This is a genomic window from Sphingobacterium spiritivorum (assembly GCF_016724845.1).
Lineage (GTDB): Bacteria > Bacteroidota > Bacteroidia > Sphingobacteriales > Sphingobacteriaceae > Sphingobacterium > Sphingobacterium spiritivorum_A.
Genome location: NZ_CP068082.1, coordinates 1,903,159 through 1,959,623, shown reverse-complemented (window position 1 = coordinate 1,959,623; position 56,465 = coordinate 1,903,159). Strand labels below are relative to the sequence as shown.

The 56,465-nt window shown below is 39.4% G+C and carries 60 protein-coding genes and 1 tRNA gene (2 of these 61 only partly in view); 29 read left to right on the top strand and 32 right to left on the bottom strand.

The features are described from left to right. Positions 1 to 592, top strand: the end of a protein-coding gene (gene typA, locus I6J03_RS08220) for a translational GTPase TypA (RefSeq protein ID WP_003009230.1). It extends 1,214 nt beyond the left edge of the window; only the last 592 of its 1,806 coding nucleotides appear in the window; its start codon lies beyond the left edge, outside the window; it ends in the stop codon at positions 590 to 592. A gap of 58 nt (positions 593 to 650) precedes the next feature. Here the strand turns inward: typA and I6J03_RS08215 are convergent, their stop codons facing one another. The 5 genes from I6J03_RS08215 to I6J03_RS08195 all read right to left on the bottom strand — a co-directional run bounded on the left by I6J03_RS08215 (position 651) and on the right by I6J03_RS08195 (position 5,544). Beyond that, on the bottom strand, positions 651 to 2,072 hold the full coding sequence (locus I6J03_RS08215) for an aldehyde dehydrogenase family protein (protein WP_003009228.1): 1,422 nt from the start codon (positions 2,070 to 2,072) through the stop codon (positions 651 to 653). Positions 2,073 to 2,179: 107 nt separating this feature from the next. After that, a complete protein-coding gene (locus I6J03_RS08210) occupies positions 2,180 to 2,893 on the bottom strand; it encodes a pirin family protein (RefSeq protein WP_003009227.1) in 714 nt (237 codons plus the stop codon). Positions 2,894 to 3,056: 163 nt separating this feature from the next. Then, positions 3,057 to 3,392, bottom strand: a complete 336-nt coding sequence (locus I6J03_RS08205) for a TM2 domain-containing protein (protein WP_003009225.1) — start codon at positions 3,390 to 3,392, stop codon at positions 3,057 to 3,059. A gap of 108 nt (positions 3,393 to 3,500) precedes the next feature. After that, positions 3,501 to 4,244: an aspartate/glutamate racemase family protein gene (locus I6J03_RS08200; RefSeq protein WP_201694297.1), complete on the bottom strand. Its 744-nt coding sequence runs from the start codon at positions 4,242 to 4,244 to the stop codon at positions 3,501 to 3,503. A gap of 193 nt (positions 4,245 to 4,437) precedes the next feature. Next, on the bottom strand, positions 4,438 to 5,544 hold the full coding sequence (locus I6J03_RS08195; protein WP_003009221.1) for a DUF4407 domain-containing protein: 1,107 nt from the start codon (positions 5,542 to 5,544) through the stop codon (positions 4,438 to 4,440). A gap of 187 nt (positions 5,545 to 5,731) precedes the next feature. Here I6J03_RS08195 and I6J03_RS08190 point away from each other — a divergent pair, with 187 nt between their 5' ends. Then, positions 5,732 to 7,846: a M3 family metallopeptidase gene (locus tag I6J03_RS08190; RefSeq protein WP_003009219.1), complete on the top strand. Its 2,115-nt coding sequence runs from the start codon at positions 5,732 to 5,734 to the stop codon at positions 7,844 to 7,846. An 87-nt stretch (positions 7,847 to 7,933) separates the two neighbouring features. On the opposite strand, the gene I6J03_RS08185 is transcribed toward I6J03_RS08190, so the two are convergent. Both I6J03_RS08185 and truA read right to left on the bottom strand, forming a co-directional pair. Further along, the gene (locus tag I6J03_RS08185) at positions 7,934 to 9,697 is read right to left on the bottom strand and encodes an ABC transporter ATP-binding protein (protein WP_003009217.1); all 1,764 of its coding nucleotides are present in this window, start codon (positions 9,695 to 9,697) and stop codon (positions 7,934 to 7,936) included. A gap of 8 nt (positions 9,698 to 9,705) precedes the next feature. Further along, positions 9,706 to 10,479 (bottom strand): tRNA pseudouridine(38-40) synthase TruA, encoded by a 774-nt coding sequence (gene truA, locus I6J03_RS08180; RefSeq protein WP_003009215.1) that lies wholly within the window; start codon positions 10,477 to 10,479, stop codon positions 9,706 to 9,708. A 253-nt stretch (positions 10,480 to 10,732) separates the two neighbouring features. Here truA and I6J03_RS08175 point away from each other — a divergent pair, with 253 nt between their 5' ends. The 4 genes from I6J03_RS08175 (at position 10,733) to ligD (ending at position 14,822) form a co-directional block, all read left to right on the top strand. After that, on the top strand, positions 10,733 to 11,206 hold the full coding sequence (locus I6J03_RS08175) for a DUF4293 domain-containing protein (protein WP_002998206.1): 474 nt from the start codon (positions 10,733 to 10,735) through the stop codon (positions 11,204 to 11,206). Next, entirely contained in the window at positions 11,206 to 11,589 is a 384-nt protein-coding gene (locus I6J03_RS08170; protein WP_003009213.1) for a nuclear transport factor 2 family protein, read from the top strand. The genes I6J03_RS08175 and I6J03_RS08170 overlap by 1 nt, the downstream gene beginning before the upstream one ends. A gap of 117 nt (positions 11,590 to 11,706) precedes the next feature. After that, entirely contained in the window at positions 11,707 to 12,297 is a 591-nt protein-coding gene (locus tag I6J03_RS08165) for a DUF4142 domain-containing protein (RefSeq protein ID WP_003009211.1), read from the top strand. A 44-nt stretch (positions 12,298 to 12,341) separates the two neighbouring features. Continuing rightward, positions 12,342 to 14,822, top strand: a complete 2,481-nt coding sequence (gene ligD, locus I6J03_RS08160; RefSeq protein ID WP_003009209.1) for a DNA ligase D — start codon at positions 12,342 to 12,344, stop codon at positions 14,820 to 14,822. On the opposite strand, the gene ku is transcribed toward ligD, so the two are convergent. After that, entirely contained in the window at positions 14,819 to 15,574 is a 756-nt protein-coding gene (gene ku, locus I6J03_RS08155) for a non-homologous end joining protein Ku (RefSeq protein ID WP_003009207.1), read from the bottom strand. The two genes, ligD and ku, sit on opposite strands and share 4 nt — an antisense overlap. Positions 15,575 to 15,973: 399 nt before the next feature. On the opposite strand from ku, the gene I6J03_RS08150 reads away from it, so the two are divergent. Next, entirely contained in the window at positions 15,974 to 16,477 is a 504-nt protein-coding gene (locus I6J03_RS08150) for an RNA polymerase sigma factor (protein ID WP_232279767.1), read from the top strand. Between the two features lie 117 nt (positions 16,478 to 16,594). Here I6J03_RS08150 and I6J03_RS08145 read toward each other — a convergent pair whose 3' ends face one another. The 3 genes from I6J03_RS08145 to I6J03_RS08135 form a co-directional block, all read right to left on the bottom strand. Continuing rightward, a complete protein-coding gene (locus I6J03_RS08145; protein WP_003009200.1) occupies positions 16,595 to 17,644 on the bottom strand; it encodes a DNA topoisomerase IB in 1,050 nt (349 codons plus the stop codon). 85 nt (positions 17,645 to 17,729) lie between these two features. Next, complete coding sequence (locus I6J03_RS08140; RefSeq protein WP_003009198.1) at positions 17,730 to 17,978, bottom strand: DUF7218 family protein; 249 nt, start codon at positions 17,976 to 17,978, stop codon at positions 17,730 to 17,732. Between the two features lie 103 nt (positions 17,979 to 18,081). Further along, a complete protein-coding gene (locus I6J03_RS08135) occupies positions 18,082 to 18,627 on the bottom strand; it encodes a lipocalin family protein (RefSeq protein ID WP_003009196.1) in 546 nt (181 codons plus the stop codon). A gap of 163 nt (positions 18,628 to 18,790) precedes the next feature. Here I6J03_RS08135 and I6J03_RS08130 point away from each other — a divergent pair, with 163 nt between their 5' ends. Beyond that, positions 18,791 to 20,323 (top strand): SulP family inorganic anion transporter, encoded by a 1,533-nt coding sequence (locus I6J03_RS08130; protein ID WP_201694295.1) that lies wholly within the window; start codon positions 18,791 to 18,793, stop codon positions 20,321 to 20,323. 73 nt (positions 20,324 to 20,396) lie between these two features. Next, positions 20,397 to 20,888 carry a YdeI/OmpD-associated family protein gene (locus I6J03_RS08125; protein WP_003009193.1) on the top strand — a complete coding sequence of 164 codons (492 nt, stop codon included), beginning with the start codon at positions 20,397 to 20,399 and terminating at the stop codon, positions 20,886 to 20,888. Positions 20,889 to 20,971: 83 nt separating this feature from the next. On the opposite strand, the gene I6J03_RS08120 is transcribed toward I6J03_RS08125, so the two are convergent. Further along, positions 20,972 to 21,553, bottom strand: coding sequence for a YciE/YciF ferroxidase family protein (locus I6J03_RS08120; RefSeq protein WP_201694293.1), 582 nt, complete (start codon positions 21,551 to 21,553; stop codon positions 20,972 to 20,974). A gap of 218 nt (positions 21,554 to 21,771) precedes the next feature. On the opposite strand from I6J03_RS08120, the gene I6J03_RS08115 reads away from it, so the two are divergent. Then, positions 21,772 to 22,734 (top strand): YihY/virulence factor BrkB family protein, encoded by a 963-nt coding sequence (locus I6J03_RS08115; protein ID WP_003009188.1) that lies wholly within the window; start codon positions 21,772 to 21,774, stop codon positions 22,732 to 22,734. A 10-nt stretch (positions 22,735 to 22,744) separates the two neighbouring features. Here I6J03_RS08115 and I6J03_RS08110 read toward each other — a convergent pair whose 3' ends face one another. Then, positions 22,745 to 24,940, bottom strand: a complete 2,196-nt coding sequence (locus I6J03_RS08110) for an ATP-binding protein (protein ID WP_003009186.1) — start codon at positions 24,938 to 24,940, stop codon at positions 22,745 to 22,747. A 281-nt stretch (positions 24,941 to 25,221) separates the two neighbouring features. Between I6J03_RS08110 and I6J03_RS08105 the strand changes: the two genes are divergently transcribed. Continuing rightward, positions 25,222 to 26,682 carry a glycoside hydrolase family 130 protein gene (locus I6J03_RS08105; RefSeq protein ID WP_003009184.1) on the top strand — a complete coding sequence of 487 codons (1,461 nt, stop codon included), beginning with the start codon at positions 25,222 to 25,224 and terminating at the stop codon, positions 26,680 to 26,682. Between the two features lie 7 nt (positions 26,683 to 26,689). Here I6J03_RS08105 and I6J03_RS08100 read toward each other — a convergent pair whose 3' ends face one another. The 5 genes from I6J03_RS08100 to I6J03_RS08080 all read right to left on the bottom strand — a co-directional run bounded on the left by I6J03_RS08100 (position 26,690) and on the right by I6J03_RS08080 (position 31,814). After that, on the bottom strand, positions 26,690 to 27,808 hold the full coding sequence (locus tag I6J03_RS08100; RefSeq protein ID WP_003009182.1) for a hypothetical protein: 1,119 nt from the start codon (positions 27,806 to 27,808) through the stop codon (positions 26,690 to 26,692). 14 nt (positions 27,809 to 27,822) lie between these two features. Next, positions 27,823 to 29,031 carry a glycosyltransferase family 4 protein gene (locus I6J03_RS08095; RefSeq protein WP_039990220.1) on the bottom strand — a complete coding sequence of 403 codons (1,209 nt, stop codon included), beginning with the start codon at positions 29,029 to 29,031 and terminating at the stop codon, positions 27,823 to 27,825. A gap of 441 nt (positions 29,032 to 29,472) precedes the next feature. Further along, complete coding sequence (locus tag I6J03_RS08090) at positions 29,473 to 30,615, bottom strand: DUF4932 domain-containing protein (protein ID WP_003009178.1); 1,143 nt, start codon at positions 30,613 to 30,615, stop codon at positions 29,473 to 29,475. 178 nt (positions 30,616 to 30,793) lie between these two features. Next, entirely contained in the window at positions 30,794 to 31,285 is a 492-nt protein-coding gene (locus I6J03_RS08085) for a hypothetical protein (protein WP_003009176.1), read from the bottom strand. Positions 31,286 to 31,352: 67 nt separating this feature from the next. Then, the gene (locus I6J03_RS08080) at positions 31,353 to 31,814 is read right to left on the bottom strand and encodes a ferritin-like domain-containing protein (RefSeq protein WP_002998168.1); all 462 of its coding nucleotides are present in this window, start codon (positions 31,812 to 31,814) and stop codon (positions 31,353 to 31,355) included. Between the two features lie 305 nt (positions 31,815 to 32,119). Between I6J03_RS08080 and I6J03_RS08075 the strand changes: the two genes are divergently transcribed. Beyond that, positions 32,120 to 32,638, top strand: coding sequence for a pyridoxamine 5'-phosphate oxidase family protein (locus tag I6J03_RS08075; RefSeq protein WP_002998166.1), 519 nt, complete (start codon positions 32,120 to 32,122; stop codon positions 32,636 to 32,638). A gap of 74 nt (positions 32,639 to 32,712) precedes the next feature. Here the strand turns inward: I6J03_RS08075 and I6J03_RS08070 are convergent, their stop codons facing one another. Further along, complete coding sequence (locus tag I6J03_RS08070; RefSeq protein WP_201694291.1) at positions 32,713 to 33,285, bottom strand: type 1 glutamine amidotransferase domain-containing protein; 573 nt, start codon at positions 33,283 to 33,285, stop codon at positions 32,713 to 32,715. Positions 33,286 to 33,437: 152 nt separating this feature from the next. On the opposite strand from I6J03_RS08070, the gene I6J03_RS08065 reads away from it, so the two are divergent. Both I6J03_RS08065 and I6J03_RS08060 read left to right on the top strand, forming a co-directional pair. Next, complete coding sequence (locus I6J03_RS08065; protein ID WP_003009170.1) at positions 33,438 to 33,653, top strand: hypothetical protein; 216 nt, start codon at positions 33,438 to 33,440, stop codon at positions 33,651 to 33,653. Between the two features lie 5 nt (positions 33,654 to 33,658). Continuing rightward, positions 33,659 to 34,336: a DUF421 domain-containing protein gene (locus tag I6J03_RS08060; protein ID WP_003009167.1), complete on the top strand. Its 678-nt coding sequence runs from the start codon at positions 33,659 to 33,661 to the stop codon at positions 34,334 to 34,336. 78 nt (positions 34,337 to 34,414) lie between these two features. On the opposite strand, the gene I6J03_RS08055 is transcribed toward I6J03_RS08060, so the two are convergent. Next, positions 34,415 to 35,047 (bottom strand): hypothetical protein, encoded by a 633-nt coding sequence (locus I6J03_RS08055; RefSeq protein WP_003009165.1) that lies wholly within the window; start codon positions 35,045 to 35,047, stop codon positions 34,415 to 34,417. 435 nt (positions 35,048 to 35,482) lie between these two features. On the opposite strand from I6J03_RS08055, the gene I6J03_RS08050 reads away from it, so the two are divergent. The 4 genes from I6J03_RS08050 (at position 35,483) to I6J03_RS08035 (ending at position 38,340) form a co-directional block, all read left to right on the top strand. Further along, positions 35,483 to 36,583, top strand: a complete 1,101-nt coding sequence (locus I6J03_RS08050) for a sensor histidine kinase (RefSeq protein ID WP_003009163.1) — start codon at positions 35,483 to 35,485, stop codon at positions 36,581 to 36,583. Positions 36,584 to 36,585: 2 nt separating this feature from the next. Then, a complete protein-coding gene (locus I6J03_RS08045; protein WP_003009161.1) occupies positions 36,586 to 37,245 on the top strand; it encodes a response regulator transcription factor in 660 nt (219 codons plus the stop codon). Between the two features lie 141 nt (positions 37,246 to 37,386). Beyond that, the gene (locus I6J03_RS08040) at positions 37,387 to 37,599 is read left to right on the top strand and encodes a hypothetical protein (protein ID WP_003009159.1); all 213 of its coding nucleotides are present in this window, start codon (positions 37,387 to 37,389) and stop codon (positions 37,597 to 37,599) included. Between the two features lie 228 nt (positions 37,600 to 37,827). Further along, complete coding sequence (locus I6J03_RS08035) at positions 37,828 to 38,340, top strand: CinA family protein (protein ID WP_003009155.1); 513 nt, start codon at positions 37,828 to 37,830, stop codon at positions 38,338 to 38,340. Positions 38,341 to 38,418: 78 nt separating this feature from the next. On the opposite strand, the gene I6J03_RS08030 is transcribed toward I6J03_RS08035, so the two are convergent. Further along, a complete protein-coding gene (locus I6J03_RS08030) occupies positions 38,419 to 38,610 on the bottom strand; it encodes a cold-shock protein (RefSeq protein WP_003009153.1) in 192 nt (63 codons plus the stop codon). A 381-nt stretch (positions 38,611 to 38,991) separates the two neighbouring features. On the opposite strand from I6J03_RS08030, the gene I6J03_RS08025 reads away from it, so the two are divergent. After that, positions 38,992 to 40,062: a fatty acid desaturase family protein gene (locus I6J03_RS08025; RefSeq protein WP_003009150.1), complete on the top strand. Its 1,071-nt coding sequence runs from the start codon at positions 38,992 to 38,994 to the stop codon at positions 40,060 to 40,062. Positions 40,063 to 40,106: 44 nt separating this feature from the next. Here the strand turns inward: I6J03_RS08025 and I6J03_RS22790 are convergent, their stop codons facing one another. The 3 genes from I6J03_RS22790 to I6J03_RS08015 form a co-directional block, all read right to left on the bottom strand. Then, positions 40,107 to 40,238, bottom strand: coding sequence for a hypothetical protein (locus tag I6J03_RS22790; RefSeq protein ID WP_003009148.1), 132 nt, complete (start codon positions 40,236 to 40,238; stop codon positions 40,107 to 40,109). Positions 40,239 to 40,413: 175 nt separating this feature from the next. Beyond that, a complete protein-coding gene (locus I6J03_RS08020; protein WP_003009146.1) occupies positions 40,414 to 40,596 on the bottom strand; it encodes a hypothetical protein in 183 nt (60 codons plus the stop codon). 219 nt (positions 40,597 to 40,815) lie between these two features. Next, complete coding sequence (locus I6J03_RS08015) at positions 40,816 to 41,595, bottom strand: NYN domain-containing protein (protein WP_003009144.1); 780 nt, start codon at positions 41,593 to 41,595, stop codon at positions 40,816 to 40,818. 231 nt (positions 41,596 to 41,826) lie between these two features. On the opposite strand from I6J03_RS08015, the gene I6J03_RS08010 reads away from it, so the two are divergent. Beyond that, complete coding sequence (locus tag I6J03_RS08010) at positions 41,827 to 42,294, top strand: hypothetical protein (RefSeq protein WP_003009140.1); 468 nt, start codon at positions 41,827 to 41,829, stop codon at positions 42,292 to 42,294. A gap of 20 nt (positions 42,295 to 42,314) precedes the next feature. Here the strand turns inward: I6J03_RS08010 and I6J03_RS08005 are convergent, their stop codons facing one another. Further along, the gene (locus tag I6J03_RS08005) at positions 42,315 to 42,854 is read right to left on the bottom strand and encodes a tetratricopeptide repeat protein (RefSeq protein ID WP_002998134.1); all 540 of its coding nucleotides are present in this window, start codon (positions 42,852 to 42,854) and stop codon (positions 42,315 to 42,317) included. 100 nt (positions 42,855 to 42,954) lie between these two features. Here I6J03_RS08005 and ung point away from each other — a divergent pair, with 100 nt between their 5' ends. Next, positions 42,955 to 43,635 carry a uracil-DNA glycosylase gene (gene ung, locus I6J03_RS08000; RefSeq protein ID WP_003009137.1) on the top strand — a complete coding sequence of 227 codons (681 nt, stop codon included), beginning with the start codon at positions 42,955 to 42,957 and terminating at the stop codon, positions 43,633 to 43,635. Here the strand turns inward: ung and I6J03_RS07995 are convergent. Both I6J03_RS07995 and I6J03_RS07990 read right to left on the bottom strand, forming a co-directional pair. Then, positions 43,632 to 44,714 carry a DUF6695 family protein gene (locus I6J03_RS07995; RefSeq protein ID WP_003009135.1) on the bottom strand — a complete coding sequence of 361 codons (1,083 nt, stop codon included), beginning with the start codon at positions 44,712 to 44,714 and terminating at the stop codon, positions 43,632 to 43,634. The genes ung and I6J03_RS07995 overlap by 4 nt on opposite strands. A gap of 3 nt (positions 44,715 to 44,717) precedes the next feature. After that, on the bottom strand, positions 44,718 to 45,188 hold the full coding sequence (locus I6J03_RS07990) for an Lrp/AsnC family transcriptional regulator (RefSeq protein WP_002998128.1): 471 nt from the start codon (positions 45,186 to 45,188) through the stop codon (positions 44,718 to 44,720). Positions 45,189 to 45,519: 331 nt separating this feature from the next. Here I6J03_RS07990 and sufB point away from each other — a divergent pair, with 331 nt between their 5' ends. The 3 genes from sufB to sufD all read left to right on the top strand — a co-directional run bounded on the left by sufB (position 45,520) and on the right by sufD (position 49,190). Then, positions 45,520 to 46,971 carry a Fe-S cluster assembly protein SufB gene (gene sufB, locus I6J03_RS07985; RefSeq protein WP_050767799.1) on the top strand — a complete coding sequence of 484 codons (1,452 nt, stop codon included), beginning with the start codon at positions 45,520 to 45,522 and terminating at the stop codon, positions 46,969 to 46,971. Between the two features lie 107 nt (positions 46,972 to 47,078). Further along, on the top strand, positions 47,079 to 47,837 hold the full coding sequence (gene sufC / locus I6J03_RS07980; RefSeq protein WP_037460381.1) for a Fe-S cluster assembly ATPase SufC: 759 nt from the start codon (positions 47,079 to 47,081) through the stop codon (positions 47,835 to 47,837). Between the two features lie 48 nt (positions 47,838 to 47,885). Next, a complete protein-coding gene (gene sufD / locus I6J03_RS07975; RefSeq protein WP_232279766.1) occupies positions 47,886 to 49,190 on the top strand; it encodes a Fe-S cluster assembly protein SufD in 1,305 nt (434 codons plus the stop codon). A gap of 41 nt (positions 49,191 to 49,231) precedes the next feature. Here the strand turns inward: sufD and I6J03_RS07970 are convergent, their stop codons facing one another. The 3 genes from I6J03_RS07970 to I6J03_RS07960 form a co-directional block, all read right to left on the bottom strand. Continuing rightward, complete coding sequence (locus I6J03_RS07970; RefSeq protein WP_201694289.1) at positions 49,232 to 49,672, bottom strand: PH domain-containing protein; 441 nt, start codon at positions 49,670 to 49,672, stop codon at positions 49,232 to 49,234. Between the two features lie 161 nt (positions 49,673 to 49,833). Continuing rightward, positions 49,834 to 49,906 (bottom strand) — tRNA-Gly (locus I6J03_RS07965). Positions 49,907 to 49,962: 56 nt separating this feature from the next. Then, positions 49,963 to 51,507, bottom strand: coding sequence for an NAD(P)/FAD-dependent oxidoreductase (locus I6J03_RS07960; protein ID WP_003009128.1), 1,545 nt, complete (start codon positions 51,505 to 51,507; stop codon positions 49,963 to 49,965). A gap of 184 nt (positions 51,508 to 51,691) precedes the next feature. Here I6J03_RS07960 and I6J03_RS07955 point away from each other — a divergent pair, with 184 nt between their 5' ends. The 5 genes from I6J03_RS07955 to I6J03_RS07935 all read left to right on the top strand — a co-directional run bounded on the left by I6J03_RS07955 (position 51,692) and on the right by I6J03_RS07935 (position 55,360). Then, a complete protein-coding gene (locus I6J03_RS07955) occupies positions 51,692 to 52,270 on the top strand; it encodes a LemA family protein (protein WP_003009126.1) in 579 nt (192 codons plus the stop codon). Positions 52,271 to 52,340: 70 nt separating this feature from the next. Further along, positions 52,341 to 52,775 carry a TPM domain-containing protein gene (locus tag I6J03_RS07950; protein ID WP_003009124.1) on the top strand — a complete coding sequence of 145 codons (435 nt, stop codon included), beginning with the start codon at positions 52,341 to 52,343 and terminating at the stop codon, positions 52,773 to 52,775. Next, on the top strand, positions 52,775 to 53,614 hold the full coding sequence (locus I6J03_RS07945; RefSeq protein ID WP_003009122.1) for a TPM domain-containing protein: 840 nt from the start codon (positions 52,775 to 52,777) through the stop codon (positions 53,612 to 53,614). Before I6J03_RS07950 ends, I6J03_RS07945 begins: the two co-directional genes overlap by 1 nt. Positions 53,615 to 53,708: 94 nt before the next feature. Continuing rightward, positions 53,709 to 54,839: a TlpA disulfide reductase family protein gene (locus I6J03_RS07940; RefSeq protein ID WP_003009120.1), complete on the top strand. Its 1,131-nt coding sequence runs from the start codon at positions 53,709 to 53,711 to the stop codon at positions 54,837 to 54,839. A gap of 77 nt (positions 54,840 to 54,916) precedes the next feature. After that, on the top strand, positions 54,917 to 55,360 hold the full coding sequence (locus tag I6J03_RS07935) for a hypothetical protein (RefSeq protein WP_003009118.1): 444 nt from the start codon (positions 54,917 to 54,919) through the stop codon (positions 55,358 to 55,360). Between the two features lie 29 nt (positions 55,361 to 55,389). Here I6J03_RS07935 and pfkA read toward each other — a convergent pair whose 3' ends face one another. Together pfkA and I6J03_RS07925 are read right to left on the bottom strand one after the other, a co-directional pair. Then, positions 55,390 to 56,364, bottom strand: coding sequence for a 6-phosphofructokinase (pfkA, locus tag I6J03_RS07930; RefSeq protein ID WP_002998108.1), 975 nt, complete (start codon positions 56,362 to 56,364; stop codon positions 55,390 to 55,392). 23 nt (positions 56,365 to 56,387) lie between these two features. After that, a protein-coding gene (locus I6J03_RS07925; protein ID WP_003009116.1) for a protein-disulfide reductase DsbD family protein crosses the window boundary here: on the bottom strand, positions 56,388 to 56,465 show its 3' portion. Its footprint extends 1,599 nt past the window's final position; the window shows 78 of its 1,677 coding nt (coding positions 1,600-1,677); its start codon lies off the right edge, out of view — the gene reads right to left on this strand; the stop codon is at positions 56,388 to 56,390.

Below are 56,465 nucleotides of genomic sequence, written 5' to 3'. Positions count from 1 at the left end.
TCCTGCTGAGGTGTCCGGTAAGGTAATCGAGTTGGTAACTCAACGTAAAGGTGAATTGTTAGTGATGGAGACAAAAGGAGAAATGCAGCATCTGGAATTCGAGATTCCCTCCCGCGGTATCATCGGTCTTCGTAACAACGTATTGACTGCAACAGCTGGTGAAGCTGTAATGGCTCACCGTCTGAAAGGTTATGAGCCTTGGAGAGGAACAATCCCTGGCCGTCTTCATGGTGTATTAATCTCTCTTGATAAAGGTACTACTACTGCATACTCTATCGATAAGCTGCAGGATCGTGGTAAATTCTTTGTAGATCCGGGAGTGGATATTTATGAAGGACAGATATTAGGAGAACACATCCGTGATAATGATTTGACTATCAATATCGTGAAAGGTAAGCAATTAACGAATATGCGTGCTTCAGGTACGGATGATAATACCCGTATTGCTCCTGCAATCAAATTCTCACTGGAAGAGTCTATGGAATATATCCAGGCTGACGAGTACATCGAGGTTACACCGGAAAGTACACGTCTGCGTAAGATCTACCTGACAGAGAATGAGCGTAAAATCAATGCGAAAAAATTCCAGTAATCGTATCGCATCATACATAGAAAAAGAGTTGTCAGATTTCTGACAACTCTTTTTTTGTTTACAGGAAGCGTTTTATAAAATTGAACAGCTTTATGGTTTTTGCAGTATAGGGATACCAGAATACCTGCGATAACGGAATTTTTTTGCTGCCTGATACTACAGTCCTTTCATGTGAAAAGGATTTGAAACCATATTGTCCGAAGGACTGTCCTATTCCCGAATGATTGACTCCGCCAAACGGAAGATTGGGATGCATATACTGAATCAGCATATCATTCACTGCAGTAGAGCCGGCAGTTGTATTCCTGAGAATCGTATCCGTATAATGCCTGTTGTTACTGAAGATATAGAGTGCCAGAGGTTTTTCTTTTCGGGATACAAGGGTCAATGCTTCATCTACATTTTCATAGTAAACCACTGGTAATATGGGACCAAAGATTTCTTCTGTCATTAAGCTGCTGTCTGCGGGCATGTCTGTCACTACTGTCGGAGCTATATAAAGCGATGTCTTATTTGTTTCACCGCCTGCCAGTATCCGGGCTCCTGCTTCAACAGCTTGTTTGAGAGCCGCATCCAGACGGTCAAATTGCCTGTCATTGATGATACGGGCCAGATCCGGCGATTGATCTGCAGATGTTCCGAAAGCCTTTACCACTTCTTCCGGTACTATTTTTTCAAATGTATCCTTCAGTTTTTTGTCTATAAGTACATAGTCGGGGGCAATACAGGTTTGTCCTGCATTTACGAATTTGCCCCATATCAGATTTCGTACTATCTGTCGCAGATTTACATCTTTATCTATAAATACAGGTGATTTTCCGCCTAATTCTAATGTTATATCTGAAAGGTGTGCAGAGGCAGCCTGCATCACGATCTTACCTACCTTCGGTGAACCTGTAAAATGAATATGGTCAAATTTGAGATTTAGTAAATGTGTAGTTTCTTCAGCTTGTCCGTTAATAACGGCAACATGCTCCTGTTGAAATACAGAGCGGATAATTTTTTCTACTATCACATTGGTATGGGGAACGTATTCGGATAACTTCAGCATAACAGTATTACCGGCAGCTATACTGCTGATTGTTTGCATCAGCGGAATCTGAAACGGATAGTTCCAGGGCGTAATAATAAGAGAATTACCCTTTGGCTCATATTGGAGGTAGGAGTGTGTCGTGATATACATCAGGTTGTTCTTTACCTTTTGGTTTTGAGCCCATCTTTTTAGATTCCTGCAGATATGTCTTATCGTAGATTGGACAACGTAAATTTCGGTATAATCTGTTTCAAAGGTATTCTTTCTGAAATCCAGGTGTAGAGCTTTCGTAATTGCAGCGTGATTGTTTTCTATTTGTTCACCCAAACTGCGAATAAGGGAAATGCGTTGCTCTACGGACAGCTGTCTGGTTTTTTCCTTGTAGTCCAGTTGTCTGGAGTAGAGAGAAGATATGTGTGCTAAAGGTGTACAGGTCGCTTCTGCCATAGTCAGGGTATTTTATTACAAAACCATCAAATGCTAAACAAAGTTTTAATTAAAAAAGGCCCGACGATATGTCAGACCCTCAATTAACAATATTTCGGATCAGTTTATTAAAACATAGGTACTTCTATCAGGAGAAGTTGTGCGTCTGCATCTGCTTCTATACTGATATTAGCTGAGTCGTGTATTCCTATTGCGTCTCTGCGGCCAAGCTGTTCTCCTCCGACTGAAACATTTCCTTCCAAAACAAAGAGATAAATGCCATTTGTCTGACTGTGTAAATGATAGGCTAAAGTATTTCCTTTTTGCAGATCAGCAAGATTGAACCAGGAATCCTGATTTATCCATACAGCATTTGCATCTGCTTCATCTGGAGAGACAATGGTAATCCATTTATTCTCTTTGTCAAGATGAGCATATGATTTTTGATCGTATCTCGGTTCGATATCCGCTTCTTTAGGTATAATCCAGATTTGTAAAAATTTTACGTCATCTGTTTTACTTCCGTTGAATTCGGAATGCTGAATACCTGTGCCGGCACTCATGATCTGTACATCTCCGGTCTGTATATCTTTTCCATGACCCATGCTGTCGCTGTGAGCCAGTGTGCCTGATAGCGGGATACTTACAATCTCCATATTGTCATGCGGATGGCGGCCAAATCCCTGGCCTGCTGCTACATGATCATCATTCAACACACGTAGTGCACCGAAATGGATATTGTCCGGGTTGTAATATTGTCCGAAACTAAAAGAATGATAGCTTTTTAACCATCCGAAGTCTGCATGACCGCGTTTTTCTGCACGATGGATTGTTTTTTGCATGATTAACCTCCTGTATTTATATGTTTAAACATCAATATTTGTGCCAACTACAATAACATACAGGGAGGTGTCAAAATGACAGATGGTCCTGTTGGGTGAGGGAAGTACACGAATCCGTACAGCATATTTTATCAAATGCAGTACGGATTATGTTCTTATTGATCTATAGCAAAGCTGCTATTTTTCTAAAATTCTTTTCTTTCGTAGCATCCATAATCAGGAACCAGTCAATGATTGTCCAGATACCCAGACCTCCACATGTCAATAACTTTCCGATTCCGAGACCTGTATCTCCGATAATGAAACGATCTATACCAAATGAACCTGCAAAGATCGAGATCAACAGGGTAATCGTTGGATCGTTGAAGGACAGCATCTGTATTTGTACAAAACGACTCTCATCCATTTGCAGCATTTGCTCTCTCAACAGATTAAGATGTTGAGGTGAGAAAAATTTGACCTGAGTTATTAAATAACTGTCCACTCTTTGTGCATCCATAGTTTTAGCTTAATAATGTTTTCAATCGTAAATATAGAATTTTAGTAAGAATGCGCAAAAAAATAAAATCGGCGTTATCCTTAGGATAACGCCGATTTTATTTTTTACTTAGTCTTTAAGTTTTTCCGGAGCAACTGTCCGGATCAGTGCACGTGCAAGGATCCGATTTGGATCTACGAGTGGCAGCCCTGAGATTTCTTTTTCACGAAGTGCCCAGGATAATTCTGTACATCCTAATACGATCACTGTAGCACCTTCTTTTTTGAGTTCGTGGATTGCACCAACCAATTCTTCTTTTGCGCGGTTTGTGACAGGAGAGGAGCTGGCTTTGATTCCGTACTGCTCATCATGTATTGCCGCCTGGATTTTCTCCTGCCATTCCTCAGCTGGCTGAATAACTTTCAAGCCCTTAGCTGCAAATACGTGATTGTAAAGGCCTGTGTTGCGGATACCTGTAGTGGTCAGGATGCCGACTACAGGTGAAGTGAAATGTGTTGCGATATAATCGGATGTTTCTTCCACCATATGTAGCAACCGGATTTTATGCTCTTTATTTTGCAATTCATACCGGATGATATCAAATATGGGAACGGCATGCGCTGTATGACAGGGGATGGCAGCTACAGTCGCCCCGGATTTTTCCAGTTCACTTATGATGTCTGCCATGGCGTATGCCGGATTTGTCAATGTATTATCAAGTAAATACTGCGTGCGGTCCGCGATACGATGTGGTTGTGAAGACAAAAGCACAGGCAGGTGATCCTGATCTGTGGATGCAATTGTTTCTTCCATTATTTTTTTGATAAGCTCCAGTCCGGCAAGTGGTCTGGCTCCTCCAACGATTCCAATCATTTTGTGCCTCCTAATCTTAATTTAATCCCCTACTTCTGATCGAAGTCCGGTTCTCATTAATTATCCAAAAATGAAGCCAATATGGCTGTATGGGTTGCAAAAATATGTTAAAGGAGTGTTGTATGGATTTTTTGTTCTGAAAGAGACGGAGTCGCTATCCTATTTTCTATTATTGATATAGATTCGGAGGCTGTTACTCTTCCTTTGCCTCGTGATAATCCTTATTAAGTTTATCCATGCGTTTTTTGATGGATACATCCGTTCTGAAACCTTCCAGATTATCAATAGCGCTTTTCTCAACAGCAATACTTGTATGGGATTCATAGTCGTGAATCTCGCGCTGACTCAAAAGAGCCTGATCATATGAATCGCGGCCGCTCATGAGTTTGACAAATACGGGCAGACACTCAAAAAATATAAACAAGAGTGCAATAAAAAGTACAGCATTTTCTGTAGCCTGATCAACCGTGCCGTCTGCTTTAAATTTAAGGTTGCCAAGGGCTGCATTACGATCTGCAAATCCGGCTATATTGACTGCACTATCCAGGCTTTTATTGGAAAGTAGTTTTTGATCCAGTATACCCTCGAATGCCTTTCGGTCCTGGAGTACGACTTCTTTTTGTTGAATGCGTGTTCTCAGCGTATCGAGATAGATTTCCTGTTTTTTGAGCTGAGCCTCTTTCATTTTAGCATAAGGTCCGTATCCCATGACACCGGAAGTCTCTGTTGTTTTGTTGCCAAAGATTTCGAAATTAAGTTTTTGCTTATCAGACTTTATGCTGCTGTCTAATGAGTCCGCCTGTTTTTTTAATCCGTTGAGCTGCCCATATTCAGTTGCATACTTATTTTCAAATGTCTGATTGAGGGTATCTATTTTTGCCCGCTGCTGACTCAGGTATGATCCCCGCAGATGTTCACGGATCTCTTTGTCAAATATCTTTAACTCCAGTGGTCTGGAAATAACAACACCGACAAGTATGGCCAGTAAGATTCGTGGAAAAGCCTGTAAAAATTGCTTTCCGCTGCCTTTAGTCTTGTCAATACTCAGTACTATGTAACGATCGAGATTAAAGATTGCCAGCCCCCAAATAAGTCCGAAAAGTATTGCGTATACAACAGAAAGCGGATTACCGCTAAAGACAAAGTATAATGCATATCCGCCGGAAAGAGCTGCAAAAAGCCCGGTGAAAAATATCGTGGCACCAATACTGACATATTTATTATGTTCTTCGGGATATTTTATCAGGGTGTCCTGATGTACGCCGGCACAGTACCAGAAGAAGCGAGATACACTATTCATCTTTTAAGTTGCTAATTATTATGCTAATAGACGTAATATTTTGATAATAGTTACATCTATGTATTTGTTTTACAAAAATCTGATAAATTTCTCAAAGTAAAGAGTCTTTGTGCCCGCTAAAGGCAGTCATTCCGGGTGGAATTGTTAACTTTGTAAAAAAACATTGAAAACAAATCAAGAAACAGAAATGAATAAAAAAAGCTTTTTGCCCATGTTCATGATCGTTGCGGCAACTGTGGTCGGTTGTACTAATGAACAGAAGACAGAAACGACCAACCCTTTACTTTTAACCTATGATACACCTTTCAATGTACCTCCTTTTGACAAGATCAAAGATGAGCATTTTAAGCCTGCATTTGATGAAGCATTAAAACAACATAAACTGGAGATCGACTCTATTGTTAATAATACGGATGAACCAACTTTTGCAAATACTATTCTGGCTTTAGAAAATGCCGGAGGTTTGTTAAGTCAGGTTTCCACTATATTTTCTAATCTTAATTTAGCGAATACTAACGACACTATTCAGGCTTTAGCCAAAGGTATGGCTCCTGTATTGTCTGCACATAATGATGAGATTACATTAAATTCTACCCTGTTTGGCAAAATCAAAACCATATGGGAAAAGAAACAGACACTCGGACTGGATGCTGAAGACAATAAGTTACTGGAAGAAACATACAAAAGATTTATCCGTTCGGGAGCTGGCCTGAAGGATAAGGATAAAGAAAAACTGAAAAAAATCAATGCAGAGTTGTCAGTGCTGACCACCCAGTTTGGACAAAACGTTTTAAAAGAAACCAATGCATTCGAATTGGTTATTGATAAAGAAGCTGATCTGGAAGGGCTTACCTCTGATCTGAAAGCGGCTGCAGCAGAAGCTGCGAAGACAAAGGGTCTGAAAGATAAATGGGTATTTACATTGAAAAACCCATCAATTATGCCATTTCTGCAATATGCCAAGAACAGAGATCTGCGTAAGAAAATCTGGGAAGCATATAGCCTGAGAGGAAATAACGGAAATGACGCAGACAACAAAGAGATTGTGCGCAAAATTGCAAATCTGCGTCTGGAAAAGGCCAAATTATTAGGCTTTGCAAATCATGCCGCTTATGTCTTGTCTGAATCTATGGCCGAGAATCCGGCTAATGTATATGATTTACTGAACAAGCTGTGGACTCCGGCTCTGGCAAAGGCAAAAGTGGAAGCTGCAGATATTCAGAAAGAGATCATTGCTGCAAAAGATACATTTAATGTAGCACCATATGACTGGAGATACTATGCTGAGATTATCCGTAAAAAACGCTTTGCTTTGAATGAAGAGGATATCAAGCCTTATCTGAGTCTGCAGTCTGTACGTGAAGGGGCTTTCTCTGTAGCAAATAAGTTATACGGTCTGACATTTGTCGCTTTAAATAATGTACCGGTCTATCACCCTGAAGTGGAAGTATATGAAGTGAAAGATAAAGATGGTTCACAGCTGGGACTGTTATATGCAGACTTTTTTCCGAGAGCTTCTAAAAAAGGCGGAGCATGGATGACATCCTACCGTTCACAATATAGAAAAGAGGGCAAGCGTGTAGCTCCTGTTATTTCTATTGTATGTAATTTTACCAAACCAATAGGTGATGAACCTGCATTGCTTACATTTGATGAAGCAACAACTTTATTCCACGAATTCGGACATGCGCTGCACGGATTATTGTCTAATGTTAAATATAAAAGTCTGGCCGGTACATCGGTACCGAGAGATTTTGTGGAACTTCCTTCACAGATCATGGAAAACTGGGCGGCAGATCCTGAAGTCTTGAAAGTATATGCCAAACATTACAAAACCGGAGAGGCAATCCCGGATTCGCTGATTTCTAAGATGCAAAAGGCCGGCACATTTGATCAGGGCTTTGCTACTGTAGAATATTTGGCTGCGTCCTTACTGGATATGAATTACCACACCATTACAGCTCCTGTTAAAGAAGATATCAATGCTTTTGAGAAAGGAGCAATGAACAAGATCGGACTTATCAGCTCTATTATCCCGAGATATAGAAGTACCTATTTTGAACATATTTTCTCAGGAGGTTATTCGGCAGGATATTATGCTTATATCTGGTCTGAGGTATTGGATTCAGATGCTTTCGCAGCATTCAAAGAAAAAGGATTGTATGATCAAGGCACTGCCGCTTCTTTCAGAAGAAATATTCTTGAAAGAGGAGGAACAGGAAATCCGGCACAAATGTATCGCACATTCAGAGGTGCAGATCCGAATCCGGTCTACCTGATGAAGAAAAGAGGATTGAACTAATCACATCACAAAACAAAAGCGGGGTTTTCATATAGAAAACCCCGCTTTTGTTTATAATAAAATTTTCAGCGCATACATCTGAATCTATCAGATACCGGCCGAATGGAATTGAAGGTCGTATAGTTTCTTATAGAATCCGTCTATAGCGAGCAGTTCATGATGGTTGCCGATCTCTTTGATCTCACCTTTATCGAGAACAATAATTTTGTCTGCTTTCTGGATTGTTGACAATCTGTGTGCAATGACAATGGCGGTTCTCCCTTTCATGAGGTTGTCAATGGCTGACTGGATCAGCTCCTCCGTTTCGGTATCTACAGAAGAAGTTGCTTCATCCAGTATCAGTATTTTAGGATCGTGGACCAGTGCTCTGATAAAAGAGATAAGTTGTGCCTGGCCTGCTGATAATGTTGCTCCGCGTTCCATTACCTCATAGTCAAATCCTCCGGGTAGACGCTTAATAAAATCATAAGCTCCGACCTGTCTTGCTGCATCGATTATTTTCTCATTCGAAATGCTGTCTTCATTCAGATTGATATTCTTTCGGATGGAATCCGAGAATAGAAAAACATCCTGCAGTACAGTGGCAATAGTCTTGCGCAGGTAATTGAGTTCATATTCACGTATATCTATTCCGTCCAGGAGGATCTGTCCTTTATTGATTTCGTAAAAACGACTCAGGATATTGATTGTAGAGGATTTACCAGCACCCGTGGCACCCACAAGCGCAAGTGTTTCTCCGGGCTGTACTTTGAAGCTTACATCTTTTAATACCCAGTTCTCATCATTGTAGGCAAACCATACATTTTTAAATTCGATTTCTCCTTTGACAGTTTCCGGTTTAAGTGTACCCGCATTGGGAGTCGCTTCATCGGTGTCCAGTACATCAAAGATTCTTTCAGCACTGACCATGCCCATCTGCAGGGTGTTGAATTTATCTATAAGTTCTCGTATAGGTCTGAATATCATGTTTATATACATGATAAATGCCACTACTACCCCGGGAGATATCACATCTGCGATAATCTGTTTGGATCCGAACCAAACCAGAAGACCGAGTGCTATGGCCATGATGAGTTCTAATACCGGGAAAAATATAGAAAAGTACCAGTTGGCACGGATGTGTGCGTTTCGGTGGTGGGAGTTGATGTCTTTAAACTTATGTAACTCTTGTTTTTCCCGGGCAAAGTATTGAATAATACCCATCCCTGAGATATGCTCCTGCAAAAATGTATTGAGATTAGCCACCCACTTTCGTACATCCTGAAAAGCAGATTTCATCGCCTCTTTAAAAATGTAGGTCGCTGCCACCATCAGTGGCATAGGAATGAGAACGATAAGGGTCAGCTTCCAATCGGTGTAGAACATGACTATAAGTATCACCAGTAGTTGCAGCAGGTCTCCTATAATCTGTATAAGCCCTTCTGAGAAGATATTGGATATCGTTTCCAGATCGGATATTGTACGTGTGATAAGCCTTCCTATAGGGGTATTGTCGAAGTATTTGAGCCTGAGATTAGTGATGTGATTAAATACTTCAATACGTATATCTCTGATTACAGATTGTCCAAGAGTATTGGTCATTAATGTATGAAAATACCTGATGATGGTTTGTAAAACCAGAAGTCCCAACATCGCAATCAGCATGTTATTAAGTCCTGATGCGTCGTCTGTGAGAATATATTTGTCTAGGGTGTGCTCGATGAGCAAGGGTAGTGCGGGCGCTACGGCTGCAAGCAAAATAGTCAATACGACCGAAATCCAGAATACGGTCTGATAGGGTCGCATATATTTGATCATGCGCTTTAATAGCTTACTGTCGTATGTTTTTCCTGTTATTTTTTGATCGCTCACTACTTATTCTATTTACGTTTACTAATATAAGGATAAACCACTTCCGTTAAGTATAATCCATGCGCCGGGACAGATGTTCCGGCTTTTGAGCGGCTTTTGCTCGCAATGACTTCCTGGATATATACAGGTTCTTTTCCTTTCAGGCCAATCTCTAACAAGGTGCCTACAATCGCGCGGACCATATTTCTTAGAAAGCGGTCTGCGGAAATATGAAAAACAAGATGATCATCCGTATTCCATAACCATTCAGCTCTTGATATATCACAAAAATTGGTAAAAACCTGTGTGTTGGATTTACTGAAACATTCAAAATCCTGTCTTCCCAGTAGGTATTGACAGGCTTCATTCATCTTCGCTACATCCGGAATATCTCTGGTCAGCCAGGAGGCATGTATCAGAAAAGGATCTTTTTTGAAATGCAGATGGTATTCGTAAGATCTGGAAGTTGCATCAAAACGGGCATGAGCTTCGTCAACTACCGGTAAAAGCCTGTATACTGCAATATCATGAGGCAACAGGGCATTGAGGGAATGAACAAATTTATCTGGCTGTAATAGCAGACCTTCCGGTATGGCATCGAAGTGAACAAATAACTGCCTTGCGTGTACTCCTGTATCTGTACGGCCGGCACCTATAGTTTCAATGTCCTTTCGAAGCAAGGTTTTAAGTACATCATTTAATTTTTCCTGTACAGAAACAGCGTTATGCTGGATTTGCCAACCATGATATGCTGTGCCTTGATATGCTATCTCCAGAAAGAAACGTTTTGTTTTTAGTTCCACATTGCAAATGTAGTGATTTGGATGATTTTATGATTCAACTTCATTTTTTGACGGAACAATTTGACATTAGCATTGTTAATAAAGCAGATTAAACTGTTAAACATTCACTTTGGGATATGACAGTATATTTTCTCTGAAAAATTAGAGCTTTACGGCAGAGGAGAAACTGATAAATTAGTTTTATATACAAGTCAATAATATTGTATATAAAGGCAAATTTATCTAAGTTTGTTTGTTACAATAAAATAATCTTATGATACAGCGTATTCAAACGGTTTGGTTATTATTAGCGGGAGTGACTATTTTCGCATTGTTTCTGTTCCCTTATCTGCAGTATATCGATGTGGCGGGAATAGGAAGAAAATTATTAGTGTCAGGGTCTTATACTGCTGTTAACGGTGAATCTGTCAAAGAAGAATCTTTTATTTTGCAGAGTATTGCTACAGTGGTTTTAGGATTGATTCCGGTATATATCATCTTTAAGTTTAAAGACCGCAAAATGCAGATCAAACTGATTTTGTTACAGATGGTTCTGGTTGTTTTATTCTTTTTCTGGCTTTACTCTTTTTCCGGAGATATTTTATCCAAAACATCCCAATATCTTTCAGCAAGTAATATTGGAGTGGGATTTTTCTTATTCCCGGTTGCTATAGTATTCTTATCTCTTGCTTTCGGTGGTATCCGTAAAGATGAGCGCCTGATTAAATCAGCTGAAAGATTACGTTAATGGATTATACGCAACGAGAAAAACTGATCCGCAATTATGTAGAGGCCTACAATCAGCTGGATATAGCAGGTATGCTTGCGGATCTGGATGACGAAATCCGTTTTGTTAACATTACCGACGGAGAGATCAACTTATCTTTATTAGGTCGCCGTGCATTCTGGGATCAGGCTGTACAGGCTGCAGAGTTGTTTTCGGAACGTAAACAGGAAATTTTGGCTGTTAAGCATTCTCCTGAGGAGACTGAAATCGAAATCGACTATTCGGCCAAATTGGCTGTGGATTTGCCTAATGGTTATGAACGCGGGCAGGTCATCAGTATGAAAGGCCGGTCGATATTCAGGTTCGGAATGGACAAAATTGTCAGCCTGACGGATATAAGTTAGCCCTACAATTGCGCTTTTAATCTCTCTTAACAGGTATTATTCTTTTATTTAAGGTGTTTTCCCCCTCAACACTTAGGGCTTCTGTGTGTACTTATAGTAATTATACCGCACAGCATCATGAAAGCTTACCTATATTATACTCTCTTATCTGCAATTGCATTTGGCTTAAGCAGTTGCCAGAAACCCACGTCCATTAAAAATGCACCACTGACAGATTCGGTAGTATCTGCCTCGATATTGGATTACAATATTTATTTTGATGCCGAACGGTTTTTTATAAAAACTGTTGAAAGCGGACTTAAATTAAAAAATGCTTCAGAACAAGCCCTACAGATGGCCAGTTCCGATTCTATCCGCAATCTTGCACTGGCATTAAAAGAATGCCATACTAAAGATGTGGCACAGATCATCGCTTTAGGAGATAATATGAATGTGGCTATTCCTGCAGTCATGAATGTCATTGATGCGCAGCAAGTTTCAGATCTGAGGGAAGAAAAGAATACGGATTTTGATTATAGATTTATAAAAATGGTTATTGAAGATTATGAACGCAGCATTCCCCTTTTTGAACAGGCTGTTTCGGATGCCAATAACTCTGAGATACGTAATGTGGCATCTTCAGTTCTTCCTAACTTATATGCTCAGCTATCCAAAGCCAGAATTATAGAGCGTGTATATTTCAGAGACAGATTGATAAGTAAACAGTAAACCTTTATTTATATCCTGATGTTTATAATATAAAGTGTAGGATTATGGATAAATTGGCGCAATACCATAAGAAGCGTAATTTCAAGGAAACTGTGGAACCAAAAGGTTTTGCAAATTCGGGTAAACCGGCGAAATTGCGATTTGTTGTCCAGCGACATCATGCCAGTCGTCTGCATTATGACTTCCGGTTGGAAATGGGGGGAGTACTCAAAAGTTGGGCAGTACCTAAAGGACCTTCTCTGTTTCCGCAAGATAAGAGACTTGCGGTGCAGGTGGAAGATCATCCTGTTGACTATGCAGGCTTTGAAGGAGAAATCCCTAAAGGAAACTATGGAGCGGGAACCGTTTCTATATTTGACGAAGGTTATTTCCAGCCTTTGGGGGACGGTAACGAGGAAAGTCTGTTGGATGATGTGGAACGGGGTTCGGTTAAGGTTATTCTTCACGGAAAAATATTAAAAGGAGAGTTTGCCTTAGTTCGTATAAAAGATGGTGATGGTAAATCCTGGCTGTTGATCAAACACAAAGATAAGTTCGCTGTAGAAAAACCCTATAATGCAGAGGACTATGTCAGTAAGAAGATTAAAGATGAGGGAGACCAATATAAAACAAAGTCAAGAAAGATATTAAAGGGGAAACCAAGATCTACTGCTTCTGCTGTCAAAAATGTAGATGTTGAATTACTTGAACCAGTCCCCATGTTAACGAGACTCGCTACGGATTTACCGGAGGAAGAGGGTTGGTTGTATGAAAAAAAATATGATGGTTTTCGAATAATTGCTGTTAAGACCGCCAAAAAAGTTGTGTTGTATTCCCGTAATGGTAAACAGATGAACAAGCTATTCCCGAGTGTAGTCAAAGCTTTGTCGGCTCTGGACCGCGATGTTTGGCTGGACGGGGAAGTTGTCATTGAAGATAAAAATGGTAAAGCTCAGTTCCAGCTTTTGCAGAGCGGAGAACCTCTACCTCCTTCACTCGTAATTCGCTATTATATTTTTGATATCCTGAGTCTGGATGAAAATGACCTTAGTCAGTATACCCTCAAGGAACGAAAAGATTTGCTTCAATTGCTGTTAAAAGGATTGCAACAATCTGTAATAACGCCTGTGGAAGCATTGACGGGCATAGTCTCAAAAATCCAGAAACAGGCTGAAAAACAGGGTTGGGAAGGAGTCATAGCAAAAGATACGGAGAGTTTGTACTATGCCGGAAAACGGAGTAGTCAATGGCTTAAAGTTAAATTCCGAAAAACTCAGGAAGCTGTGATCTGCGGATATACAAAGCCTCAGGGAAGTCGTTCTTTTTTCGGAGCTTTAGTGCTGGGATATTACGATAAGGATCATTGGATATATCTAGGGAATTGTGGAACAGGCTTTACGGAGGATATTTTAAAAGATATCTTTGATACACTAAAGGATACGAAAAAGGCAGATAAACCTTTTGGTGCACAAGTGGTAGTGGCTAAAGAAAAGGAAGTGACATGGGTGAAGCCTGCTTTGGTGTGTGAAGTCTATTATTCGGAATGGACAGCAGACAGGCATCTTCGTCATCCTGTTTTTAAAGGATTGCGCATGGATAAGAATGTGAAGGATGTACAGATAGAAGGGGATGAACAAGAGATGGTGAAAGATAAGGTTGTTACAATCGACCGTCATCAGGTAAAGCTTACTAATCTGGACAAGATATACTGGCCTTCGGATGGATATACTAAGGGGCAGTTGTTAACATATTATGAGAAATACGGAGATCTTGTATTGCCCTATCTTAAAGATAAACCCATTTCCATGCATCGTTTCCCAAATGGTATAGAAGAAAAGAGTTTTTTTCAAAAAGATGTAGACATAAAGCAGATTCCTGGGTGGTTGCGCACTGTTCCCATGTATTCGGAAAGTACAGATAAGGACATCGATTATCTGATCTGTAATAATAAGGCAACCCTGCTTTACATTGCAAATTTAGGATCTATAGAAATTAATCCGTGGCTGTCTACCTATAAAAAGAAAGAATATCCGGACTTTGCCGTGTTGGATCTGGATCCCAACGGAGCTGATTTTGAGGATTTGATAGATGTTGCCAGCACTGCCCATCGTCTCTTTAAGCAGGCTGGTGTGACAGACTATATTAAGACATCCGGATCTACAGGCTTGCACATATACCTTTATGTAAATAAAAAATACACATATGATGTAGTCCGTGATTTTATACAGCTTATCGCAGAGATGATCCATGAAGAACATCCGGATACAACAAGCCTGATCAGAGATCCCCGGAAAAGGAAAGGTCTGATCTATCTGGATTACCTGCAGAACCGGCGGGGACAAACTATTGCAGCTCCCTATTCTGTCCGCCCCAAGGCAGGTGCCACCATCAGTACGCCTTTGCATTGGAAAGAAGTAAAGGACGGTCTGGATATCAGACAATTTAATATTGCTTCTATTGCTGATCGTTTGGAAAAAACGGAGGATCCATGGGCGGATATTTTTGATCATCCTGCCGATATCAAAAAGGCATTAGAAAGATTTTAAGCTAAACTAGCTTTCAGCTGCGCTAGCAGATCTGCTGCTTTTGTATTTTCTACAGTCATCTTTCGGATAGTTGCCCGTTTGCCTTTGTCTTTCTGTTTGATGATTTTGAGCAGATCACGTGTATATTCATTTTTATATCCGGAGATATCAAAGCTATGGCTGTGTTGTTTGATAAGCTGTAAGGCCATATCCATTTCATCTTTCTTGATCTTAGAGGCTCCCGGAATCTTTAATTCTTCAGCTGAGCGAATCTCTTCTTCAAAACGGAGTTTATTGAGTAAAAGCATATTCTGGTAGGGTTTTATGATGACCAGATTTTCAATATTGCGCATAACAAAGGATCCTAAACCTGCAGTTTTGCTTTTTTCTAATCCTTTTAACAGTAACTGATAGGCTTTCTCTCCGCCCTTCTGAGGCTCTAAATAATAGGGGGTGTCAAAATAAATACTATCTATTTCTTCCAGTTTGACAAAGGACCGGAGATTGATCATTTTATTTTTTTCAGGACTTGCATCTTCAAAGTCCGCATCCTCCAGGACGACATATTTATCTTTCAGCATATATCCTTTGACAATATTTTCCCATGCGACTTCTTTACCTGTCTTCTCATTCACCCTTTTGTACTTGATATTTGACTTATCTTTCCGATCCAGCATGTCCAGATCCAGTGAACTGCTTTGTGTGGCACTGTATATCTTAATTGGGATATTAACAAGTCCAAAACCGATTGCTCCTGTCCAAATTGCTCTCATATTAATATAAACAACGTAATGAATAGAAGGTTTCGGCGTATGCGGTTGATTTTTAATGTTTTGAGCAGGCTTCCGAAAGACTGCTTTGTATTATTAAATAGACAATGAGAGTTGAATGTACCTGTACCAAATTCTTTTCCATGTTCGGTCATTCAAATTTTTCAATTTCATCGGGGTTAAATACGCGTATAAATACGTATCTGTCTAGCTGATATTATGGCTTTTTAAATCGTAAGGGGAGGGGTGTTGGTTTAACCAAAAGTTTACAGGTATTTATACGCTTTTTGAAAGAAAAAAACAACTCTTTTTAGCATGCACTTTGAATAATGTCTTGCGATGATTCAACAAAATAGAGTTAACTGTAAAATGCTTCAAAGCGGAAATAAAAAATCTACTATTATGACTAGAAACGAATTTAATACTCAGGTTATGGAGCAAACTAATGAACTCCGGAGCTTCGCAAAACGCTTTACAAAAGATAATGAGGAAATCAATGATCTTCTTCAGGAGACGTTTCTCAAAGCGGTGACTTACTTTCAGAATTTTAAAGAGGGGACTAATCTTAAAGGCTGGTTGTATACTATTATGAAGAATACCTTCATTAACGGATACCGCAGAGTTTCTAAGACTCAATCATTCATTACAACAGAAGAAGAAGTAAGTTCTTCTCAGATGTATTTTTCTGCTGTTCATAATTGGGGAGAAAATAAATTTGTAATGGATGATATACAACATGCACTTTCCGAACTGGATAAAGGCTGTTATGTTCCTTTCACCATGTATTTTGAGGGTTATAAATACTACGAAATTGCTGAACATCTTAATCTGCCTGTTGGGACGGTCAAAACCCGGATTCATATGGCCAGGAAAAAACTGAAGAATGTTTTAGCCGTTTATCAATAATATATAATTATACCATTTTTCTTTTCCCTCAGGCACTGACTGTTTACAGTCTCTGGCTTGAGGGATTTTTTTTGCTGCCCCATCCCAGGTTCACAATGAGGCGTGTCTGCGTGAAATTTATGCCGAAGCAAGAGATAAAAGAAATTTTAAAAATGATTTTTCGGCAATTTCTGTCACCGACAGCTTGTCTTTACTTTTCTTTGCTATACGATTTAATACAGGTGCAAGACGCCGATCCAGGTATTGATTTTGCAACTCCGGATGTATATAATAGTTGCGGGTGACGGTTCGTGTATTTCCTAATTTAGATGCTACCTCATCTATAATGTGGACCAGATTCTTCTTTCTTTCGGTTTCAGTTTCAGCAACAGGCATTCCGGCCATGACAATCAATGCAAGCGTACAACCCGCCCATGTCCTGAAATCTTTGCATGTGTAATCGTCCTTCATGGCCTCTTTGAGATAGGAGTTGATATCACCTGAGTCTAAGCGTACAACTTCACCATTCTTGTTATAATATTGAAAGAGTTCCTGTCCGGGTATATCTTTAATATTTTTTAACAATTTCACCAGTTTGGGTTCTTTAAGATATACTTGTTGTACGACTCCTTTCTTGCCTTTGAATTTGAAAAAGACCTTGTTGCTTTGGATTTTAATATGTTTGTTTTTCAGGGTTGTCAATCCAAATGATCCATATTCCGCCTCGTATGCTTTATTGCCTGCTCTGATATACGTGAGACTCATAATGTTCACAGCAATGGCACAAACTTTTTCCTTTGTGAGTTTCTTGCGTCTCAGATCTTTCTTTAATTGTGCGCGCAGAAGTTTTAGCTTTCTGGCAAATCCCTCCAGGCGATCAAATTTTTTCAGATTTCTGAAAGCAGACCAGTCATTATGATACCGATATTGTTTACGGCCACGTGCATCTATACCTGTCGCCTGTATATGCCCGTTTGCCTTCTTACAGATCCATACCTGCTGCCAGGCAGGAGGAAGGACTAATGCACGGATACGGTCTAATACCTTCTTGTCAGTTATTTTACCTTTATCGGAGAAGTAAACGAATTTTCCGTTTTTCTCTTTTCGGGTATATCCGGCTTGCTGGTCAGATACATATCTAAGCTTTATATCGAGTGCCGCATGTGGCATAGCTGCAGAGGTCTTCATAAATTACTGCTTTGAAAAATAAGACCCCACATCTTTTAAAAATGCAGGGTCAAGGTTACTGTTGTGTTATTGTAATTGATCGATTTCAATGATTTCTTATAGCATCTATAAGTTTGCTTTTAGTCATGCTATGTCTTCCTTTTATTCCTATTTTTTTTGCTTCCGCCAAAAGCTCAGATTTTTTTCGTACATCAAGATTACTGCTTTTCCCTCCTTTTCGGCCGGCATCAGGCGTATTGGCAATACGGGCGGCTTTTTCTTTACTCATGCCTTTATTGCGCAGAGCTTCGTATTTTTCGTCATCTTTGATTTGATTTCCGTGATCTTTGCTCATGATCCATACCTTTAAAAAAATCTATAAATCTATAACGGCAACTGCGGATGTTTGTTTAGAAGACAGTAACGAACAGGTATTATTCCTGTGCTTTCAGGTATTTTTACTTCACAGAATCCTGCTGGACCCAGATTAATTTATTCAGGTCATAGCCTGCCTCCTTAGCTTTGACCAGATATTCTCTTTTGATTTGATCCGGAAGAGTTGGTGTGCGTGAGAGGATCCACAGGTAATCCAGGTTTTTGCCCGCTATGAGCGCATACTGATATGCCGAATCAAGTGCAATTACATTGTATCCTGAATAGAACGGACCAAAAAAGGAAACTTTTAGCATCCCCTGAGTCGGTTCATTTACAAATTTGGCTTTTCCAACAGCCTCCTTTTGTTTACGTTCCACTGTATCAAATCCTGTATTAACTACTTTTATAGAGCCATCCTTATTGAGAGAATAAGTGGCCGTTGTATTTTTGAGGTTTTTCTCAAATTTGAAGTCAAATCGTGCTATTTCGTACCATTTACCAAGATAACGGCTTTGATCAAAATTTTCGATAGCTTTCACATTTTCCGGAATGGTCTGGCATTGGACGAACAAAAAGGAAATAAGTGCACAGATGACGAGCAGACTAAAGTAAGCGTGTTTATTTTTCATATGTATACGGTAAATATTTAATAAGATAACAATTGAGAATGTGAACTGGTTTTCCTGAAACACTAATTCTGATTGTCTGTGCAATTTACGGAATTCTTCTTATTAACCCCGAAAATACAGAATGAAGGTTTCGGTGTATAAGCCTTATATTTGCACTTATATTATGAATTCTTTTCTCCAGTTCTTCGATTTCAAGCAAAAGGTAAATTACCGGGTCGAGATCCTTGCGGGTCTGACTGTCGCTATGACTATGATTCCTGAATCCTTGTCCTTTGCTATTTTGGCAGGATTGAGCCCTTTGACAGGTTTATATGCTGCCTTCCTGATGGGGCTGATCACAGCTGTGCTTGGCGGCCGGCCGGGAATGGTTTCGGGAGGAGCGGGAGCCACAGTGGTGGTGCTGATTGCTTTAGCCGCAACGCATGGTGTGGAATATTTGTTCGCTGCGATTATTCTGGGTGGAGTACTTCAGTTTCTGGTGGGGCTGTTCCGCTGGGGAAAGTTTGTACGGCTAATTCCGCAACCGGTGATGTATGGCTTTCTGAATGGTCTGGCTATCATCATATTTATGGCACAAATTCATCAGTTTAAGGTCGTGGAGGATGGCGTCAGTCACTGGTTGTCCGGTACGGCTCTTTATACGATGATCGGACTGACTGTGCTTACGATGTTGATTGTCTATTTCTTTCCTAAACTGACCCGTACGATTCCGGCTTCATTGGTGGCAATTATGGTCATCTTTGCAATCGTTCTTGCCGGAGGTATAGAGACTAAGACAGTATCTGATATTGCATCAGTGAGCGGATCCCTTCCTGTTTTTCATATCCCGTCTGTTCCGCTGACATGGGATACACTGCAACTCATATTTCCATATGCACTGGTTATGGCCGGAGTAGGACTTATTGAATCTTTGCTGACACTTTCTATGGTGGATGAAATCACCAATACAAAAGGAAACTCAAACCGGGAAGCCATGGCACAGGGTACTGCGAATATAGTGAACGGTTTTTTCGGAGGAATGGGCGGATGCGCTATGGTCGCACAGACCTTAGTGAATCTGAATGCCGGTTCCAGAGCCAGACTTTCGGCTATAATAGGCGCATTGACTATATTGATTATTATTCTGATTGGCAGTCCTGTTATTGAACGTATTCCCATCGCCGCTTTGGTAGGCGTGATGATAATGGTTTCTATAGGTACCTTTCAGTGGGTTTCGGTACGGCTTGTCAATAAAATGCCTAAATCGGATATTTTTGTGGGCGTACTGGTAGCAGCTATAACCGTGCTGCTCCACAATCTGGCTTTAGCAGTTTTGGTTGGGGTCATTATATCTGCTCTGGTGTTTGCATGGGACAATGCCAAAAGAATCCGTGCCCGCAAGAGTATAGATGCGGAAGGCAATAAGATTTATGAAATAAACGGTCCGCTTTTCTTTGGTTCAGCCACTCATTTTACAGAAAAATTCGATGTAATTGAAGATCCGGATCAGATCATTATCGATTTTAAGGAAAGCAGATTGGTAGATATGACTGCTATCGATGCGGTACATAAGCTGACATCTAAATACGCAGAGAACGGGAAGCGTGTAATACTACGTCATCTGAGTGCGGACTCCCGTAAATTGCTTGCTGATGCGGACGGTCTGATTGAAGTAAATGTAGAAGATGACCCTACCTATAAAGTGATGCCTGAATAAGAAGTATTTCCTTTTTGATGTCCCTCTTTGTTTATTTATCTTTAAGAAATCAAATTCTTAAAAAGGTATCACAATGCACTTTACGGCAGTTATTGATAAAATAGGTATTAATCCTTTTGTGTTGGTTCCCGATCTTGTTTTGCTGGAACTGATAACAGCTGCCGGCCAGCATAAGGGAAAAATTCCTGTATCCTTAACCATTGACGGGATTGATTTTACGCAGACTTTAGTTAAATATGCCGGCGAATGGCGCCTGTACATCAATGGTCCTATGCTCAAAGCTACAGGAAAGACTGTTGGTGATACGGCAGCATTTACTGTAAAATTTAATCGGGATAAACCTGAAGTTCAAATACATCCGCTTCTAGCCAAAGCTTTACAGCAAAATGCAGAAGCACACACTGTTTTCCAGAGCTTATCTCCATCCCTGCAATTGGAAATTGTGCGTTATATCTCTCATTTAAAGCAGGAGGATAGTATTGCACGCAATGTCGGAAAAGCAATACAATTTTTGTTAGGAAAAGAAAGATTTATAGGTCGGGAGCCGATAAAAAAGAATTTCTGAAGTCTTGTTAATTACTGAGGAATATCAGAAAAGCAGATTTTAATATAAACCCCGCTTTAATCACAATTAAATACAGAATAGAATTATTCTGCCTTCGAATTTAAATTTGTGTCTGCAATGCCTGTTAAAGTTTCATCACAGTTTTTTTCTTCTTCGAGTGTCATTAATAAGAGCTTTAAGCTTTCTTTATTGCCCAATACTTTTGCAAATGCAGCTAATGTACCGTAGGTCGCTATTTCATAGTGCTCTACTTTCTGTGCTGCGGCAATGATACCTGCATCTCTTACATGTCCTACTTCCGTTTCTTCCATTATACTTTCACCTTCTTCGATAAGGCCTGCCATAGCGTCGCATTTTTCGGCTTTAGCTTTTTTACCCAATGTTTCAAAGCATTTTTCTAAACGGCTGATATGTTCTTCTGTTTCTTTGATATGCTTCTGAATTGCTTTTTTAAGTTGTGGGGACGTCGCATTTTTATCCATCTTGGGGAGTGCCTTGGTCAGCTCTTTTTCTGCCCAATAGATATCTTTCAATCCGTCTTCGAACAAATCGGCAAGATCTTTAGCCGCTCCGGATTTAGCCTTGATCTTTGAATCTTCTTTATTTGAGGATTTCGCAGATGCATTTTTTGATGCACTGCTGCTTTTTGCTGTTGTAGTTGCCATAATTATCGGATTTATGTTTTTAAAGTTTTAAACAAATTGTTATCAGAAGAACGTTTTAATAATCAGATAGTTCTGCTCCTGCGGTTAAGTTTTTAATAATGCGTACTTCTACAAAGACATACGTATTAATGCTCAACTATACCGGTCAAGTAAACTTTGCTTATAGTCTCTTGTTATATAAAAGATGAAGCTCTGGTTTAATTAAAGAAAAATGTAAGATGAGTACAACAAATTCGAGAGGCAGCAGTATTGTTAAAGATTTCTTTTCCATTATAAAGACATCCGCTATGGGTTTTATAAATGAGGATTGTCTCAAGTATAGTGCTTCGTTGGCCTATTATACTATTTTTTCGATAGGACCTATTTTAGTCTTAATTATCTCTCTGGCAGGTGTGTTTTTTGGTCAGGATGCGATAGAAGGCAAAGTATTTACGGAGATGAAAGGTCTGGTAGGCCCCAGTGCAGCGCGTCAGATACAGGAAGTGATCATGAATCTCAAATTATCAGGCAAGTCAAATCTCGCTCTTGTTGTGAGTATAATTACCTTGTTGATCGGAGCTACATCTGTATTCGGAGATATTCAGAATTCGATAAACAGAATTTGGCATGTACGAGCCAAGCCTAAGAAGGGATGGGTAAAGGTTATCAAAGACCGCTTATTGTCTTCGTCACTTGTAATCAGTCTGGGTTTTCTGCTAATGGTTACGCTAGTGGTAAATGGGGTCATACTTGCATTTACAGATCGTTTACAGCGTTACTTTCCGGATATTACAGTCCATCTGTTGGACGCAATCAATTTTTCAATAAGTTTCGGAGTGATATTTATTCTGTTCGGAATTATATTCAGGGCGTTACCCGATGTAAAGATTGAGTGGCGTACCGTACGTTCAGGGGCTTTTTTTACAGCTATATTATTCGTTATCGGACGATTTGTGATCGGATTGTATCTACAGACTTCGGGTACCGAATCTACTTATGGAGCTGCAGGATCAATTATATTAGTCTTACTATGGGTATATTATACGGCTGCCATACTCTATTTCGGTGCTATTTATACACGTGAATATGCAGCTATAAAGGGTATTCCGATACAACCCTCTGATTTTGCAGTACATGTCGAAGAGAAAGAGGTTGAAAAAGAAGTGAAAGTGCTTCCTCCTCCTGATCACGACAAAACATAGCAGTAAAGAGCTAATCTTCCATATGCTGAAGTCTGATGACAACAGTTGTACCTTTGCCCAATTCGCTGAGGATATCAATTTTGCCATTCAGTCTTTCGACAATCCGTTTTACAATCGCGAGACCTATTCCCGTTCCTTCATAAGAAGAAGCATTGGGTAATCTTTTGAAGATTTCATAAACCGTCTTCAGTTCTTCGGAAGCGATACCGATTCCGTTATCCTGTATTTCGTACCTTATCCAGTCCTCCTCTACAATACTGTCTATGATGATCAGAGGGACTTCTTCTTTACTGGAATATTTCACAGCATTGTTGATGATGTTCATAAACAATTGGTAGAGCAATGTTTTTTCACCCCATACTGGAAGTAGTACCCCCGTCTGAATACTGGATGGAGGCATATCATAAATTTCCAGACATTGCTGTACGATCTGCTGAATGGTTGGTGCAATCTCTATACGTTCTGGTTTGAAGTTATAGACCCTGGCTCGTGAGAATTCCAGAATCTTAGACATCATGTTCTCCATTAACGATACCGCATCCAGTATATTGGTAGATACTTTATTGAGAAATGTGGGATCTATTTCCTTTCGCATCTTCATCAACTGAGCGGACAGCTTTATTGTTGAAAGCGGATTTTTCAGATCATGCGTTACCGTACTGGAATAGGTATCCAGCGTATTATTCAAGAGTATAAGTTCTTTGTTAAGGTTCTTGATTTCGACCGACTTGCGGAGCATACTTTCTCTGATGAGTTGTCGGACACGTCGCATAAAATAGATGTCATTTTTGTTCCATTTCATTGCTGTCCCTTCAACTGCATCTCTCCATACTTCAAAAGACATACGGGGAGACGGATAATACTGATCTTTTTGAGAGTCGTATTTTAATACCTTTTCCGGTTTTCCTGCCCATTTTTCTTCATACACATATTCTTTTCTGAACCAATAAATGCTAAAAGTACGGCTACTGTCAATATCAACTTTGCCGATCCCGGCAAAACAAGGACAAAAGCTGAAGTTGCCGCTGTGGTTCAGAAGAAAATTATGGTCCTTAAAGAGTAGCTTATCGGTGAAATCATTGATATATTGATGTATACTTTCAAGTTCCTTTAAAGAAGGAGCAACCCCCTGTGTGATAATGCGATCCGAATAGCGTATAGCAACTCCGTCGGCATGGATGAGTTCTCCGAGCGACTGAATAGATGAAGCCAGTGCGGAGAGAATATCGTTCTTTATGAGGAGCTTCTCTTTAAGTTCCAGTTCAAACGTATTGATCTCCCGTAGTGCTTGAAGATCTTTTTCTTTAACATTACTGAGATATTTGGTGACAGCATATTGTGTCAATAAGACGGCCAGGTGTCTTTGAGCCAGATCCACAGCTCTTGCTGTCCTGTGCTGACAAGTTACCAATCCCCAAAGCTTATCATGTACAATAATAGAAAAGCTTATGCTCGATTGTGCACCCGCATTTTCCAGATATTGTAAATGAACAGGTGAAAGTGCCCGTATAGTGGTGTAGGTCAGGTCAAAATCTAATTCACGTTTACTTCTGATCGGAAAGGTCGGAGCAGATATATCTGCGGTCAACCTTGCCGGATGTATAAGATAAAGTGCGCGTGCCTGCTTTGGGATATCAAACTCCGGATAGCGTAATCCCAGGTGAGGTTCACAATCTTCTGCTACACGTTCGGCAATGACCTTGCCGCTACCATCCTCCAGAAACTGATAGATCATAACCCTGTCAAACCTGATGACATCATGGATGCTTTCGCAAAGTTCTTCCCATACCTTTTGATTAGAACGGTCTATCTTTTTTGAATACGAATATAAGTTCAGCCAGGATGCAGGTGTATTCCCTGAAGCCTCAAATTCAAGATAGATGTAATCGTTCACCCTATATATACTGAGGTAGTAGTTCGATTGTCCGATCTTTAGTTCGATAACGGAACGACCTTCTGTAGAATGAGAAAAGTGGTCAAGTCGTCCGCTAATTTCTTCTATGTAATCAGCAAAATGAAAAGAAAGGAATTTAACAGCATCCTGTTCAAGATAAAGGTCAAGTTCCTCTTGCAGATAGTTTCCCCAATTTTCACTGATAGCTGATATAACGAGCCGCTGATCCAATATTAATAACAGGCCGAAATGTTGTACACGGCCACATAAATGGATGGGTTCATTTTCACACAGAATCTGATTGGGGATCATAGATAGCGATTTTTTATAAAGTTAAACTTTAAAATTGATATTTCACGTCCCGCTAACAGAAGAAATGATAGATTTCAGATACACAACCGTTGTATGAATTACATTCAATGTCAGATTCTTATTTAATTACGAAATAATTCGGAAGCAAAACTTCATCCTCAACGAATAAGATGCAAAAAAAGGCGTGAAGTTATATTTGAGCCGCTAACTCCGGACTATAATTTTTTCAAACAGACAAACAATTTGGGATAGAATACCGTTCTAAAATAAAATCAAATCTTATGACCCTGAATGTAGTCAGAAAAAATATCTTTTTTAAGCCCGATTCCAGACGTGTATTAGCCCGTTATTTTAATCTCAGCGTAGAGCGATCCATCAAAATAGTTCAGCGTGTGCTCAAAATGAGCAAGCAGGAGAAAGCCGATACACTTAATCAGGTTCTGCGTAATTTCTCCAAACGGCATCGTAGTGTCGTCTCTATTCTGGAGAAAAACTATAAGAGAACCGAAACGATCCTCAGGGAAATGAATATCGAGGATGAGGATGTTACATACAAGGAAAAGCTGCTGATAGGAGCCTATTTCACGATGGAATATTCTATTGAAGCAGCTGCATTTTTCAATCCATCGGTGGTAGAATCGCCTGATCAGACACAATTAAAAGAAGGAGAAAAACGGATTATCCTTAGTTTTAGAGCAACAGGCGAAGGACATGTATCCTCTATCGTATTCCGTTCGGCCATTATAGATAAAGATCTCAATATCCATCTGGATGAAGTCGGAACATTGTTGGAAAAACCCAAGCAATTTAAAAGTCATCGTTATCAGAAAGAGGATTTTATAGACAAACTGTTGCAGATGCATGATCCCGAGGAAGATGTACTGACTGTTATCAGGGCCAAACTAACAGATTCCTTTACATATGAAGAACTCCGAAGATTTGTCAGGGAAATGCAGCAGGAAAATGAATTGACTCCGGACAGCCAGACGCTGATGTCCCAAATTATGTGGCTGGCTTCTTCTCATTATGAAATGACTTATTCTCTGGACACTTCTATCTCGGAAAGGGTTATTTTTCCTATCTCGGATACGGAGAAAAATGGAATCGAGGACGCCAGATTTGTACGTTTCAGAGGAGAGAAAAATCAGCAGACCTACTATGCCACCTATACCGCTTATGATGGGTTCACGATTCTGCCGAAACTGATGTCTACCAAAGATTTTATTCATTTTAAAGTGCAGCCTATTAACGGTAAGATTGCAAATAAAGGTGCGGCTCTGTTCCCGCGAAAAATAAAAGGTAAGTATGCTATGCTATGTCGTGTAGATGGTGAAAATAATTACATTGCATTCTCTGAAGATATCAATATCTGGCAACAGGATATTACCTTATTGAAAGAACCTGAATATCCCTGGGAACTGGTACAGTTAGGCAATTGCGGGTCGCCTATAGAAACTGAAAAAGGATGGCTTGTACTGACACATGGGGTAGGGCCAATGCGGGAATATACTCTAGGAGCCATTTTACTGGATCTGGAAGATCCAACTAAGATTATCGGAAAACTAAATGAACCCTTATTATATCCGAATGCAGATGAAAGAGAAGGGTATGTGCCAAATGTGGTATACTCCTGCGGACAGATTATTCATAACGGGCATCTTATTATCCCTTATGCCATGTCAGATTATGCGTCTACATATGCATCTGTAGAGCTTAAGGAACTACTGGATGCATTGACATAGTAAGAATTCAGGAAAGCAGACGGCTAATGTTTAAATAAGCTATCCAAAAACAGATGGTGCTTTCTGCTCCCTGATTCAGATTTACACCGTGACTGTCAAGGCCGTCACAGCAACCTTTAGAAGAATCATCATAGAGTTGAAGACCCTGTTTGTTTTTTCCAAAAAACCACAAAAAGGAACTTATCATACGCTGTTTGTATATTTTTTCGAGCGTAATATTATACATCTCCTCGTAAAGTAAGACGAGCGATGTAACTTCGATGGGTTGTTGTCCGTATATACTTGGACTTCCGCCTTCCCTATACCAGAATTCATTACCGATGATACACAGATAGTTTTCTCTGAATAATATACTATCCAGAAAATGAAAACTTTCCATCGCAGTCAGTTTTAGAGATTCATCCTCCAAGACGAGAGAAGCCCTCAGCAGACTTAATGGTAATATTGCATTGTCATACGAAATTACCTTTTCATACCAGGACCATTCGCTGGTAGAATTTTGCCGGTATTCCTCTGCAATATATTGAGCCAGATGATTGATCAACTCTTTGATTCCGGCATCTTCGGGAGATCGTTCGGAAATATGTATTAATCCCAAAAGGCTGTAACCTACAGCCCGCGGTGATCTTAAACTATAAAGATGGGGTACCACACGATCGAAAAGTTCTCTCCCAGCTCGGTGAAAACTTGGATTTACATCGCTCTTCAGCAAATATCCCAATGCCCATATGGTACGACCCATAGCATCTTCTGTGCCTTCATCATCCAAAAAGAGATGTGAAAAAGACAGGAAGTTCCTGAATTTGCCGTTTTCCAGCTGCATAAATTTTATATAAGCCAGATAGGTAGAGATCAGTTGATTGTGTTCTTCAGAAGGATCTTTTTCAAAGGCCATCAAAGCCAATATAAGCGCCCTTGCATTATCGTCAATACAATATCCGTGATGATAGTTAGGAGTGATGTATATCGCATGTTGCAGTATTCCCACATGATTGGTTAACCTTTTTACATGACTCAGATCAAAAGAAGGCAGTTTGTCTACTAATTCAGTAGTCAGATCTTCATCAAGGACAGCGGTTACCGGACTTTCAATCTCATCTATTACCTTTAAATATGATTTGTTCATTTTATTTATATGGTTTAGGAAGAGAGTCTGCTATTCCCCGTGGGAAACAGAGCGGCAATATTCTTTTTCAAATTGCGGCTATTGAATGAAATCGTTGGTTTGATATCCGTCTTTTTAAAGCTTTCTAATAAGGCTACATGTCGTTTACCGATATTAGTCCAAGACATTTCCTGTCCATATAGCTTCGCATTAGATCTGTATCTGGCCATGAGTAATGGCTCTTCCAGTAAGAGATTGATAATCGTAGCTAATCCCTCTGAGTCTTTAAAGTCAAACAGAATTCCCCGATCATTTGCCAACAGATCCTTGGCATACCAGTAAGGAGTCGAAAGTACAGCAGCACCGGCACCAATTGCAAACGACAAGGTACCACTGCTTATCTGGTTTTCATTAGGATAGGGCGTTACATAAATATCACAGGCACTCAAGTATTGAACCAGTAATTCTTCTGTAGCAAATGTGTCTACAAACTCGACTTTATCTTCTATACCCAGTTCTTTGACCTTATCCATCAGAGATTCTCTGTATATTTCCCCTTCATGGCGTATAATATTAGGGTGGGTAGATCCCAGTATAATATATTTAAAATCATTATCCTTTACAGATGCTACCGCATCAATAGCCGTTTCAAACCCTTTACTTCTTCCCAGAAAACCAAAGCTAAGCATGACTTTTTTATCAGTCAATCCAAGTTTTGTTTTTGCTGCCTCCTGATTATATTTGAAATCCGGCACCCCATGAGGAATGAGTTCGACCCGTTGAGCATCCACCTGATAAATGTCGCTCAACATATGAATTGCGCGGTCAGTCATTACTGTTATTTTACTGCTATACATAGACAGTTGTTGCAGTATACGCTGTTCATTAGGACTAGGTTGCTGAAGTACAGTATGTAAATTGGTAACAACCGGAACTTGTAATTTATACAGGAGCTCAAGAATAAATTCACCAGTATCTCCACCGAAAATTCCGTATTCATGCTGGATAATACAAGCATCATAATACGAATTGATTAAGTGTGCTGCATGTTTATAACTATCCACATCGTTGCGATCTATTACAAAAGCGACTTCATCCGGGAAGGACTCTTCTGAACCATCCGACATCGCAAATATACTGTGCGCTTCAGCAGATGATTTCACTATCGCTTTATATAAATCTTGTGTAAAAGTGGCAATACCACACTGCCTGGGTGGGTATGTTCCGATGATAGCAGTTCTCATGTATAGATAAATGTTAAATTTGTCGGCAGCTGTTTTGTGCTGTACTGATATATAAACAGCTGAATCGCCATAATGTTCCATCACAAAAGAACATATATCATTAAATGAGGGTTAATTCTTAATAAACAGGTATAAATACCGCTAAGGAAGTATTTTTACTGACACTTTTTTACTTTTTTAATCGTGTAAATTCTGGTTTTCTGTATTGAAAAATAAAAGGATGTTCTTTATGTAAAAAATATAGATATTATATGACTATTAACTATTTCAAAAAGTGAACTGCTGAAAGATTATCCGGGTTTTTACTTTCATTTTTTGCAGTTTAAATGGCTTAAGGCTATGGTCAAAAGGCAAATAAGGAGAATTTTAGCTTCGGAAACCAAGCTTTCTTCGATAAAAACGGTACAATTATTAAAATTATACCGTTTCTCATCTATTGGATTATTGTCTGGAACTCCATTCCAGCAGAGGCGCATATAAGGAATCGATTCCCTTGCCTTTGTATTCCATATAGAGTTTTAACAGTTCTTTATTAAATTCTTTAGCCTTCGGGAAGCCTTTTTTACTGATCATCATAGTATTTACATTTTCTACCATTTGATTGAAAAGGTCTTTGTCATCTGGAAGCAGATCATGAGCATAGAGAAGGAAAAGTCCCCATGTCAGATATTCGTCGAAAACTTTTACAGGTGTGGGATAGTGCTGCGTCGATCTGTTTGTGCTGTCCACCCACTTCGCTCTGTTATCAAATATACTATTGATTTTTTCTTTGTTCTTTTCGCTCACAGGACCTACATAGTTGTGATCAATTTCTGTAAATATTATCCGTGTATTAATCGCTTTTCTATAGTTTTCCGTCCATTCTTTATCTTTTTTTATGGTTGGCAAAAACAGTAAGGTCTCCTTGAAATCATTGTCTTCAAAGGTATGTGTAGCATTCATGCCGCCGATCAGAGGAGAGGTGAGCACCCTGTAACTATTTATGTTATAATCAAATTCCTTTTCCAGCCATTTCTTTTGCTCGTCAATAGCTGCAAACCTATGATATTCCTTCTTTAAATTCTTGTAAAACCTGTTATGATCTTTATAGAATTTTCGAAATTTTGATTTTTTTGCAAAATCCTCCAGGTCATTTATATAGGTGATTATGGGATTTGTTTTAGCTTCAAATTTACCGACTCCTTTTGCCGGAAAATTGTAAATACCAGTGGCTACGATTTTATCTTTCTCAAATCTGAATCCATAGGCATTACCAGCCAGAATAAAATAATTAACAATATTTTCGGATAGAAGAGTATTGAATTTATGAACCACTTCATCATCGGCATATGGAGTAAAATGAGCTATCACCTGACGATAGTATTCCGTACTCTGATCTGTCATTACCTTATTATTCTTTGCAATGTCTGTTAGCGATAGAATAATGTAGGTTAATTCCTGCAATTCATTAATCTCAATGGTCACTTTCTGATCATTTTGTTTCTTGTAGGCGGCATCAAAATTTAAATCTTTTTGTTGCCCGAAAACCGGACTCGAAGAATATAAGTACAGAATAGTGGTTAAGAATAAAATTATAGTTTTCATACTGTCTGATTGTTTCTGAATGGATTAGTACATATTTCTAATATGATTACTTTCTGTTTTCAGTTTTAGAAATACCGTTATTTTGCGGGAGCAAATATAGAACTAATTTATGTCTGACAGTACGAAAGGATTACAGATGAAGCTGTATTGCAGATAATAATTCAGGCTTCAATGATGTTCAGGACTTATAATATACCCATCCTTCAATATGTTCCAGATCCTGTGGGCGGTTCAGATCTATCAGCGTATTTATGTTCAGTTTATAATGTAAGAGGCTCTCCTCATCTAATATCTTTAGCGGATAGAAGAGCGTGTTTTCATTTGGGAGATCAATGTTGCCGTGAAGCGCTATATATCCCTCCGCCAGCAAATTGTCAATAAGAGTATCTGTAATTTTATTCAGATAGCGCATCATTTTGCTGATCCATTTCAATTCTTCCTCAACATAATCAGGGTAATGTTCTCTCACGAATCCCAGAATAATTTGTTCACCCTTCAAATCCAGGCCATCACGGATCATCCGCAGACCCATAGACCGGGCTTCTTCCTGATAGCAATCCTGACCATAGGAGAATTGAATCTCTCCTGCAATTGTACTTGCTTCGATCTTCGCACGTAAAGCCATCTGACGATTTCTCAATTCATGAATATAATTGTATGTAGTATCCATAGTCTAATTGTTTAATCTTAATTTCTCATTTGGATATACGGTTAGACCGAAGCATATAACTTAGCTTTTATCTACTGCTGTCTCTGAGGTCGCGTATGCGATCATGAGCCTGCAATTGTTTTTCAGACTGGCTTCTGATTATATCCACCACATTGATGGGAAGGTGCGGAGCTTCACGCAGTGCCTCCTGATAAGCTTTTTTGCTGGCATCCTCTCCGCGTTCACACTCCTCAAGGATGCTTTTACGGTCATGTCCGCTGAATGTAGCTTTGACATCTAACCAGAGACGGTGCAACTTGCCTGATGTACGTGTGCCAGTAGTTGGTTCTTCACCATTGATCACAACCAAAGGGTTCAGTTCGCTGTTGAATTGACGTGTTTGTTGGATATAATCTTCAAAAAGAGATCTGAGATCCAGATTTTCTTCGTCTTTAAGATCTTCTAATGCTCTGGTATATCCTTCAATTCTGTCGTTATTGATTTCAATAAGATCATTAACAATTTCAGCTGTTTTGTTTTCCGTAGTCATATCTTTTCTTTTTAATAATGAATAAATATCGATGTACTGAAGAAACGAAGATGTTCGGGAAAAGTTTAGTCTATAATTTTATGTAATATATTTAAGTTGCTGTTTGTTAGCGAGTTAAATGTTTTTGAGCTGTGATATCGGGTATTAATTATTATTCTTTCCGTATAAATACGAATTATACTTCTTTATACCTGATTGCGATGACAGGTAAACTTTAAGGTATCAATAATTGTTTTTTAGACAGATCAGCATTCCATAATGGTGTGTAACTGATAAAGAATAAAAAAACTAATAGGAGATATAATATGAACACTGAACAAAACAGAGAAGAAAATCTGGACGGACAAAAGGCGTTAGAAAAAATAAGAGAAATTGTAGATGATGCCAAAACCTGCTTTTTCTGTACGGATATACGCACAGGGGTGCCACTTTCTGTACGACCAATGACAGTACTGCAGGTAGATGATAACGGTTATCTGTGGTTTATGACCTCTTCTCAGACTCATAAGGATGAAGAAGTCGCTAAAGATCCTTTTGTCAATCTTATGATGCAAAGTGGCAAGAGAGCTGGTTTTCTGAATCTATATGGAATAGCTGAAGAAATGCAAGACCAGGAAAAAATCAATGAACTTTGGAGTCCTGCATTAGAAATCTGGTTTGATGGTCCGGAAGATCCCCGGATTGTTTTGTTAAGGGTAGAGATCTTAGAAGGCCATTATTGGGATAATAAGAATATTGCTCCTGTAGCAGCTTTCAAAATGCTGAAATCTCTGCTGACCGGAAAACCGGATCACGATGGTATTCATGGCGATCTTACCGTATAGCTGGTATCGATGTATAAAATATAAATGCGGGCATCTCTATTTTTGAAATGCCCGCATTTTTTTAAGGATTAGAATTAAAGTATTACTTCTTCCAGATAGGCTGTTACAGCACTATTGAAGAACTCTAAATCGTCAGGAGTACGGCTACTGATGAGATTGCCATCCTGAATGACTGCTTCATCTTCCCAGATTGCCCCGGCATTTTTGAGGTCGGAGCGGATATTACTGACAGAAGTCATTCTCTTTCCTTTTACATAATCAAGTTCTACAAGCGGCCAGGCTCCGTGGCAGATTGCTGCTATCAGTTTCTTTTGTTCGATAAAATGCTTAATAAAATCCAGTGCTTTGGGTAGCACACGCAAGGCATCAGGACTTAGTGTTCCTCCGGGTAAGATCAGGGCTTCATAAACGGCGGGGTCAGCCTCTGCAAGATGTACATCAATAGGATAAGAAGGACCCCAGTCAAAATGATTCCATGAACGTACAAATTCAATGTCTTTTGGCGAGACAATGTCTACCTGAAATCCCTTGTTCTGCAAATATATTTTTGGCGATTTTAATTCGATTTCTTCAAAACCGTCTGCAGCTAATATGGCTATTTTGTTCATAATAATATGTGTATAGATGTATTTAGTAAACAAGCTCATGTAAGCGATTGTTTAATGTACAGCATACATCGCGTATTAATCTGATCCGATCAGGTATATCACATAGTCCCCAACCCACAATAAAGGTTTCAAAACTTTCAGCATAGTATCTGTGTTCTATTAAAACAAATCATCATTAAAACTTAAAGACTATGGCTATTAAAAAGGAGAACGCAAAAGTTGGAATCATTAATAAGGAAAGACAACCCAAAAAGCAAAAGACTATTACATCTGTAGTTGAAAAACGTGACAAGAAACAGGAAAAGGATGGAGAAGCAGGGGTAGATCCTCAGGTCGGGCAGCTTCATACTATGCCTGATATGCATACCTACCCTAAAGAGCCTAAGAAAAAAACGTCTAAAAAATAGTTTCTATGGACGGCTTCAGAAAGATCTTTTTAGAGGGAGTGGAATGGGGGTTTCTCGGAGAGATTGTTGTTCGCTCTGTTATAATGTTTGCTTTGATACTGATTATTCTTCGGTTGTCGGGCAAGAAAGGTGTGAGGCAGTTGACCCTTTTTGAAGTGGCGATCATCCTGAGTCTGGGTTCTGCTGCCGGTGATCCAATGTTTCAGGAAGAGCTCCCGGTGCTGTATGCGTTTGTCGTGTTATTTTCCATCATACTGATTTATAAATTCGTGACATGGGCTTCATCAAAATCTGCTTTTCTCAATAAGATGCTCGAAGGCCGGGCGATGGTTGTGGTCAGAGCAGGCGAGTTTGATCTGAAACATGAGCATGACGGAGATTTTTCGAAGATGGAGTTTTTCTCTGAATTACGCAATCAATCCGTAGAGCATCTGGGCCAGGTAAAAATGGCAGTATTAGAAGTAGATGGCACAATGAGTATACTTTTTTATGCAGATAAGGAAGTAAAGTACGGATTACCCCTATTCCCGGATGATTACCGGCAGGTAAAGGAGGAGTTTCAATCTGGTCCTTTTGCCTGTATGTATTGTGGAAGAGTAGAGGAAGTAATGCCTGAAGGAGGTTTTTGTAGGCGCTGCAACCGTACAAAATGGGCGAAAGCGATGGATAGCACAAGGATTTAAATAAAAAGTCTTCCGGGGAGGAAGACTTTTAAAGAAAAATAGTTATTGAAGTGTATAAAAGAAAAGTTGTCGAATATTCTAAAGTGGCTTATTCCTGTTTCCCTGGATAATATTGCTGTTTACTAAACCTTTAAGTAGTAGTTTCCATTGTGGAAATGAAGCGCCCAAACGTGCACCCATTCCTACGAAGAAATTGCGTAATTTATCAGTAAGTGCTTCCACATCCAGATTCATAAGTTCATTTCGGCCAAAATAATTTACATTAATACTATTATTAATCCGTTGAATCTGTAAGGTAGAAGTCGCTATATCCTTAAAAAAGTGCTTGATTTCATTATCGGACTGATCAATAGGATCCGTACTTGGGCGCAATGTTAATGTTAGCGTTTGAAGATTATCTTCATCTGTTTCATCAATGCGTTCGATTCTTACGAAATCAAAACCGCGGGTACTTGATAAGCCTGGACCCGGAATGTCAATTTTAATAAAGTTTCCAACTTTTGGTAAATCAGTAGTCTCCTGGCCATTTTGATCAATTTGTATGAAAGAAGCCATAGGAAGTTCAGCTAATGCATACCAGTTATCTATTCTAAGGAGCCTGTTACGAACTATTTCATAAAAATCTTTAGCATCCACTTTCTCAGGGAAGCATATAGATTCTGAAGCATCCATACTACGGCCGGTCTGCTGAATCGGAATTTCATGTTTCATAATATCAGAGATTAGATGTACTGTAAAAACGGCGACAAGATGATGATGTTTTATAATAATTAAAGTCAGGTATTTGTCGCGGTTAAGTTGAAAAAAATTAGCGTTAAATACCTGATTTGTGCGAATAAGAAGGAAAATTCAGATCAACTCTGTATCTCTTATAAATTTAACAATTATATTTAGCGAGATATTTTCTATTATATCAGGATATATCTCTCAATAGTACTATAACGTAATCCAGAATAGCTGTAAGTTGCCTTTTTAAGTTTCAGGAAGAGGAGTTTTTATGGAAAGCTGATTCATCAGCGGAGCTTTGCTTAAATTAATAGGATAAGTTATAAAACATTTGAAAACAAGAGTTGTTGTATTACGATGAATACGGGTTAATAATAAAGTGTTAAGCGTATATAGAGTGTGTAATCAGCGAAAAATATTATGAATGAAAAAATAGGCAACGAAGCAGGGAATTGTATTGAACCTAAGCAGGAGTCTGTCAATAATAAAGCACAGTATTCGCTATTCGATGAAGATTTTGATCGGGACGAACTTTGTTTCGATATCTTTTTCAAAGAAGGTCCGTTTGGGATTCTGCTTCTTGATCGTTATTTTCAAATATCACGTCTCAACAAGAAACTGGAAAAGATGTTGAAGTATAAGCCGAATGAAATATTGGGCAGGCCTGTTTTTGAATTTCTGACAGGAGAAGATGCAATCAGTCTAAAGTCTGTTTTACAGAATAGTCAGGCGTTAAAGGCACCCTTACTTGTCAGTCTGGGGTTTGTAAAGGATAAAAATAAAGTATTAATAACAGATACTTATGTTCGCAAATACAAAACAAAGATAGGCGATGAGCAATATTGTTTGCTTATCTTTGATAAAGAGTTTAGTCCGAATGGTCAGTTACTGGAATTAAAGCAGGAGATCTACCATACTATTATTGCTACCCAGGAACAGGAACGACAAAATATTGGACATTTATTACATGACAGTACTGCCCAGCTGCTCTATGCAATCCGGCTCAATCTTCAGCATCAGACACTAAAATCGGGAGAGGAAGATTGGATGCTGCCGATCAAAGAAATGTTGAATGAAGCTATTTTTCAGATCCGGAATATATCAATGGACCTTGTGCCTTCTGTATTGCATGATTTTGGATTGAAGGCAGCGATAGGATCGATGTCTGAGCGGATTTCTATTCCGGATTTTCAGGTTATTCCTTTGGTACAGGAGAAGTGCGAGCAATTATCTGATGAAATGAAACTCGCTATCTACCGGATTGTACAAGAGCTCTTAAACAACTGTATGAAACATGCTGTGGCGACTAGAATCCGTGTCAAAGTATCGAGAAAAGAAGACTGGGTAAATGTGGAAGTAGTAGATAATGGAAAAGGATTTAAAAAAGATGTAAAAGAATGCATGGAAGAAGGGTCTGGATTGAGAAACATTCAAAGCAGAATCAATTTCTATAATGGCAGTATAAAAATAAAAACACAAAACACCGGAACTACCGTGCTTGTAACGTTGCAAGTAATATAAATATGAGAAAAATCAGAATAATATTAGCAGAAGACCACTTAGTGGTCAGAAATGGAATCAAATTATTGTTGGATTCTCAGGAAAATTTTGAAGTAGTAGGAGAGGTCGGAAGCGGAAAAGAAGTGTTGGATCTTTTGACCTCGGGAACAGAGGCCGATATCCTGATTACCGATCTGAGTATGCATAATATTGACGGTCTTCAACTGCTGAAAGAGATTGAATCGCGTAATATTGCTCTTAAGGTCATTGTTCTTACTATGCTCGATTGTGATCAGCATGTCGCCAAATCTTTCCAAAGTGGAGCTAAAGCTTATCTGGTAAAAAACGTGGCTGCGGAAGAGATGATCTTCTGCATCAATCATGTCGCAAAAGGGGGGCGATTCCTGTGTGAAGAATTGACAATGAAGTTTATTGATAAGCTTATTGAAAAAGCAGTAACACAACCCACAAAAATCGATCCCGCTGAGCTGGATCTTTCATCACGGGAATTGGAGGTCCTGGAATTGTTGGGTGAAGGTCTTACGAATCTGGAAATATCCAAACGTTTGTTTCTGAGTAAGCGTACCGTTGAGGGACACAGACAGAGTCTCATTGATAAGACCAAATCCAAGAATACACCTGCATTGATCAAATTTGCTATTCTTAATGGTTTAATCGATTAAAAATCACTAAAAGTACTATACCGTATAAATACGTGGAATACAGGGATAAACACCCTTTATCGACAGAGTTGTAAACTTACTGTTGATAAAGGGTGTTTTTATAGTATATAGATTTTTTTACCCACTAAAAATCACAATACTATGAAAAAGACAAAATTAATAATGATGCTCGCTGCAGGCTGTATGCTTTCTGTAGCCGCATGTGGAAACTCAAAAACAGAGAATAGCGGACAATCAACAACTGTTCCTCCCACAAATGGAGAAGACACCCGTTACAATCAGAGTCAGGCAGACTCTTTAGTGATGCCCATCGATTCCAATGTAACCGATACATCTAACACTGATACCAGATAAAAAGGAACGCCATGTTATTCAGAAAGAAAAAAGTAGCTAAGACTATCTTAGAAGAGCCGGATGATCAACCTGCAGGATACGCTATATATTGGACCATCTTAATTGCAATCATCATTTTAGCAATACTCTATTTTGTCTTTTTTAAAGACAGATAGATCACCAAAACATTATACTATGGAAGAAATCAGGAGGTAAAATAGCCTTTTAGCAGATAAACTTAAAACGTATATGGAGATTAACAGCGATAAACTGAACTTTTGCGGAGCATATTTTAGTAAAAAAAAACTCAAACTTATACTTGCTGAGAGTATGACAGCCGGATTTGTAGCGTCCGTAATAAGTCTGGAAATCAATTCCGGAGATTATTTTTTGGGCTCTGTGGTCTGTTATCATGATGATATGAAAATCTCCAGTCTGGGTGTTGATCCGAAACTTATCAAAAAGGCAGGTGCTGTATCCGAAGAGGTCACTCATGCCTTACTAAATGGCCTAAAGGAACAGTATGAAGCACATATTGCTGTGGCAGTCACAGGATTTGCATTTGAAGATAAAGCCAGTAATCCTGAAAACCCCGTAGGAACAGTTTTCATTCAGATCCAATATTTGAATGCATTTATAAATAAAAAATGTCTTTTTACAGGAGAGGCACATGACATCATAACGGCGACAGCCAATGAGATCATTGAGAATCTGTACGAAATGGTGTTGCTGTCAGAGACGCAGGATAAAGATAAGATTTAGCGTTAAGCAATAGCAGGGGACAAAAAAAGCAGTTCTTTCTAAAAAAAACTGCTTATGCAAAAAAAACTATAGTAGTAATTAGCTTAATCTCACATTGATAGCGTTCAATCCTTTTGGAGTGCGCTCTACTTCGTAGGTAACTTCGTCACCTTCTCTAACTTGGTTTTTAAGTCCTGTAGTGTGTACGAAAATATCACCACTACCATCTTGAGGAGTAATAAAACCAAATCCTTTAGTTTCATTAAAAAACTTTACAGTTCCTGTATTCATTGTATTGTATTAAAATTATTTATACAAGAGTACGGTTTTATTTTGGTTAAATTTCGAAATACCTTTAAAAAATTTTTTCATTATGGTAAAAGGCCTTAATTGTTGTTTTATGCCATTTTAACAATTTGCAATTGTAACAAAAAAGCTTAAAAAAGTTGAGAATCAGGGATATCTGAAAGAAGAAACCTGCTGCTGCTGTTCTCTTTTTCAGTAGTATTTTCAGGCCGGTTTTTATCCAAAATAGTTTTCCAGTCAAAGCATTATTAACATATATTTAACTTCGGAATTCAACCTTAACCCTTTTATTTTATTATCTTTGAATATCACATTCTGACAAGATCATTAATATCAGTGCTCTAATTCAGGGCGTAATTGTATCTAATGTCAAAAATAAAGTTCATAAATAATGGTAGCTCATTATTTTCCAAAGACCTTCGTAACAGGGTAAATCAATATTTCGGTACCAATTCCAAAGAAAAAGTTGGGGATTTTCGTCTCTTTCTTAAAGCTATTCTGCTTATTGTATCAGCTTTATCAATATATGTATTTCTTGTTTTCTTCTCCTATCCGGCATGGCTGGGAATTGTATTGAGTATCATATTCGGATGTAATCTGGCGGGTATTGGTTTTAATATTATGCATGATGCGGGACATGATACTTTTTCTGCAAATAAGAAAGTCAATCATGTATTCTCTTACAGTCTCAACTTATTGGGAGGAAGCATCTACTTCTGGAAACTAAAACATAATATTGCTCACCATACCTATACCAATGTACAGGGGCATGATCACGATATAGATGTCAAGTTTATGCGGCTGCATGACGATCAGCCCTTTCGCTGGTACCATAGATTTCAGTATATCTACTTTATTCTGCTTTATTCCATATCGTATATGGCCTGGGTATTCTACCAGGATTATGAAAAATATTTCAGAGGAACAATGAATAAGGGTGGCGATAGTTTTCGTTTTCCAACAAAAGAGAAAGCTATTTTTTGGATAACCAAAGTTTTCCATCTGGGTATTTTCATTGTATTGCCCGTCTGTTTTGCAGGTTGGCAAGCAGCATGTATAGGTCTTGCTATTGCTTTTGTGAGCTGCGGTCTATGCCTTGCATTTGTATTTCAGCTGGCCCATGTCGTAGGTGAAACCCATTTTCCTACTGTCAAGGAACATGAAGATATAAAAGAAGAGTGGATGGTTCACCAGCTGGAAACAACAGCTAATTTTTCAACAAACAATAAATTGCTTTCCTGGCTATTGGGGGGACTTAATTATCAGGTTGAGCATCATTTGTTCCCCAAGATCAGCCATATACACTATCCGGAGATCAATAAACTTGTAAAGCAGACCTGTAAAGATCATGGTATAGGTTATATCGAATTTAAAAGTCTGGGGCAGGCCTTGTGGTCTCACATCCGGCATATTCATAAAATGTCCATTCATGCATAGTCCGCCGACGTTTACTTCGCTATAATTTCAAAATTCGGGAAGCTCTATTTCTTTTTACCGTGTATGGACTTGTTGTTTAGAATAGTAATCTCTTTCGAGCCCAAATCTTTACTTTTTTGGTAGTCTGAAGTCTCTTTTGGCTTTGTGCCTTTCGGTGTTTTCTTGTCTTTGCTCATGATAGTCTATATTTATTTGTTTTTTAATTGACGTTCCAGTTTTTGGATTTCAGCATCTAAAAGATGATAATTGAGATCTATGTAATGATCATATCTGTATTTTCTTTAGTGCAGAGACGATTTTCTGTCCCTCTAAAATCAAAGATTGTATAATAAAAGCTCCTTCTTTAGCTTTCTACATTGCTAAGGGTAATGTGGTGTAATCATGATATTCAGGAGTATCAAACTGAAAGCGTATAATTTGCTTGCTTATCCGGTACAGAAATGAAGAGTCTGTGCTTGTAAAATCCAGCTTGGATATGAAGATAATTTTGGTCTGATTGTTATAGACATGGTAATAAGGAGTGAAAGCATTCATTGTAACAAGTTTTAAAGTTAAAACAGGCTGCAGTGCGTTTACAATGAAGGCATATTTTCAGGTCAAATGACAGGAGAATAGGGTTCAGACTAAAAACAAAGTAGTAATCTACCTGAGCATCTTTATACCAATAGGGCTTCCTAAAGATGAATTTACTGAATATACTAAAAATATCTGTAAATCAGATTTTTAATTTAATATGTCTCCGGTTGCTTTAAGCTATTTCAGCTTGACAAGAGGATGATTCAAACCGTTTACTTCGTTTTTTATAATTTCATATTTATCCAGACTATCTAATAGCTGGGTGAGATTTTTGAACCCGAAGGTGCGGGCATCAAAACTAGGGTCAATTTTTCGTAAAGCCAGTCCGATTTTGGCAATAAAGGTTTCATCATCTTCATTTGTCGCAATCGAGAAGGCCTTGTCAATTTTGATCATTTCAGACTTCGGTAAGACCGCTTTGGATATTTTAACAGTTTCGGGTTTTTTATTGATTTTTTCTGCGATTGCTCTTGTTTGTCTTTTTTTGTTATCTGCAGGCACAGCAGCAATTTCTTCTACCTCCACCAGATTCTCTGTGAAAGTAAAGATTTCACACGAGTTGACAAATGCGATAGGAGTGATTTTTCGGCCTATTCCCATTACAAATAGTCCCTCCTCCCTGATCCGCTTTGCTAATCCGGTATAATCACTGTCACTGGATACAATACAGAAGCCATCCACACTCTTGCCATGCAGGATATCCATAGCATCTATGATAAGAGAACTGTCGGTAGAGTTTTTTCCGGAAGTGTATGAAAATTTTTGAATTGGATTTATCGAATATTCGTTTAGTATATCTTTCCAGCTATTCATTTGCGGACTCGTCCAGTCTCCGTAAATACGTCTGATTGTAGCTTTTCCGTATTTGGAAACCTCAGCTATCAACTCTTTAATCAGACTCGCCTGAGCATTGTCTCCATCAATTAGAACAGCGATATTAAATTTGGAATCGTTCATTTCTGTGTATCTGTTATTTGCATCAGGATAGGAGATTAGGATACATCCTTTTACCTCTATGTCCAATAGTTCCTAATTTATAAAAATTTATTGAGTATGCTGCATGCAGATAGGGATCAAAATATAATACTTTGGCAAATTGAGATTTGTTGTTTTTTCTGATAAATTACTATTTTTAGTGATTCAACCCAACGGAGCAATGAAACCGTGATTAAAACGTTGATAATAGTTATGAAGAAAAACATAATAGGCTACTGTGTCCTTCTTTTGGGAATGCTGATTATTCCAGGGCTGTCTTTAGCGCAGGAGGCAGATACCGTTCCTGAACTGGTTGATGATATTCAGGTCGATGTGAAAAATGTAAGTGTAGACGCAAAGACGAAAACACTGACACTGGATCTTTTTTTAATCTCCTATCAAAAGAATCCGAGAGAATTTAAGCTGAATACATTTGCCACTCAAGTGCTGGATACGAAAGGACAGACCTATATGTATTCGACAATGCAGATGGGGAAGGTGTTGATCAAGCTATCCGACAGACAGAATTACCTCCATTATTTTATGGAAGATGAAGTTCCGGTAGCCTTTAAGATTACGGTAGATAACTGGACGAAGGGAAATAAAGCAAAAGCTGTCAAACTCGTTTTTGAAGACAGCGCTGAAGTTGGTAAATTTATAGAAAAGGCTGTCAATTTGTAACTGACAGCCTTTTTTTTGTATTATCTTGAGTACCGGATTTGTTGACGATCCATCATGCCCATCTGATCTTTCATCATCTTGATCTGCTCTGTCAGCAATTTATTTTTGTCCGCTTTCTTAGCTTCCTGTAAATATTTTTCAGCTTCTCTTTTATTGCGCTTAGCCATAGCAATACCTGCCAGACTCAATTTGGCAAGGGCTACATTATGATCCATATGAAGTCCCAGAGATAGCGCCTTCTTAAAGAATTTTTCAGATTGTAACGGTGCTCTTCGGGATTCAATAAGTCCGATTAGCATATTGTAATATCCGTGCTGTGCAGGGATCAGTTGTTTTTCATAGTTTGTAATTCTGTTTAACCACTGTTCTGCTTTATCCATTTTTTCTTTACGCATAAACCATTGAGCCAACAGCATATTTTCATTGAAAAATACCGTTACCCAGGCTAATATAGTGATCAGAATGCCTAAAACTCCCCATCCCCACTGTCCAAACCAAAAAAGGACAACGGTACCGACTAACAGCAGACAGCTGATAATAATTCGAATTAGATTTGACATGTGTCTTTGATTTTGTACTTTAAATTGCAAATATCCGTTAATTTAGCCGCAAGTACAACTTGTTGACGGGATAAAATTGTAAAAATTGTAAATTTGAAATATGGAAAAGCGTTATGATGAAAGTTGGGACGTGATTTTGAAGCCGCTCTTTAAAGAACCTTACATGCGGTCATTGTCACAATTTGTACAGCAGGAACGGCAACGTTGCCTGATCTTTCCTCCCGAAGATCTGGTTTTAAATGCGTTTAAACTGACTCCGTTGGATGAAGTTAAGGTGGTAATACTGGGGCAGGATCCTTATCACAATGACGGTCAGGCACATGGGCTTTCCTTTTCTGTGCCGGATGGTGTTGCGCTTCCTCCATCACTACGCAATATTTATTCAGAATTGCAGACAGACATTCCGGGATTTACATATCCAGCTACAGGCAACCTGACAAAATGGGCCAGACAAGGCGTGTTATTGCTTAATGCCACCCTTACCGTAAGGGCGCATGAGGCGGGTTCGCATCAAAAAAGAGGTTGGGAATTATTCACAGATCAGATTATACAAAAGATCTCCGAACACTGCAAACACGTTGTTTTCATTCTATGGGGTAGCTATGCTCAGAAAAAGGCTGTTCTGATAGACAAAAGCAAACACCTGATTCTCACTGCAGTGCATCCCTCACCTTTGTCTGTATACCGTGGCTTCTTTGGTTGTAAACATTTCTCCAAAGCCAATGAATATTTAAAAGATCATGGAAGATTACCGATAGACTGGCGGATAGCAATTGATTAAGCAGATTGTTCTGCAGTTCTCTGAAGTGTAAGTTCGCTGTTAGAAAGTCTCTTCACGTGTCTGATGTTGAGTTTCACACCTCGCTGGATAACATGGGTGGTCATGAGGTGACTGTCATACGTGATTTGAAAAGGTTGTTCCGGATTCAAAGCCGGATCGGCAACTCCGACTACAGAATATTCCCACTGGCCGGTAGGTGTATAGCGTGAGACAATTATCTGTTGATTTCCCATTATGCGAAAGGCATACCATGCGCCTTCACCTACTCCGCCCAGATATTGAGATCCATCCGGAACTGAAGCCGGTTTACAATCACATTCCATTCCGCCAATGATAAGATCATCAGGCAGCAAAGCTGCCTTTTGGCTCCGGACATTGTCAGCCAATTTGCTGAGTAAGAACAAAAACGATTGCCAGCGGTTCATTCTGAAATTTTTTAACCCGTTTGCCGGGCTATAGGAATAGACAGATCTGCAATGATTTGCATTTACGACATTACTAATAGGGCTGGACTTGATTGTTTCCGGAAAATTAATCCAGTGCAGCCATGTATATTTTTGAGAGGAGTTGAATAGCAGCCTTGTAATAAAGCGGGAGCAGTTGTTGTTTCCGCGTGCTACAGCTCCGTAAGGAGTAGATCCCTGAAGCACAATACTATCTGCATAATTTTTAGCCTGATCAAAGTTGATGTCTTCCGCTACTGAGAAATACAATTCACCGAATCCCTGCATATCCTCGCGCATAGATTCAAAGTGATGCACAATATTTTCCAGATTGCTGATCTTTCCCTGCTTATCAAACCGGGCTTTGAAATTGATGGCCAATCTGGGATCAGATTTTTTAGACCGGGCTCTGCCATGCCCTCTTGGAGAAATATACCTTCCAAAGTCATAGTACAAGAGTTCACCGGAGGTTGCGCTGACCAGTACAATGCCTGTATGACCGACCTTGAAATTTAAGTTTTTTACAATCCCTATCTTTTTGAAAAACATCATCCATGCTTCATCGCCCCGTATTGTTGAATCGGGCCAGGCAAGAATCAATGCAAAATCTTTAAACTCCGGTACAGTCTTATCCATAGGCTAATATTCCAAAGGGATGATAGGCTCCTTTTTACTGGTAGACATGATCATCATCGTCTGGAATGTCTTTACAAAAGGAATTTTAGATATCTTTTCCATGATGACAGCTTCGTAAGCTTTAATGTCTTTCACATACACTTTTAAGATAAAATCACAATTTCCGGTTACGTGGTGGCATTCGGTTACTTCAGGAATTCCCTTTACAGCTTCCACAAATTCAGGAATTGCATTATGAGTATGAAAATCTAAAGAAATCTGTATAAAAGATTTAATTCCCAGCCCCAGCTTTTCCTCGTCCACAAAAGCATGATAGCTTTTTATAAACCCGGAATTCTCCAGCTTACGTACGCGTTCCAGCGTTGGAGCAGGAGAAAGGCCAATGCTTGAAGCTAACTGCAGGTTGGTCACCCGACCGTTCTCTTGAAGAAGCTTCAAAATTTTTAAGTCAGTTTTGTCAGGCTGAAAAGGCATATTTTCAATTTAGTTTTATGATTAAATGTAAAGATAACAAAAAATATCCGAATAATATTTGGTTATTGGTTCTCTGTATAAACAATTATTCTTGATGTGAAAAATTTTGATTTTTACTTAACTACTTTGTTTATAGCGGTTTAACTTGTTTATGAGGCTTTAGAATGATGTTCCGATGGGAAATAAAGAGCAAAAGTGATCGAAGTCATATTTTTTGTCATAAATAAGCCATCTAACCGATTAAAAAGTATTTTTTTAGGTTCTAAAGTCGTACCTTTGTAGCTTGAAACTGAGTGATAATACTCAGAAGATTTTGATTAAGAGTAGAGATATGAGTACCAAAGATGACGATATTTTAAAAGAGCTGGAGCAGGAGGAGTATAAATACGGTTTTACGACCGATATTGAAATGGATATTGCTCCTACAGGCTTGACAGAAGATACGGTTCGACTTATTTCTGAAAAGAAGAATGAGCCGGAATGGTTATTGGAGTGGCGTTTGAAAGCTTTCCGTCATTTTTTGACGTTAAAGATGCCAACCTGGCAAAATTTTAGAAATCCGGATGTTGATTTTCAGGCTATTTCATACTACGCTGCTCCTAAAGCAAAACCACAATTGAATTCACTGGATGAAGTCGATCCTGAATTGCTTGCTACCTTCGCAAAATTGGGAATTCCGTTGGATGAACAAAAAATATTAGCCGGAGTAGTAGCGGTGGACGCTGTTTTTGACTCTGTATCTGTAAAGACTACATTCCGTGAAAAACTAAAAGAACAGGGAGTTATCTTCTGCTCATTTGGAGAAGCCGTACAGGAATATCCTGAATTAGTTAAAGAGTATCTGGGAACAGTTGTTCCCCAGACAGATAATATCTATGCCGCATTGAATTCTGCCGTATTTTCGGACGGATCATTCGTATACATTCCAAAAGGAGTCAGATGTCCTATGGAGTTGTCAACTTACTTCCGTATCAATGCGCAGAATACCGGACAGTTTGAGCGTACGCTGATTATCGCAGATGAAGGATCATACGTTTCGTATTTGGAGGGATGTACTGCACCTACACGTGATGAAAATCAGTTGCACGCAGCAGTGGTAGAACTGGTTGCTCAAAGAGATGCAGAGATCAAATACTCTACTGTTCAAAACTGGTATCCCGGAGATAAGGATGGTAAGGGCGGTATCTACAACTTTGTAACGAAAAGAGGTATATGTAAAGGTGATAACAGTAAGATTTCCTGGACACAGGTCGAGACCGGATCAGCTATTACATGGAAATATCCCGGAGTTATTCTCAAAGGAGATAATTCTGTAGGTGAATTTTATTCTGTAGCGTTGACTCGTAATATGCAGGTCGCTGATACAGGTACAAAGATGATTCACTTAGGAAAAAATACACGTTCTAAAATTGTTTCTAAAGGCATCTCAGCAGGAAAGAGCCACAACAGTTACAGAGGCTTGGTGAAGATCGGTCCAAATGCGGACAATTCACGTAATTTTACACAATGTGACTCTTTATTGATCGGTGACAAATGCGGAGCACATACTTTCCCATATATCGAGAATAAAAACAGAACTGCAGTATTGGAACATGAGGCCACTACTTCTAAGATCGGGGAAGATCAGGTGTTTTATCTGAATCAAAGAGGAATTGATTCCGAGAAAGCGGTAGGACTTATTGTTAACGGTTATGCCAAAGAAGTCCTGAATCAATTACCAATGGAATTTGCTGTGGAAGCACAAAAACTACTGGCTATTTCCTTAGAGGGAAGTGTTGGATAGTAGCAGGATCATAATAAAATTAAATATCGACAAAAATATAAGGAGCTGTCAGCAGAAGTAAAGTAATTTGCCGAACCGATGATGCCGATCTCCAAATGATAAAGAATATGTTAAGTATTAAGAATTTACATGCGTCTGTTGAAGACAAACAAATATTAAAAGGCTTAAACCTGGAAGTAAAAGCAGGAGAGGTTCATGCCATTATGGGGCCTAATGGTGCAGGAAAGAGCACATTGGGAAATGTACTGGCTGGCCGTGAAAGCTACGAAGTGACAGATGGTACTGCCTTATTGGATGGTGTAGATTTACTGGATCTTTCTCCGGAAGACCGTGCGCGTGAAGGCCTGTTTCTGGCTTTTCAATATCCGGTAGAAATTCCGGGAGTTTCAAATATTAATTTCCTGAAGACAGCTGTAAATGATATTCGTGCTTACAAAGGCTTAGCGCCTATGGAAGCTAAAGAATTCTTGCAGATGGTAAAAGAAAAACAGAAGCTTGTAGAGTTTTCTGCAAATCTTGCCAATCGTTCATTAAATGAAGGCTTTTCAGGTGGTGAGAAAAAACGTAACGAAATATTTCAACTGGCGATGCTGAATCCGAAATTATCTATTCTGGATGAAACTGATTCCGGTTTGGATATTGATGCGTTGCGCGTTGTAGCAAACGGCGTTAACCAATTGCGTTCAAAAGACAATGCTTTTGTTGTGATCACACACTACCAGCGTTTATTAGATTATATTGTGCCTGATTTCGTTCACGTACTTTACAATGGACGTATTGTAAAGTCTGGTCCGAAAGAACTTGCTTTGGAACTGGAAGAAAAAGGTTACGATTGGTTAAAAGAATTAGACACACAAAATGCTTGAGGATCTTAGCGGATGGATGAAGTAGCAAGCAGACGGATAGATAATAACATGAGTACATTGATAGCAGATTCATTATTTCAACAATTGGTAGACGGATTTCAGGAGCAGGAAAATGCTTCCGAAACTGTAGCCTTGACTAAATTACGTCAGGATGCTTTTGACAAATTTCGTCAGGTCGGTTTTCCAACCGTGAAAAATGAAGATTGGAAATATACAAATGTCCACAGCCTGGTAAACAAAACGTATGTTTTGAATCCGGATGTGGATATTGATGGTTTGGATTTCAGTAAAGCTGATATTCCGGATCTGGATGCACATCGCATAGTATTGGTAAACGGTCAGTATATTCTGGCATTTTCTTCCCTTGAAGAAGAGATCGGTCTGACTGTGAAGCCTATTGATGATGCAGCGCAGGAAGGTAATTTTATAACACACTTTGCACACTATGCAGATAAGACACAGAATCCTTTCGTAGCGTTGAACACAGCTTTATATACATCAGGTTTATATATAGATGTGGCAAAAGGTAAGACATTACAAAAGCCCATTCATATCGTACACGTAGCGACCGGAGCTGAAGATTTCTTCACGCAAACCCGTAACCTGATCGTACTGGAGCCTCATGCAGAAGCTGAAATTATTGAATCATTCATCACATTAGACGGTTCGGCAAAGAACGTACAGAATAAAGTGACTGAGATTGTAGTACAGGAGAATGCAAAATTACAACACTACTATCTTCAGGTTTCGGCATCTGTAAGTCATTATTTAAATCATACAGAAGTATATCAGGAAAAATATAGTTTATATAATAATTATAACTGCAATTTCCCGGGAGCATCTTTTGTGCGTAATGATATCAATGTAAGATTGGATGCTGAATATGTGGAAAGTCACCTGTATGGAATTAATCTGACTGCTGATAATCAGTTTGTCGATAATCATACCGTCGTAGATCATATGAAACCGCATTGTGAATCATACGAATGGTATAAGAATATTCCTCAGGATACTTCTACAGCAGTTTTTAACGGCAAAATCTTTGTTCGTGAGGATGCTCAGAAAACGAATGCTTTTCAGCAAAATAATAATATGCTGATTGGTGATAAATCGACAGTATATACCAAGCCTCAGCTAGAGATCTTTGCAGATGATGTAAAATGTTCTCACGGCTGTACGATGGGACAATTTGACAATGATGCATTGTTTTATTTAAGAGCCCGGGGAATCGGTGAAGAATCGGCTCGGTTACTTTTGGTACACGCCTTTGCGTTTGATGTAACAACAAGGTTTTCCAACCCTTTAGTACGTCAATATGTAGAAAATCTGGTAGATGCCGGATTGAGAGATTAAGAAATATGCAGATTGCATAAAAAAAGCGTTTAAGATCATTCTTAAACGCTTTTTTTATGGATTTCTATAGCAGGGTTCACCTTTAATAATTCACGTATAAACTGATCATTAGTGTCCGGGCTCAGGTATACTTCCGCATATGTATGGTAGTAAATGATAATACCTTTTCTTGCTCCTGCAAGTTTAAATCCCATCCACATAGTAGTATCGGTATCAATTCTCCTTATCGCATTTATTTTTATACGTTCCTTATAAAATCCGGCTATGCAATCAATATAATCCGGCCCGATGATATACTGTATACGGAAGCTCATCCAGAGTAATATCCCTATTGCCGTCAAGGCAGGGGTAAGAGAAATAAGGATTTGAAACAGGGTAGCCCCTTCTTTGATATACATTATCAGTAAGAAGGCTATTATTGTAAGGCAACAGGTGAAAATGACTCCAAGGACTAACGGATCTTTTCTGCTTTTGAAAATCATATCAGTGCTGAGTTTTTAGAATAGATTAGGATCTCAAAGTAAGAATTCTAAGGCTAAAGAGAAAATAAATTTTAACAGAAAGTGTAGATAAGAAGGATATTCGATGAGAATTACATAAAAAAGGAAAGCCTCTGAAAATTTTCAAAGGCTTTCCTTTTTTGAGCGAAAGACGAGATTCGAACTCGCGACCCCAACCTTGGCAAGGTTGTGCTCTACCAACTGAGCTACTTTCGCTTTTGGTAATGCAAAAATACGGTTTGTGCTTTATTCTGACAAATAAAATTTCAATTTTATAGTAATGATATGGCATTCACGCAGTTAATCCCGTCTATAGCAGCAGAAACAATACCACCGGCATATCCAGCTCCTTCACCACAGGGATAAAGGCCTTTTATCTGCGGATGCTGTAAGGTTTCCTTATCTCTGGGAATACGTACGGGAGATGAAGTCCGGGACTCGACACCTACCAATATTGCCTCATTTGTGTAATATCCTTTCATCTTTTTGCCAAATACAGGTAATGCTCCCCGCAAAGCCTTAAACACGAAATCAGGAAGTACTTCATCCAGATCTACACTTCCAGTGCCAGGCTTGTATGAATTTGAGGGCAGATCTGTAGAAACTCTCTTCTCAACAAAGTCGACCATACGCTGAGCCGGCGCAACAAGATTACCTCCGCCTAAGCGGAATGCCTGTTGTTCGATCTGACGTTGGAAATCCAATAAAGCAAAAGGATCAGTGGCAGCATTGGGTACGTCTTCCAGATTAATCTGTGTAACTGTGCCTGAATTTGCATGTGGATTATTGCGTCTGGAAGGAGACCATCCGTTTACAACGATTTCATTTTCATCCGTGGCGCAGGGAGCAATTATACCACCGGGACACATACAGAACGAAAATACACCGCGGTTATCCACTTGTTCTACCAGACTGTAATAAGCAGGGGGGAGATTTTCATGACGTGTGCTGCAATGGTACTGTGCCTGATCAATAATCTCCTGCGGATGTTCGATGCGTACACCCAGCGCAAAAGCTTTTGCTTCTACTAACCAGTTCTTTTGACGGAACAGCTCGAAAATATCCCGGGCAGAATGTCCTGTTGCCAGAATCACATGTTCAGCTTTGAGTTGCGATCCGTTTGCCAGTGTGACACCCCTTACGTTGCCAAAGGATTCGTTGATATCATTGACACGCTGGTCAAAGATAAATTCTCCGCCATATTCGAGAATGGTGTCCCGCATCGCTTCAATAATATGCGGTAGCTTATTTGTACCGATATGCGGGCGTGCGTCTACCAGAATATCTGATGTCGCCCCGTGATTGACAAAAATCTGCAATACATTTTGCACATCACCACGTTTGTCAGACCGCGTATAGAGCTTCCCGTCGGAATATGTGCCGGCTCCTCCTTCACCAAAGCAATAATTGGATTCCGGATTGACAGCCCCTTCACGTGTAATCTTAGCTAAGTCGCGGCGGCGTTCGCGGACAGGCTTACCGCGCTCGATAACAATAGGTTTGAGACCTCGTTCAATACATCTGTATGCGGCAAATAAACCTGCAGGACCAGCACCTATGATGATGACAGGTTTGGCGTCTTTAACAGTAGTAAGGGTCGGATGAAAAATATTGCTAACAGGCTCTTCGTCAATAAAAAAGATTACTCTGATGCGAAAGACAACATTTCTTCCTCTGGCATCGATAGAGCGTTTTCTTATTTTGAATCCTTTGATACGGCCTGCCGGCAGGCGCAGTTCTTTAATTCCTTTATCAAGGATATAAGCCTCATCCTGTATATATTCAGGAGCAATGGCTAATTCTATTTCTTTTTGCATGGTCTGGCTGGGTTTTTATCCCAAAACGATGCAAAGATAAGGATTCACTGACAATATTTCACCCCTGTAGAGCGGTGTTTTAAATAAGCGTAAAAAATATGCTATTGGTATGTGCTTTGCTATACTCATATGGTATAAAAACATTTTAGTATATTTAAAAGTTAATTAGATTAAAACTTTACACATGAAAAGATTATTAGTAGCAATTGTGGGCTTATTCACAGCATTATCATTCAGTTCCTGCGGTTACAATACAATGGTTTCCAAAGATGAGAATGTAAAAGCAAAATGGGCTCAGGTCGAAAATGCATACCAGCGTCGTGCAGATTTGATCCCTAATTTGGTTAATACCGTTAAAGGTGCCGCAAAACATGAGGAGGGAACCTTGACTGCGGTTGTAGAGGCTCGCGCCAAAGCAACATCTGTTACAGTCGATCCTTCAAATCTTACGGAAGAATCTATCGCTAACTACCAACAGACTCAGGATGCACTTTCTCAGTCTATCGGACGATTGTTAGTAAGTGTAGAGGCCTATCCTGACCTGAAAGCTAATCAAAACTTTCTGGAACTTCAGGCGCAGCTTGAAGGAACGGAAAATCGTATTTCAGTAGAAAGAAGAGCTTTCAATGAAGCGGTTCAGGATTACAATACGACGGTAAGAAGTTTTCCGAATAATATTATGGCGGGAATCTTTGGATTTAAATCAAAAGGAACATTTAAAGCTGCCGAGGGATCTGATAAAGCTCCTCAGGTATCATTTTAGTGAAAATCATACATAAGATGGACAGTCCGGATCTCAGATCCCGATTGTTCATCTTTTTTTAATCTTGCATATGCAGATATTAAATAGCGAAGAACAGGAAAAGATCGCTCATGCGATAAGTCTGGCTGAAAATATGACCTCCGGGGAGATTCGCATCGTTATGGAACGTATGTGTAAAGACAAGGATCCTATAAAAAGAGCAGTGTCCTATTTCGGGAAACTGGAGATGCATAATACTGTTCAGCGAAATGGTGTTCTCATCTATATGGCTGCGGACGATCATGTCTTTGCCATAATCGGTGATGCAGGTATCAATGAGCGGGTAGAAGGGGATTTCTGGGAATCTACGAAAGAATTGATGGCAGAATCTTTTAGAAAAGGAGAACTTGCCAATGGTTTGATTGTCGGTGTACACAGTGTAGCGAAGAAACTTCAACATTTTTACCCCCGTCGTTCAGATGATATCAATGAATTGCCGAATGAAGTTTACTTTGGTGATAACTAATGACCCATATACTTATAGATAATATGTCTAAAATCAAAAAAGCATATTTAAGATCGATGTTCTTGTTTTCGCTCTTCTTTATGCTGTTGCTAAGAGCAGGAGCTCAGGATTTTCCTGCTACCCCGAATCGCCTGGTTAACGATTATACAAGCACATTAAATAGCACACAAGTGCAGGAGCTTGAGCGTAAGTTGCTGGCTTTTGAGGATTCTACTTCCATACAGATTGCTGTAGTGGTGATGAATACAACCGGTGATTACGACATTGCGGATTACGCTGTCAGACTAGCGCAGAAATGGGGAGTGGGTAATAAGAAGTATAATAATGGAATTTTGCTGTTAGTTGCTTTGGGCGACAGGGCTGTAACTATACAGACCGGATACGGTATAGAAGGTACAGTACCTGATGCTATAGCTTATAGAATCATAGAAAATGAAATCAAACCCGCATTCCGGCAAAGAGATTACTATACAGGAATAGATCGGGCAACAAGTGCATTGATTTCTTATACAAAAGGTGAGTATAAGAGCGATCCATCTGACAGGACTCAGGGACAGCCTTCAGGAGGAGGCATATTAAAGATTATTATTTTTGTAGTCATCGTCATTATTGTGCTGGTTGCCCGAAAAGGTGGCGGTGGTGGCGGTAATGGCGGCGGCCGTGTAATAGGTGGTCGCGGAGCTAATGATCTGATATGGTGGACACTGTTGAACGGAATGTTAGGCGGTGGCGGCGGCCGTGGCGGTTCTTCCGGTGGTGACTTCGGCGGCGGTGGTGGCGGATTTGGAGGTTTCGGAGGAGGTGGCTTCGGCGGTGGCGGAGCAAGCGGAAGATGGTAACAAAATTTTTGTAATGACATCCGCAGAAAACACTTTAAAAACCGTTATAATAGATAGCGTACATAGATTTTTAAACAAATACAATTAAATTATAATGAAGAAATCGATTTTTTTAGGACTTAGCCTTATTCCTGCGCTGGTATTTGCGCAAGAGGACTTTACGGTTCATGGTAAGCTTGCCAATGTCGGAGATAAAGCTAAGGCATATATCCAATATAGAGATAACGGTCAGGCCTTTCTTGACTCTACAGCAGTAGTAAAAGGAGAATTTAAGTTTCATGGTACCGTTACAGAGCCGGTTCAGGCATTTGTAGTTCTTTCTCCTGAAGGTCTGGATCCTCAGTCTATTCCTCAACCGGATCTCACGGCTGTATACCTTTCAAAAGGAGTGGTGAAGATCGAAGGAGATAAAATACTGAAGGATGCAAAAATAAGTGGTAATCAGATCAATGATAACCTTGTTGCTTATAAGCAGGTAATCAAACCTTTTGAGGAACAGTTTGCAGCCTTGAATAATGAATACATGGCAGCTACTGCAGAGCAGAAAAATGATCAGGAGTTTGTAGGAGCTCTTCAGGAAAAGGCACAGGCTATCTTTGAAAAACAACAGGTAGTAAATGATGAATATGTAAAAGCAAATCCTAACAGCTTTATTTCATTAAGTCTCCTGGAAGAAAAGCTTGATCCGGAGTCCGTAAGCGAATTTGTAGAGCCTCAGTTCAAAGCTTTATCTGCAGAATTGAAAAACAGTAAAAAAGGAAAAGCGCTGGAACAGAAAATCGCTGATCTGAAGAAATTAGCTGTTGGATCTGTAGCGCCGGATTTTACGCTTCCTGATACCACAGGCAAACCTTTGGCACTTTCTTCATTGAGAGGCAAATATGTGTTGGTAGATTTCTGGGCAAGCTGGTGCGGGCCCTGCAGACATGAAAACCCGAATGTAGTAGCAGCATTTAATCAGTTTAAGGACAAAAATTTCACAGTACTTGGCGTTTCATTGGATCAGGAAGGAAAAAAAGATGCATGGGTAAATGCTATTAATGCAGATAACCTGCAGGCCTGGCCACATGTTTCAGACCTAAAAGGATGGGGATCGGCGGTTGTAGAACTGTATTCAATCCGAGGAATTCCTCAGAATTTTTTACTTGATCCGCAGGGAAAAATTGTGGCCTCCAATCTAAGAGGAGAAGCTCTAGTAGCTAAGCTTTCTGAGATTTTGAAATAATACATCAAAAATAATAACCATACAAAGGGCTTTTCAATTATGGAAAGCCTTTTGTATTCATTCATCATACTATTAAGATGCGGATACTCTATTCATTATTTATTAGTCTCCTTCTGATTTCAGCTTGCCAATCTCCAAAGAAAGAAGGAGTAGCGATTATCAATCTGGCCGCTCTGGCCGCTTTGCCATTGGATACACCCATTGATCAACTGGCAAAAGATGGGGAATTTATTGAAGTTAACCTCCCTGCAGAAGCGAGGATTGATCAGTTGTCACAGAAAGATCTATCCCTGTTGAAGGCTGCTGCATATCGATTTTATGGCCATGTCAAACTGGTAAATAACCGGTATCAAGTCGATATCAAAGAAGGCAGGGAAATCAATGTGGAGGACGATGTTGTACAAGCTTATATCAAGGCTCTTGGAGAGACCAATAATTTGGCGGATTCATTGCAAAGAGAGGGGCAGGATATCAAGCTGCCGGAGATAACAGATGCGTATAGAAATACACTTTTAAAATAAAAGGAGGTGCATTTGCACCTCCTTTTATTTTATAGGGATAGAATTTCGACAATTCTTGTCAGATTGTCATCAATTTTATCGATATGCTTGATTGCTTTGCTGAACGGGGTATATTTGACCTCTCCGTGGATTAATCCCACCATTTCACCTCTTCTGCCTTCGATCAGGCCTTCGACAGCTCCCACACCTACACGACTCGCCAATACACGATCCATACAGGTCGGAGATCCGCCGCGTTGTATGTGACCTAATATCGAAAGTCGCACATCATAAGAAGGAAAACTCTCCTTGATCTTATCCGCTACAACCATTCCACCCTCCTGATCTCCCTCTGCAACAATGATAATGCGGGAAGCTTTATTCTTACGTGTCTTATCCAGACGCGTCATAATGGCATCATAATCCACTTTGATTTCCGGAATTAATACGGCTTCAGCACCTGTGCTTATTCCCGAGCGAAGAGCTATTAAGCCCGAGTCACGACCCATTACTTCGATTACAAAGAGGCGATCGTGTGATTCTGCAGTGTCTCTGATTTTATCCACAGCATCTACAACAGTATTGATCGCTGTATCGTAGCCAATTGTAAAATCAGTTCCTAATAAATCATTATCGATAGTACCCGGTAAACCCATTACCGGAAAATCAAACTCTTCAATAAACTTGGACGCACCGGTGAAAGTCCCGTCTCCGCCAATCACGACTAATGCATCGATTTCGTGCTTTCTTAAGTTTTCATAGGCTTTCTGACGGCCTTCTATTGTGCGAAACTCATCACTTCTGGCCGTTTTAAGTATGGTTCCTCCTCTTTGGATAATATTAGCTACGGATTTGGCATCCATACTGATAATATCTCCACTTACCATTCCATCATATCCTCTGCGGATACCAAAAACATTTAAATTATAATAGATACCTGTACGGACAACTGCACGGATAGCAGCGTTCATTCCGGGAGCGTCTCCTCCTGATGTTAATACGGCAATATTCTTGATCTTACTCATATATTCAAAGATAATAAGAAATCTTATTTTTTGGCATTAAAAGCATCTAAACCGCTTTGTAAAAATTTGATATAGCTGTCAATATTGTAATCCGCCCCGCT

Bases quoted from the DNA above. Each gene is read 5' to 3' on its own strand.
- I6J03_RS08215 (WP_003009228.1), bottom strand. From the start codon at position 2,072: ATGGCAGAAGCGACCTGTACACCTTTAGCACACATATCTTCTCTCTAC.
- I6J03_RS08210 (WP_003009227.1), bottom strand. From the start codon at position 2,893: ATGCAAAAAACAATCCATCGTGCAGAAAAACGCGGTCATGCAGACTTC.
- I6J03_RS08205 (WP_003009225.1), bottom strand. From the start codon at position 3,392: ATGGATGCACAAAGAGTGGACAGTTATTTAATAACTCAGGTCAAATTT.
- I6J03_RS08200 (WP_201694297.1), bottom strand. From the start codon at position 4,244: ATGATTGGAATCGTTGGAGGAGCCAGACCACTTGCCGGACTGGAGCTT.
- I6J03_RS08195 (WP_003009221.1), bottom strand. From the start codon at position 5,544: ATGAATAGTGTATCTCGCTTCTTCTGGTACTGTGCCGGCGTACATCAG.
- I6J03_RS08190 (WP_003009219.1), top strand. From the start codon at position 5,732: ATGAATAAAAAAAGCTTTTTGCCCATGTTCATGATCGTTGCGGCAACT.
- I6J03_RS08175 (WP_002998206.1), top strand. From the start codon at position 10,733: ATGATACAGCGTATTCAAACGGTTTGGTTATTATTAGCGGGAGTGACT.
- I6J03_RS08170 (WP_003009213.1), top strand. From the start codon at position 11,206: ATGGATTATACGCAACGAGAAAAACTGATCCGCAATTATGTAGAGGCC.
- I6J03_RS08165 (WP_003009211.1), top strand. From the start codon at position 11,707: ATGAAAGCTTACCTATATTATACTCTCTTATCTGCAATTGCATTTGGC.
- ligD (WP_003009209.1), top strand. From the start codon at position 12,342: ATGGATAAATTGGCGCAATACCATAAGAAGCGTAATTTCAAGGAAACT.
- ku (WP_003009207.1), bottom strand. From the start codon at position 15,574: ATGAGAGCAATTTGGACAGGAGCAATCGGTTTTGGACTTGTTAATATC.
- I6J03_RS08150 (WP_232279767.1), top strand. From the start codon at position 15,974: ATGACTAGAAACGAATTTAATACTCAGGTTATGGAGCAAACTAATGAA.
- I6J03_RS08145 (WP_003009200.1), bottom strand. From the start codon at position 17,644: ATGAAGACCTCTGCAGCTATGCCACATGCGGCACTCGATATAAAGCTT.
- I6J03_RS08140 (WP_003009198.1), bottom strand. From the start codon at position 17,978: ATGAGCAAAGATCACGGAAATCAAATCAAAGATGACGAAAAATACGAA.
- I6J03_RS08135 (WP_003009196.1), bottom strand. From the start codon at position 18,627: ATGAAAAATAAACACGCTTACTTTAGTCTGCTCGTCATCTGTGCACTT.
- I6J03_RS08130 (WP_201694295.1), top strand. From the start codon at position 18,791: ATGAATTCTTTTCTCCAGTTCTTCGATTTCAAGCAAAAGGTAAATTAC.
- I6J03_RS08125 (WP_003009193.1), top strand. From the start codon at position 20,397: ATGCACTTTACGGCAGTTATTGATAAAATAGGTATTAATCCTTTTGTG.
- I6J03_RS08120 (WP_201694293.1), bottom strand. From the start codon at position 21,553: ATGGCAACTACAACAGCAAAAAGCAGCAGTGCATCAAAAAATGCATCT.
- I6J03_RS08115 (WP_003009188.1), top strand. From the start codon at position 21,772: ATGAGTACAACAAATTCGAGAGGCAGCAGTATTGTTAAAGATTTCTTT.
- I6J03_RS08110 (WP_003009186.1), bottom strand. From the start codon at position 24,940: ATGATCCCCAATCAGATTCTGTGTGAAAATGAACCCATCCATTTATGT.
- I6J03_RS08105 (WP_003009184.1), top strand. From the start codon at position 25,222: ATGACCCTGAATGTAGTCAGAAAAAATATCTTTTTTAAGCCCGATTCC.
- I6J03_RS08100 (WP_003009182.1), bottom strand. From the start codon at position 27,808: ATGAACAAATCATATTTAAAGGTAATAGATGAGATTGAAAGTCCGGTA.
- I6J03_RS08095 (WP_039990220.1), bottom strand. From the start codon at position 29,031: ATGAGAACTGCTATCATCGGAACATACCCACCCAGGCAGTGTGGTATT.
- I6J03_RS08090 (WP_003009178.1), bottom strand. From the start codon at position 30,615: ATGAAAACTATAATTTTATTCTTAACCACTATTCTGTACTTATATTCT.
- I6J03_RS08085 (WP_003009176.1), bottom strand. From the start codon at position 31,285: ATGGATACTACATACAATTATATTCATGAATTGAGAAATCGTCAGATG.
- I6J03_RS08080 (WP_002998168.1), bottom strand. From the start codon at position 31,814: ATGACTACGGAAAACAAAACAGCTGAAATTGTTAATGATCTTATTGAA.
- I6J03_RS08075 (WP_002998166.1), top strand. From the start codon at position 32,120: ATGAACACTGAACAAAACAGAGAAGAAAATCTGGACGGACAAAAGGCG.
- I6J03_RS08070 (WP_201694291.1), bottom strand. From the start codon at position 33,285: ATGAGCTTGTTTACTAAATACATCTATACACATATTATTATGAACAAA.
- I6J03_RS08065 (WP_003009170.1), top strand. From the start codon at position 33,438: ATGGCTATTAAAAAGGAGAACGCAAAAGTTGGAATCATTAATAAGGAA.
- I6J03_RS08060 (WP_003009167.1), top strand. From the start codon at position 33,659: ATGGACGGCTTCAGAAAGATCTTTTTAGAGGGAGTGGAATGGGGGTTT.
- I6J03_RS08055 (WP_003009165.1), bottom strand. From the start codon at position 35,047: ATGAAACATGAAATTCCGATTCAGCAGACCGGCCGTAGTATGGATGCT.
- I6J03_RS08050 (WP_003009163.1), top strand. From the start codon at position 35,483: ATGAATGAAAAAATAGGCAACGAAGCAGGGAATTGTATTGAACCTAAG.
- I6J03_RS08045 (WP_003009161.1), top strand. From the start codon at position 36,586: ATGAGAAAAATCAGAATAATATTAGCAGAAGACCACTTAGTGGTCAGA.
- I6J03_RS08040 (WP_003009159.1), top strand. From the start codon at position 37,387: ATGAAAAAGACAAAATTAATAATGATGCTCGCTGCAGGCTGTATGCTT.
- I6J03_RS08035 (WP_003009155.1), top strand. From the start codon at position 37,828: ATGGAGATTAACAGCGATAAACTGAACTTTTGCGGAGCATATTTTAGT.
- I6J03_RS08030 (WP_003009153.1), bottom strand. From the start codon at position 38,610: ATGAATACAGGAACTGTAAAGTTTTTTAATGAAACTAAAGGATTTGGT.
- I6J03_RS08025 (WP_003009150.1), top strand. From the start codon at position 38,992: ATGTCAAAAATAAAGTTCATAAATAATGGTAGCTCATTATTTTCCAAA.
- I6J03_RS22790 (WP_003009148.1), bottom strand. From the start codon at position 40,238: ATGAGCAAAGACAAGAAAACACCGAAAGGCACAAAGCCAAAAGAGACT.
- I6J03_RS08020 (WP_003009146.1), bottom strand. From the start codon at position 40,596: ATGAATGCTTTCACTCCTTATTACCATGTCTATAACAATCAGACCAAA.
- I6J03_RS08015 (WP_003009144.1), bottom strand. From the start codon at position 41,595: ATGAACGATTCCAAATTTAATATCGCTGTTCTAATTGATGGAGACAAT.
- I6J03_RS08010 (WP_003009140.1), top strand. From the start codon at position 41,827: ATGAAGAAAAACATAATAGGCTACTGTGTCCTTCTTTTGGGAATGCTG.
- I6J03_RS08005 (WP_002998134.1), bottom strand. From the start codon at position 42,854: ATGTCAAATCTAATTCGAATTATTATCAGCTGTCTGCTGTTAGTCGGT.
- ung (WP_003009137.1), top strand. From the start codon at position 42,955: ATGGAAAAGCGTTATGATGAAAGTTGGGACGTGATTTTGAAGCCGCTC.
- I6J03_RS07995 (WP_003009135.1), bottom strand. From the start codon at position 44,714: ATGGATAAGACTGTACCGGAGTTTAAAGATTTTGCATTGATTCTTGCC.
- I6J03_RS07990 (WP_002998128.1), bottom strand. From the start codon at position 45,188: ATGCCTTTTCAGCCTGACAAAACTGACTTAAAAATTTTGAAGCTTCTT.
- sufB (WP_050767799.1), top strand. From the start codon at position 45,520: ATGAGTACCAAAGATGACGATATTTTAAAAGAGCTGGAGCAGGAGGAG.
- sufC (WP_037460381.1), top strand. From the start codon at position 47,079: ATGTTAAGTATTAAGAATTTACATGCGTCTGTTGAAGACAAACAAATA.
- sufD (WP_232279766.1), top strand. From the start codon at position 47,886: ATGAGTACATTGATAGCAGATTCATTATTTCAACAATTGGTAGACGGA.
- I6J03_RS07970 (WP_201694289.1), bottom strand. From the start codon at position 49,672: ATGATTTTCAAAAGCAGAAAAGATCCGTTAGTCCTTGGAGTCATTTTC.
- I6J03_RS07960 (WP_003009128.1), bottom strand. From the start codon at position 51,507: ATGCAAAAAGAAATAGAATTAGCCATTGCTCCTGAATATATACAGGAT.
- I6J03_RS07955 (WP_003009126.1), top strand. From the start codon at position 51,692: ATGAAAAGATTATTAGTAGCAATTGTGGGCTTATTCACAGCATTATCA.
- I6J03_RS07950 (WP_003009124.1), top strand. From the start codon at position 52,341: ATGCAGATATTAAATAGCGAAGAACAGGAAAAGATCGCTCATGCGATA.
- I6J03_RS07945 (WP_003009122.1), top strand. From the start codon at position 52,775: ATGACCCATATACTTATAGATAATATGTCTAAAATCAAAAAAGCATAT.
- I6J03_RS07940 (WP_003009120.1), top strand. From the start codon at position 53,709: ATGAAGAAATCGATTTTTTTAGGACTTAGCCTTATTCCTGCGCTGGTA.
- I6J03_RS07935 (WP_003009118.1), top strand. From the start codon at position 54,917: ATGCGGATACTCTATTCATTATTTATTAGTCTCCTTCTGATTTCAGCT.
- pfkA (WP_002998108.1), bottom strand. From the start codon at position 56,364: ATGAGTAAGATCAAGAATATTGCCGTATTAACATCAGGAGGAGACGCT.